General features: G+C 62.5%; 58 protein-coding genes and 1 tRNA gene (2 of these 59 only partly in view). 35 read left to right on the top strand and 24 right to left on the bottom strand.

All coding sequences use genetic code 11. The features are described 5' to 3' along the window. On the bottom strand, positions 1-54 hold the start of the coding sequence (locus B015_RS0110505) for an aminotransferase class I/II-fold pyridoxal phosphate-dependent enzyme (protein WP_026227128.1). Its footprint begins 1,095 nt before the window's first position; only the first 54 of its 1,149 coding nucleotides appear in the window; it begins with the start codon at positions 52-54; its stop codon lies off the left edge, out of view. A 136-nt stretch (positions 55-190) separates the two neighbouring features. Between B015_RS0110505 and B015_RS0110500 the strand changes: the two genes are divergently transcribed. From B015_RS0110500 to aat, 6 genes are all read left to right on the top strand, one after another. Further along, positions 191-1,591, top strand: a complete 1,401-nt coding sequence (locus B015_RS0110500) for a M48 family metalloprotease (RefSeq protein ID WP_040456665.1) — start codon at positions 191-193, stop codon at positions 1,589-1,591. A 52-nt stretch (positions 1,592-1,643) separates the two neighbouring features. Continuing rightward, entirely contained in the window at positions 1,644-2,417 is a 774-nt protein-coding gene (locus B015_RS0110495) for a DsbA family protein (RefSeq protein ID WP_018427648.1), read from the top strand. Between the two features lie 150 nt (positions 2,418-2,567). Next, complete coding sequence (gene aroQ, locus B015_RS0110490; protein WP_018427647.1) at positions 2,568-3,002, top strand: type II 3-dehydroquinate dehydratase; 435 nt, start codon at positions 2,568-2,570, stop codon at positions 3,000-3,002. A 27-nt stretch (positions 3,003-3,029) separates the two neighbouring features. Then, positions 3,030-3,509: an acetyl-CoA carboxylase biotin carboxyl carrier protein gene (gene accB, locus B015_RS0110485; RefSeq protein ID WP_018427646.1), complete on the top strand. Its 480-nt coding sequence runs from the start codon at positions 3,030-3,032 to the stop codon at positions 3,507-3,509. An 18-nt stretch (positions 3,510-3,527) separates the two neighbouring features. After that, positions 3,528-4,871: an acetyl-CoA carboxylase biotin carboxylase subunit gene (gene accC / locus B015_RS0110480; RefSeq protein ID WP_018427645.1), complete on the top strand. Its 1,344-nt coding sequence runs from the start codon at positions 3,528-3,530 to the stop codon at positions 4,869-4,871. A gap of 27 nt (positions 4,872-4,898) precedes the next feature. Next, positions 4,899-5,513, top strand: a complete 615-nt coding sequence (aat, locus tag B015_RS0110475) for a leucyl/phenylalanyl-tRNA--protein transferase (protein ID WP_018427644.1) — start codon at positions 4,899-4,901, stop codon at positions 5,511-5,513. A 144-nt stretch (positions 5,514-5,657) separates the two neighbouring features. On the opposite strand, the gene B015_RS33820 is transcribed toward aat, so the two are convergent. Together B015_RS33820 and B015_RS0110465 are read right to left on the bottom strand one after the other, a co-directional pair. Continuing rightward, a complete protein-coding gene (locus B015_RS33820) occupies positions 5,658-6,227 on the bottom strand; it encodes a DUF2155 domain-containing protein (RefSeq protein WP_245262150.1) in 570 nt (189 codons plus the stop codon). A 187-nt stretch (positions 6,228-6,414) separates the two neighbouring features. Next, positions 6,415-6,813, bottom strand: coding sequence for an NADH:ubiquinone oxidoreductase subunit NDUFA12 (locus tag B015_RS0110465; protein WP_018427642.1), 399 nt, complete (start codon positions 6,811-6,813; stop codon positions 6,415-6,417). Between the two features lie 156 nt (positions 6,814-6,969). Between B015_RS0110465 and B015_RS0110460 the strand changes: the two genes are divergently transcribed. The 3 genes from B015_RS0110460 to panC all read left to right on the top strand — a co-directional run bounded on the left by B015_RS0110460 (position 6,970) and on the right by panC (position 9,328). Then, the gene (locus tag B015_RS0110460) at positions 6,970-7,452 is read left to right on the top strand and encodes a hypothetical protein (protein ID WP_018427641.1); all 483 of its coding nucleotides are present in this window, start codon (positions 6,970-6,972) and stop codon (positions 7,450-7,452) included. Between the two features lie 134 nt (positions 7,453-7,586). Continuing rightward, entirely contained in the window at positions 7,587-8,486 is a 900-nt protein-coding gene (gene panB / locus B015_RS30730) for a 3-methyl-2-oxobutanoate hydroxymethyltransferase (protein WP_040456663.1), read from the top strand. Next, positions 8,483-9,328: a pantoate--beta-alanine ligase gene (panC, locus tag B015_RS0110450; protein WP_018427639.1), complete on the top strand. Its 846-nt coding sequence runs from the start codon at positions 8,483-8,485 to the stop codon at positions 9,326-9,328. The genes panB and panC overlap by 4 nt, the downstream gene beginning before the upstream one ends. Positions 9,329-9,361: 33 nt before the next feature. Here the strand turns inward: panC and B015_RS0110445 are convergent, their stop codons facing one another. From B015_RS0110445 to B015_RS0110425, 5 genes are all read right to left on the bottom strand, one after another. Continuing rightward, positions 9,362-9,835 (bottom strand): GNAT family N-acetyltransferase, encoded by a 474-nt coding sequence (locus tag B015_RS0110445; RefSeq protein ID WP_018427638.1) that lies wholly within the window; start codon positions 9,833-9,835, stop codon positions 9,362-9,364. Positions 9,836-9,837: 2 nt separating this feature from the next. After that, positions 9,838-11,340 carry an Asp-tRNA(Asn)/Glu-tRNA(Gln) amidotransferase subunit GatB gene (gene gatB / locus B015_RS0110440; protein ID WP_018427637.1) on the bottom strand — a complete coding sequence of 501 codons (1,503 nt, stop codon included), beginning with the start codon at positions 11,338-11,340 and terminating at the stop codon, positions 9,838-9,840. A 162-nt stretch (positions 11,341-11,502) separates the two neighbouring features. Then, on the bottom strand, positions 11,503-12,834 hold the full coding sequence (locus B015_RS0110435; protein ID WP_018427636.1) for a HAMP domain-containing sensor histidine kinase: 1,332 nt from the start codon (positions 12,832-12,834) through the stop codon (positions 11,503-11,505). Beyond that, positions 12,831-13,565 carry a response regulator transcription factor gene (locus B015_RS0110430; protein ID WP_018427635.1) on the bottom strand — a complete coding sequence of 245 codons (735 nt, stop codon included), beginning with the start codon at positions 13,563-13,565 and terminating at the stop codon, positions 12,831-12,833. The genes B015_RS0110435 and B015_RS0110430 overlap by 4 nt, the downstream gene beginning before the upstream one ends. A gap of 83 nt (positions 13,566-13,648) precedes the next feature. Then, entirely contained in the window at positions 13,649-14,500 is an 852-nt protein-coding gene (locus B015_RS0110425) for a MipA/OmpV family protein (protein ID WP_018427634.1), read from the bottom strand. 401 nt (positions 14,501-14,901) lie between these two features. Here B015_RS0110425 and B015_RS0110420 point away from each other — a divergent pair, with 401 nt between their 5' ends. Next, complete coding sequence (locus B015_RS0110420) at positions 14,902-15,159, top strand: YjhX family toxin (RefSeq protein WP_018427633.1); 258 nt, start codon at positions 14,902-14,904, stop codon at positions 15,157-15,159. A gap of 58 nt (positions 15,160-15,217) precedes the next feature. Here B015_RS0110420 and B015_RS0110415 read toward each other — a convergent pair whose 3' ends face one another. Further along, the gene (locus B015_RS0110415) at positions 15,218-15,649 is read right to left on the bottom strand and encodes a CBS domain-containing protein (protein WP_018427632.1); all 432 of its coding nucleotides are present in this window, start codon (positions 15,647-15,649) and stop codon (positions 15,218-15,220) included. Between the two features lie 99 nt (positions 15,650-15,748). Further along, positions 15,749-16,477: a rhomboid family intramembrane serine protease gene (locus tag B015_RS0110410; RefSeq protein WP_018427631.1), complete on the bottom strand. Its 729-nt coding sequence runs from the start codon at positions 16,475-16,477 to the stop codon at positions 15,749-15,751. Between the two features lie 371 nt (positions 16,478-16,848). On the opposite strand from B015_RS0110410, the gene B015_RS0110405 reads away from it, so the two are divergent. From B015_RS0110405 to B015_RS0110395, 3 genes are all read left to right on the top strand, one after another. Then, positions 16,849-17,487 carry a PAS domain-containing protein gene (locus B015_RS0110405; RefSeq protein WP_026227126.1) on the top strand — a complete coding sequence of 213 codons (639 nt, stop codon included), beginning with the start codon at positions 16,849-16,851 and terminating at the stop codon, positions 17,485-17,487. A gap of 115 nt (positions 17,488-17,602) precedes the next feature. After that, a complete protein-coding gene (locus B015_RS0110400) occupies positions 17,603-18,220 on the top strand; it encodes a PilZ domain-containing protein (RefSeq protein WP_018427629.1) in 618 nt (205 codons plus the stop codon). Positions 18,221-18,558: 338 nt separating this feature from the next. Beyond that, complete coding sequence (locus B015_RS0110395; protein WP_018427628.1) at positions 18,559-19,164, top strand: transglutaminase-like cysteine peptidase; 606 nt, start codon at positions 18,559-18,561, stop codon at positions 19,162-19,164. Between the two features lie 236 nt (positions 19,165-19,400). Here B015_RS0110395 and B015_RS0110390 read toward each other — a convergent pair whose 3' ends face one another. Next, positions 19,401-19,934, bottom strand: a complete 534-nt coding sequence (locus tag B015_RS0110390) for a gamma carbonic anhydrase family protein (RefSeq protein WP_018427627.1) — start codon at positions 19,932-19,934, stop codon at positions 19,401-19,403. Between the two features lie 272 nt (positions 19,935-20,206). Between B015_RS0110390 and B015_RS0110385 the strand changes: the two genes are divergently transcribed. Then, on the top strand, positions 20,207-20,956 hold the full coding sequence (locus B015_RS0110385) for a hypothetical protein (protein ID WP_018427626.1): 750 nt from the start codon (positions 20,207-20,209) through the stop codon (positions 20,954-20,956). A 109-nt stretch (positions 20,957-21,065) separates the two neighbouring features. Here the strand turns inward: B015_RS0110385 and B015_RS0110380 are convergent, their stop codons facing one another. Together B015_RS0110380 and cysE are read right to left on the bottom strand one after the other, a co-directional pair. After that, positions 21,066-21,269 carry a DUF3126 family protein gene (locus tag B015_RS0110380; RefSeq protein WP_018427625.1) on the bottom strand — a complete coding sequence of 68 codons (204 nt, stop codon included), beginning with the start codon at positions 21,267-21,269 and terminating at the stop codon, positions 21,066-21,068. A 128-nt stretch (positions 21,270-21,397) separates the two neighbouring features. Further along, positions 21,398-22,246: a serine O-acetyltransferase gene (gene cysE / locus B015_RS0110375; RefSeq protein WP_018427624.1), complete on the bottom strand. Its 849-nt coding sequence runs from the start codon at positions 22,244-22,246 to the stop codon at positions 21,398-21,400. A gap of 162 nt (positions 22,247-22,408) precedes the next feature. On the opposite strand from cysE, the gene B015_RS0110370 reads away from it, so the two are divergent. Beyond that, a complete protein-coding gene (locus tag B015_RS0110370) occupies positions 22,409-23,191 on the top strand; it encodes an enoyl-CoA hydratase-related protein (protein ID WP_018427623.1) in 783 nt (260 codons plus the stop codon). 24 nt (positions 23,192-23,215) lie between these two features. Beyond that, positions 23,216-23,785, top strand: a complete 570-nt coding sequence (locus B015_RS0110365; protein WP_245262145.1) for a hypothetical protein — start codon at positions 23,216-23,218, stop codon at positions 23,783-23,785. A gap of 3 nt (positions 23,786-23,788) precedes the next feature. On the opposite strand, the gene B015_RS0110360 is transcribed toward B015_RS0110365, so the two are convergent. The 3 genes from B015_RS0110360 to B015_RS0110350 form a co-directional block, all read right to left on the bottom strand. Further along, positions 23,789-24,565: an alpha/beta hydrolase gene (locus B015_RS0110360; RefSeq protein ID WP_018427621.1), complete on the bottom strand. Its 777-nt coding sequence runs from the start codon at positions 24,563-24,565 to the stop codon at positions 23,789-23,791. A 16-nt stretch (positions 24,566-24,581) separates the two neighbouring features. After that, complete coding sequence (locus B015_RS0110355; protein WP_018427620.1) at positions 24,582-25,103, bottom strand: DUF192 domain-containing protein; 522 nt, start codon at positions 25,101-25,103, stop codon at positions 24,582-24,584. 105 nt (positions 25,104-25,208) lie between these two features. Continuing rightward, positions 25,209-25,781, bottom strand: coding sequence for a cold-shock protein (locus B015_RS0110350; RefSeq protein WP_198292854.1), 573 nt, complete (start codon positions 25,779-25,781; stop codon positions 25,209-25,211). Between the two features lie 247 nt (positions 25,782-26,028). On the opposite strand from B015_RS0110350, the gene gloA reads away from it, so the two are divergent. Continuing rightward, on the top strand, positions 26,029-26,469 hold the full coding sequence (gloA, locus tag B015_RS0110345; protein ID WP_018427618.1) for a lactoylglutathione lyase: 441 nt from the start codon (positions 26,029-26,031) through the stop codon (positions 26,467-26,469). A 30-nt stretch (positions 26,470-26,499) separates the two neighbouring features. Here the strand turns inward: gloA and B015_RS0110340 are convergent, their stop codons facing one another. Next, positions 26,500-27,039 (bottom strand): DUF1697 domain-containing protein, encoded by a 540-nt coding sequence (locus tag B015_RS0110340; protein ID WP_018427617.1) that lies wholly within the window; start codon positions 27,037-27,039, stop codon positions 26,500-26,502. After that, on the bottom strand, positions 27,036-28,292 hold the full coding sequence (ilvA, locus tag B015_RS0110335; protein ID WP_018427616.1) for a threonine ammonia-lyase IlvA: 1,257 nt from the start codon (positions 28,290-28,292) through the stop codon (positions 27,036-27,038). Before ilvA ends, B015_RS0110340 begins: the two co-directional genes overlap by 4 nt. A gap of 243 nt (positions 28,293-28,535) precedes the next feature. Between ilvA and B015_RS0110330 the strand changes: the two genes are divergently transcribed. Beyond that, on the top strand, positions 28,536-29,993 hold the full coding sequence (locus B015_RS0110330) for a TrkH family potassium uptake protein (protein ID WP_018427615.1): 1,458 nt from the start codon (positions 28,536-28,538) through the stop codon (positions 29,991-29,993). 144 nt (positions 29,994-30,137) lie between these two features. Further along, entirely contained in the window at positions 30,138-31,256 is a 1,119-nt protein-coding gene (locus B015_RS0110325; protein ID WP_051091901.1) for an alpha/beta hydrolase, read from the top strand. Between the two features lie 167 nt (positions 31,257-31,423). Here B015_RS0110325 and B015_RS0110320 read toward each other — a convergent pair whose 3' ends face one another. After that, positions 31,424-31,810: a DUF6678 family protein gene (locus B015_RS0110320; protein ID WP_040456137.1), complete on the bottom strand. Its 387-nt coding sequence runs from the start codon at positions 31,808-31,810 to the stop codon at positions 31,424-31,426. Positions 31,811-31,968: 158 nt separating this feature from the next. On the opposite strand from B015_RS0110320, the gene B015_RS0110315 reads away from it, so the two are divergent. After that, complete coding sequence (locus tag B015_RS0110315; protein ID WP_018427612.1) at positions 31,969-32,565, top strand: DUF1629 domain-containing protein; 597 nt, start codon at positions 31,969-31,971, stop codon at positions 32,563-32,565. A gap of 37 nt (positions 32,566-32,602) precedes the next feature. On the opposite strand, the gene ade is transcribed toward B015_RS0110315, so the two are convergent. Continuing rightward, a complete protein-coding gene (gene ade, locus B015_RS0110310; RefSeq protein WP_018427611.1) occupies positions 32,603-34,414 on the bottom strand; it encodes an adenine deaminase in 1,812 nt (603 codons plus the stop codon). Between the two features lie 153 nt (positions 34,415-34,567). On the opposite strand from ade, the gene B015_RS0110305 reads away from it, so the two are divergent. The 6 genes from B015_RS0110305 to B015_RS0110280 all read left to right on the top strand — a co-directional run bounded on the left by B015_RS0110305 (position 34,568) and on the right by B015_RS0110280 (position 42,119). Further along, the gene (locus B015_RS0110305; RefSeq protein WP_018427610.1) at positions 34,568-36,379 is read left to right on the top strand and encodes a sensor histidine kinase; all 1,812 of its coding nucleotides are present in this window, start codon (positions 34,568-34,570) and stop codon (positions 36,377-36,379) included. Next, the gene (locus B015_RS0110300) at positions 36,376-37,731 is read left to right on the top strand and encodes a sigma-54 dependent transcriptional regulator (protein ID WP_018427609.1); all 1,356 of its coding nucleotides are present in this window, start codon (positions 36,376-36,378) and stop codon (positions 37,729-37,731) included. The genes B015_RS0110305 and B015_RS0110300 overlap by 4 nt, the downstream gene beginning before the upstream one ends. Before the next feature lie 215 nt (positions 37,732-37,946). Continuing rightward, a complete protein-coding gene (locus B015_RS0110295; RefSeq protein ID WP_026227123.1) occupies positions 37,947-38,924 on the top strand; it encodes a tripartite tricarboxylate transporter substrate-binding protein in 978 nt (325 codons plus the stop codon). A 177-nt stretch (positions 38,925-39,101) separates the two neighbouring features. Continuing rightward, positions 39,102-39,563, top strand: coding sequence for a tripartite tricarboxylate transporter TctB family protein (locus B015_RS0110290; protein WP_018427607.1), 462 nt, complete (start codon positions 39,102-39,104; stop codon positions 39,561-39,563). Between the two features lie 13 nt (positions 39,564-39,576). Further along, entirely contained in the window at positions 39,577-41,088 is a 1,512-nt protein-coding gene (locus tag B015_RS0110285; RefSeq protein ID WP_018427606.1) for a tripartite tricarboxylate transporter permease, read from the top strand. 179 nt (positions 41,089-41,267) lie between these two features. Continuing rightward, positions 41,268-42,119 carry an alpha/beta fold hydrolase gene (locus tag B015_RS0110280; protein WP_026227122.1) on the top strand — a complete coding sequence of 284 codons (852 nt, stop codon included), beginning with the start codon at positions 41,268-41,270 and terminating at the stop codon, positions 42,117-42,119. A 95-nt stretch (positions 42,120-42,214) separates the two neighbouring features. Here B015_RS0110280 and B015_RS0110275 read toward each other — a convergent pair whose 3' ends face one another. Further along, positions 42,215-42,733, bottom strand: a complete 519-nt coding sequence (locus tag B015_RS0110275) for a pyridoxamine 5'-phosphate oxidase family protein (protein WP_018427604.1) — start codon at positions 42,731-42,733, stop codon at positions 42,215-42,217. Between the two features lie 130 nt (positions 42,734-42,863). On the opposite strand from B015_RS0110275, the gene B015_RS33240 reads away from it, so the two are divergent. After that, a complete protein-coding gene (locus tag B015_RS33240) occupies positions 42,864-43,064 on the top strand; it encodes a hypothetical protein (RefSeq protein WP_157632709.1) in 201 nt (66 codons plus the stop codon). An 87-nt stretch (positions 43,065-43,151) separates the two neighbouring features. On the opposite strand, the gene B015_RS0110265 is transcribed toward B015_RS33240, so the two are convergent. Next, positions 43,152-43,236: transfer RNA gene (locus B015_RS0110265), tRNA-Leu, on the bottom strand. Between the two features lie 507 nt (positions 43,237-43,743). Between B015_RS0110265 and B015_RS0110255 the strand changes: the two genes are divergently transcribed. Then, entirely contained in the window at positions 43,744-43,983 is a 240-nt protein-coding gene (locus B015_RS0110255) for a DUF2188 domain-containing protein (RefSeq protein WP_026227120.1), read from the top strand. 96 nt (positions 43,984-44,079) lie between these two features. On the opposite strand, the gene B015_RS0110250 is transcribed toward B015_RS0110255, so the two are convergent. Both B015_RS0110250 and wrbA read right to left on the bottom strand, forming a co-directional pair. Further along, positions 44,080-45,051 (bottom strand): alpha/beta fold hydrolase, encoded by a 972-nt coding sequence (locus tag B015_RS0110250; protein ID WP_018427600.1) that lies wholly within the window; start codon positions 45,049-45,051, stop codon positions 44,080-44,082. Positions 45,052-45,178: 127 nt separating this feature from the next. Beyond that, the gene (wrbA, locus tag B015_RS0110245; protein ID WP_018427599.1) at positions 45,179-45,808 is read right to left on the bottom strand and encodes an NAD(P)H:quinone oxidoreductase type IV; all 630 of its coding nucleotides are present in this window, start codon (positions 45,806-45,808) and stop codon (positions 45,179-45,181) included. 179 nt (positions 45,809-45,987) lie between these two features. On the opposite strand from wrbA, the gene B015_RS0110240 reads away from it, so the two are divergent. The 7 genes from B015_RS0110240 to B015_RS0110210 form a co-directional block, all read left to right on the top strand. Continuing rightward, positions 45,988-46,728: a competence/damage-inducible protein A gene (locus B015_RS0110240; protein ID WP_026227119.1), complete on the top strand. Its 741-nt coding sequence runs from the start codon at positions 45,988-45,990 to the stop codon at positions 46,726-46,728. Between the two features lie 118 nt (positions 46,729-46,846). Continuing rightward, positions 46,847-47,686, top strand: coding sequence for a universal stress protein (locus B015_RS0110235; RefSeq protein ID WP_018427597.1), 840 nt, complete (start codon positions 46,847-46,849; stop codon positions 47,684-47,686). An 84-nt stretch (positions 47,687-47,770) separates the two neighbouring features. After that, complete coding sequence (locus B015_RS0110230; protein ID WP_018427596.1) at positions 47,771-48,145, top strand: hypothetical protein; 375 nt, start codon at positions 47,771-47,773, stop codon at positions 48,143-48,145. 94 nt (positions 48,146-48,239) lie between these two features. Then, positions 48,240-48,737, top strand: coding sequence for a xanthine phosphoribosyltransferase (gpt, locus tag B015_RS0110225; protein ID WP_018427595.1), 498 nt, complete (start codon positions 48,240-48,242; stop codon positions 48,735-48,737). Positions 48,738-48,990: 253 nt separating this feature from the next. Further along, positions 48,991-49,482, top strand: a complete 492-nt coding sequence (locus B015_RS0110220; RefSeq protein WP_026227118.1) for an NUDIX hydrolase — start codon at positions 48,991-48,993, stop codon at positions 49,480-49,482. Between the two features lie 641 nt (positions 49,483-50,123). Further along, positions 50,124-53,933 (top strand): vitamin B12-dependent ribonucleotide reductase, encoded by a 3,810-nt coding sequence (locus B015_RS0110215; RefSeq protein WP_018427593.1) that lies wholly within the window; start codon positions 50,124-50,126, stop codon positions 53,931-53,933. A gap of 534 nt (positions 53,934-54,467) precedes the next feature. Further along, positions 54,468-55,896 carry the 5' portion of a phosphoketolase family protein gene (locus B015_RS0110210; protein WP_018427592.1) on the top strand. 965 nt of this gene lie beyond the right edge of the window, so 1,429 of the gene's 2,394 nt are visible here — the first part of the coding sequence; the start codon lies at positions 54,468-54,470; its stop codon lies off the right edge, out of view.

Genomic DNA, 55,896 nt, shown 5'->3' with positions numbered 1-55,896 from the left:
ATCCATCGCGTGAAACGGCTCGACCTCGCCGCGCCGTGAAATTGCCACTGCCATTTTCGTCCACTTTCTGCCGCCAAACCTCAGGCAACGCGCCGCACAAATGCCTGATTGATATGGGGATCACAAGTTGATGACTTTTCCCAACCTGCCTTTTCACAGCCCGACGGCTCGTTTACGAGTGTTTCCCGCCATGCTGACCAAGAATAGTCTTTCGCGTTTCGTAACAAGATCGGCGCGCGCCGCGACCGCGCTTGCGCTGTCGGCCGCGATTGCCGCCGGCTCGACTGGCGCCGCACATGCCCAGCGAGTGCCGATCGTGCGCGACGCCGAGATCGAGGCATTGGTGCGCGACTACGCCCGGCCGATCCTCAAGGCAGCAGGCCTCGGCAATTCCGGCATCAACATCGTGCTCGTCAACGACCCGGCTTTCAACGCCTTCGTTGCCGGCAGGCGTATTTTCGTCAACACCGGCGCTCTGATGACGGCCGAGACGCCGAACGAGATCATCGGCGTGCTCGCCCACGAGGCCGGTCATATCGCCGGCGGCCACCAGGAGCGGCTGCGCGACCAGTTGGCGCGGGCCCAGACCATGGCGATCGTTGCCGCCCTGCTCGGCGCCGGTGCGATGGTTGCGGGTGCGGCTTCCGACACCAAGGGCCTGGGTGCCGCGGGCGCGGGCATCGTCTCAGGCGGCTCGGAAATGGCGCGTCGCAGCCTGCTCGGCTACCAGCGTTCGGAAGAGACCACCGCCGACCGCTCGGCCATCACCTATCTCAATGCCACCGGCCAGTCGGCCCAGGGCATGCTCAAGACCTTCCAGCGCTTCCAGAACGCGTTGTCGTTGTCGGGCGCGCGCGTCGACCCCTATCAGGTCAGCCACCCGATGCCGCGCGAGCGTATCGCCAACCTCGAAACGCTGGCGCATGAGAGCCAATATTTCGACAAGAAGGACCCCGAGGCGCTGCAGCAGCGCCACGACATGATGCGGGTCAAGATCGCCGCCTACACGCAGGGCCAGGCCGCGGCCTCGCGCCTGCTGCGCGGTTCCAGCGACGACCTTGCCGTGCGCTATGGCGATGCTCAGACGACCTACCTTTTCGGCGACCTGCGCTCGGCGCTGAGCAAGACCGACGCGCTGATCAAGTCGCAGCCGAAGAACGCCTATTTCCACGAGCTGCGCGGCGACATTTTGATGAAGTCGAACAAGCCAGCGGCCGCTGCCGAATCATACGCCAGCGCCGTGCGGCTCGATCCGGCCAAGTCGGGTATCCTCCCCGTGCAGCTCGGTCAGGCCTATCTCGCCATCGGCACGCCCGATGCACTGAAGAAGGCGGTGACCGAGATCAGCAAGGGCCTCGACCGCGACCGCGAGAACGCCGCCGGCTACCGCTACCTGGCGCAGGCCTATGGCATGCTGGGCGACGTCGCCGACGCCGACCTTGCCACGGCCGACGGGCACTACTACAGCGGCGCATATCAGGACGCCAAGATCTTCGCGATGCGGGCGCAGCAGAAATTCCAGCGCGGTACCCCCGGCTGGGTGCGCGCCCAGGACATCATCAATTACAAGGCGCCGGGCAAGAAGAAGTGAAGCTTCTCGCCGCTGCCACGCGACATAGCCGAAAGGGCTGGAGACCTAACGAATGAAAAAGACGCTTCTTCTGGGCACCACCGGCCTTGCCGTCGGCTTCGCCATGCTCACCCTCGGCTATCTGGCCGGCAGCCCGAACACCGCCCACGCGGAAGGTGCTGCAACCAATCTCGACCGCAAGCAGATCGAGACGATCGTGCGCGAGTACCTGCTCGACAATCCCGAGATGCTGCTCGAGATGCAGGGCGCGCTCGAGGCCAAGCAGAAGGAAGAGCAGCGCGTCGCCAATCTCGACGTGATCAAGCAGAACAAGGACGAAATCTTCAACTCGGCGTTCGATGGCATCGTCGGCAACCCCAATGGCAAGACCACCATCGTCGAGTTCTATGACTACAATTGCGGCTACTGCAAACGCGCCCAGGCCGACATGCACGCGCTGGTCAAGGCCGATCCCGAGCTGCGCTTCGTGCTCAAGGAATTCCCGATCCTCGGACCGGATTCCCAGAAGGCACATGTCGTGTCGATGGCCTTTCACAAGCTGATGCCGGAGAAGTATGGCGAGTTCCATGACAAGCTGCTCGGCGGCGAAGGCCGTGCCGGCGAAGCCCCTGCCATCAAGATCGCCCTCGAGCTCGGCGCCGACGAAGCCAAGCTGCGCGAGGCGATGAAGGACCCGGCAATCGTCGAGGCCTTCAACCGCACCTATGAGCTGGCCAACAAGCTGCAGATCAGCGGCACCCCGTCCTATGTGATCGGCAACGAGGTCGTGTTCGGCGCACTCGGTCAGGAAGTGCTGGCCGAGAAGATCGCAGCGGCCAAGGATTGACGAGCCGAGGCAACCCGCCGGAGGCATTTCGCCCAATGAGCCGTTGTGGACAGCGCAAGAAGTCGCTTGCGCTCTTTCCGCGACGGCTTATGCCGATTATAGAGGGTCCGCCGCGCCAGAGAGGATCTGGCGGGTGGAAAGGTCTGTAGCTTGAAAACGGTTTTCGTCCTCAACGGTCCGAACCTTAATCTCCTGGGCAAACGCGAGCCCGGGATTTATGGCGGCAAGACGCTTGCCGACATCGAGGCCGACTGCCATGCAGCAGCCGCCTCCCTCGGGCTTGCAGTCGATTTCCGCCAGTCGAACCATGAAGGCGTCCTGGTCGACTGGATCCACGAAGCCGGCGAAGAAGCCGCAGGCATCGTCTTGAATGCAGGCGCCTATACCCACACCTCGATCGCATTGCAGGATGCCATACGGGCCGTCTCTCCTCTGCCGGTCGCCGAGGTGCATCTTTCAAACATCCATGCCCGCGAGCCGTTCCGCCACAAATCGATGGTGGCGCCGGTTGCCGTGGGCATGATCTGCGGCTTCGGGCCGCTCGGATACACGCTGGCGCTGCAGGCGCTAGCCGCCCGGCTCTGACCGGAAACAGACAGAAAAGGCTTGAACATGGCGACGAAGAAGAACGATGGTTTTGACCAGCAGATCGTCCGCGACCTCGCAGGGATCCTGAACGACACCAACCTGACCGAGATCGAGGTCGAGCTCGGCGATCTGAAGGTCCGCGTGTCGCGCCAGTCCCAGGCCGTCCACGCCTACGCCGCGCCGGCGCCGCTTCCGGTCGCTGCGGCAGCAGCAGCCGTCAACTCCACCGCCGCAGCAGCGCCCGCGCCGGCAGCAGCCATCGACATCGCCAAGAACGCCGTGTCGTCGCCGATGGTGGGCACCGCCTACCTGGCTCCCTCGCCCGACGCCAAGCCGTTCATCGAGGTTGGCGCTACCGTCAAGGAAGGCCAGACACTTCTCATCATCGAGGCGATGAAGACCATGAACCAGATCCCCTCGCCGCGTTCGGGCAAGGTGACTGCGATCCTGATCGAAGACGCGCAGCCTGTCGAATTCGGCATGCCGCTCGTCGTTGTCGAGTAAGCCGGAAGGCTGCGCGCAATGTTCCAGAAAATCCTGATCGCCAATCGCGGCGAAATCGCGCTGAGAGTGCTGCGTGCGGCCAAGGAGCTCGGCATCAAGACGGTTGCCGTGCATTCCACCGCCGACGCCGACGCGATGCATGTGCGGCTTGCCGACGAAAGCGTCTGCATCGGACCGCCGCCGTCGCGCGACAGCTACCTCAACATTCATCAGATCGTCGCGGCCTGCGAGATCACGGGTGCGGACGCAGTCCATCCCGGCTATGGCTTCCTGGCCGAAAACGCCAAGTTCGCCGACATCCTGGCCGCGCACAACATCACCTTCATCGGTCCCACGGGCGACCACATCCGCATCATGGGCGACAAGATCGAGGCCAAGCGCACCGCAAAGCGTCTAGGCATCCCGGTCGTCCCCGGTTCGGACGGCGCCGTCACCGATGAAAAGGAAGCCAAGCGCATCGCGTCCGAGATCGGCTACCCGGTCATCATCAAGGCCTCGTCCGGCGGCGGCGGTCGCGGCATGAAGGTTGCCCTGACCGAGGCGGACATTGACGTGGCGCTGGCCACCGCGCGCTCGGAAGCGGGTGCCGCTTTCGGCGACGACGCCGTCTACATCGAGAAGTATCTGCAGAAGCCGCGCCACATCGAAGTTCAGATCTTCGGCGACGGCGCAGGCAAAGGCGTACACCTCGGCGAACGCGACTGCTCGCTGCAGCGCCGCCACCAGAAGGTCTGGGAAGAGGCCAACTCGCCTGCCCTGAACTCCGAGGAACGCACCCGCATCGGCGACATTTGCGCCAAGGCGATTGCCGATCTCGGCTACTCGGGTGCCGGCACGATCGAGTTCCTCTACGAGAACGGCGAATTCTATTTCATCGAAATGAATACGCGTCTTCAGGTCGAGCATACGATCACCGAAGCCATCACGGGCATCGACCTCGTGCACGAACAGATCCGTGTCGCTTCGGGCGGCGGTCTTTCGGTCACGCAGGATGACATCAAGTTCAACGGCCACGCCATCGAATGCCGCATCAACGCCGAGGATCCGCGTACTTTTGCGCCCTCACCCGGCACGATCACGCATTTCCACACTCCCGGCGGCCTCGGCATCCGTGTCGATTCGGGCGTCTATTCCGGCTACAAGATCCCGCCCTACTACGACAGCCTGATCGGCAAGTTGATCGTCCACGGCCGCAACCGCGTCGAGTGCATGATGCGTCTCAGGCGCGCGCTGGACGAATTCGTGGTAGATGGTGTCAAGACGACGTTGCCGCTGTTCCGTGATCTCGTGGGCAACCCCGATATCGCCAATGGCGACTACGACATCCACTGGCTGGAAAAATACCTCGCCAAAAGCGAGTAGGCCCAAAGCGAGTAGATTGGGGGTCACATGACCCGACCCTATGCGCCCGGCTTCGGCATACCTACGGACCTTCTCCTGAAGGCCTATGCGTCGGGCGTCTTTCCCATGGCCGAAAGCGCCTCTGACCCGGAAGTCTTCTGGGTCAGGCCGGAGACGCGCGGCGTCATCCCGCTCGACAGCTTCCACATCCCCCACAGCCTGGCCCGTACCATCAGGCGCGGCCATTTCGAAATCCGCGTCAACAGCGACTTCGAAGGCACCATCGACGCCTGCGCGGAGAAGCGCTCGGGCCGCCTGTCGACCTGGATCAATGGGCCGATCCGCGAAGCCTATACGCGGCTGAACAGGATGGGCAACGCCCACTCGGTGGAAGCGTGGCGCGACGGCCATCAGGTCGGCGGGCTCTATGGCGTGTCGCTTGGCCGGGCCTTCTTCGGCGAAAGCATGTTCTCGCGCGAGACCGACGCATCCAAGGTCTGCCTGGTCCATCTCGTCGAACGGCTCCGCGAACACCACTTCGTGCTGCTCGACACGCAATTCACCACCGACCACCTGAAGCGCTTCGGCGCAGTCGACGTGCCGCGTGGAAAATACGAGAAGATGCTGGCTGATGCGATTACCGGCGAAGCATCTTTCGACTGAGTTCTTACTCCATGGCAGGGCTATCTTGCCGGTGATGGATGAAGCGCAATATCCCCGGCGTTGAGCAGACGCAGGCCGGTATGACGCAGCGGCCGCCTGCCGCTCACGCGCCGACGTCAGCCTGGAACACCGAATAGAACGGGATCAGTTGGTCTTGGCGGCCTGTGGCGCCGGCACTTCGGACTTCTGCTTGCAGCCCTTGAGCCAGACGTCATAGACGGCGTGCTCGACGGCGTTGAGGCCGGGGCTTTCTGCAAACATCCAGCCGGTGAAGATGCGTCGGATCTTGCGGTCGAGGGTGATCTCGTCGACCTCGACGAAGGAGTCGGTCTTGGGCTCCTCGCTCTCGGGGCGCGAGTAGCAGACGCGCGGTGTCACCTGCAGGGCGCCGAACTGCACCGTCTCGTCGACATAGACGTCGAAGGTGATGATGCGGCCGGTGATCTTGTCGATGCCGGCGAATTCGGCGACCGGGTTCTTGATGCGCTGAGCCTGGGTGGTCTTGGGCGCAGGGGTCACCTGGGGTGCTGGAGCCGCCTGGGGCTGCTGCTGGTCGGGCGCGGCCTGGGTGTCGTCGAGAGCCGGCAGATCGTCCATGCCCTCGGCCGGCATTTCCTCACTCGGAAAGGCCTGCGGGTCAAGCGGCAGACGCTGGATGCTGTCCTGGGCTGCCGCGTGGCCGAGGCCGGCACACAGTGCCATTGCCGCAAGCAAGGCTTTCGCCTTCGATCTTCCGTCCGACGAAGCCCGGCCAAGAAATGTCATACAGTCGTTACCGCAGTTGCGTCCCAGGGGTGTCCACCCGTGATTCCCATCCGGCCAAAGCTAGTCGCCCCGTGCCGATGGGCAAAGCAGTTAGACGCCAATTGTGGCGACAAATGTCCGCGCCGACGATCTCTGTTCAGGAGCCGGGCGTCCAAGCGTCGTAGTCGCCGGTGACCTGCGGGCGATGTTCGTTGCCGAGCACCGAGCCCTTGGGGCGGTAGGCGGCAGCCGTACCGGTCAGGTTGGGCTGGTGCGGCTTCTGCCAGTCGCGCGGAATATAGTTGTCCTGCGTGGGAGCCACGTCGACGCGATGATGCATCCAGCCGTGCCAGCCGGGCGGAATCAACGAGGCTTCGGAATAGCCCTTGTAGATAACCCAGCGGCGCGTGCGGCCTTCCGAGTCCTTGCCGCCCTCGTAGTAGGTGTTGCCGAACTCATCCTGGCCAACCTTGGTGCCTTTGCGCCAGGTGTGGAAGCGCGTGCCAAGGGTCTGGCCGTTCCACCAGGTGAAAAACTGGACAAGGAAATTCTTCATCGGGTCCTCGCGACAGGCGCGTCGAATGTTTCCTGCTTATGGCGTCAGGCCGAGGCGAACGCAAGCATTTAGACGCCCGTTCATGGCCGCTGCGACGATTGGCAGGCGGCGTTTCACAACCTAGTGTTCGCCGTGAGCCCCGCCGGGAGTGCCGCCATGTCGTTCATGCAGATTCTCGAAATGCTGAGCATGCTGGTGACCATCATCGGCCTGCCGCTCGCCATCTTCATCTTCGTCTACGAACAGCGCAAAGCGCGCATCAACGAAGAGGAAGAGATCTACCAGATGCTGGCGGACGGCTACACAAACTTCCTGACGCTGTCGCTCGATCAATCCGACCTCTACCTGCAGTCGCATGCAGCGACGAAAGGGCTGACCGACGAGCAGCGTGACCGGCTGCTCGCCATGTTCGCCATCCTCGTTGCCCTGTTCGAGCGGGCCTATCTCGTCGCCTATGAGCCGAACATGCCCGAGCGCCGCAAGCGCCGCTGGGCATCATGGGAGGATTTCATCCGCGAGTGGTGCCGACGCGAGGATTTCCGCGCCGCCCTGCCCCAACTGCTCCCCGGCGAAGACCCTGAATTCGCCGTCTATATCGGTCGGATCGCCACCGAGGAGGCAGCGCGAGCGTCGTCCTGATGGACGATGTCATCTCGCAACTGCTCACGTTTTGATCTCGCACTTGCAAAATCATTAGCCGGTCCGTAATGGATTCCGGCCCGCTTGGGCTCTCGGACTGGCTTAGGCCGGAACCGGTCGAGGGAGGAAAAGACATGGCTTCCGACGCGCCAGCGGCTGCAGGCCGCATCACGCCCGCCGAGCTTATGGCCCGCAAGGGCGGGCAGCCCATCGTCTGCCTCACCGCCTATACCTATCCGATAGCCCGCCTGCTCGACCCGCATGTCGACCTGCTGCTCGTCGGCGACAGCGTCGCGATGGTCCTGCATGGCCATGCAAACACGCTAGGCGCGACGATGGACATGATGATCGCTCATGGCCAGGCAGTGATGCGGGGCGCGAGCCGCGCCTGCATCGTCGTCGACATGCCCGCCGGCTCCTATGAAGATTCGGTAGAGACTGCGGTCGCTTCGGCCAGGCGCATTGTGCAAGAAACGGGCTGCGACGCCATCAAGCTCGAAGGTGGCGTGGCGATGGCGCCGCAGATCGCAGCCATCGTCGCCGCCGGCATCCCGGTCATGGGCCATATCGGGCTGTTGCCGCAGTCGGTGGAGAAGGAAGGCGGCTACAAGATCAAGGGCCGCTCAGAGGCAAATGCCGAGGCGCTCTATGTCGACGCCAAGGCAGTCGAAGCCGCAGGCGCCTTCTCGACCGTCATCGAAGGCACGATCGAGCCTGTCGCAGCCGAGATCACGCGGCGCATCGCCATTCCCACCATCGGCATCGGCGCGAGTGCTGCCTGCGACGGTCAGGTTCTCGTCACAGACGACGCCATCGGGCTGACCGTCGACCGCGTGCCCAAATTCGTCAAGGAATACGCCCATCTGCGCGACATCGTCGCCGCGGCCGCGGCCGCCTATGCCAGCGACGTGCGCAGCCGCACCTTCCCTGCCCCCGAGCATCTTTTTGCCCCCAACGCACCGGCCCTAAAACCGCAAACGGTTTTAGGAAAGCACGATGCGCAAATTGATAAGACACCCAAGGACAAGCCATGACCGCAGTCGTCGACACCGTCTCCGCCCTGCGCGCCCAGGTGGCGGCGTGGAAGGCCGAGGGGCTCAGGGTCGCACTCGTGCCGACCATGGGCGCGCTGCATGACGGTCATGTTTCGCTGATGCGCGCAGCGTTGGACCGCGCCGACCGGTGCATCGTGTCGATCTTTGTCAATCCGCGCCAGTTCGCGCCGACCGAGGATCTGGACAAGTATCCCCGTCAGCTGGAGCAGGACCTTGCCCGCCTCACTGAGGCCGGCGTCCACCTCGCCTTCACGCCTGACGTCAACGAGGTCTATCCCGAGGGATTCGCCACCTCGATCTCCGTCGGGGGCCCGTCGTCCGGCCTCGAAACCGATTTTCGTCCGTCCTTCTTCGACGGGGTGGCAACCGTGGTTGCCAAGCTTTTCATCCAGACGGCACCCGATCTCGCCGTTTTCGGCGAAAAGGATTACCAGCAGCTCTGCGTGGTGAAGAAGCTCTGCCTCGACCTCAACCTGCCGGTCGAGATTCTGGGGTCGCCGACGATCCGCGACGCCGAAGGCCTCGCCATGTCGTCGCGCAATGCCTATCTCAGCCCCGCCGAACTCGAGATCGCGCGCAAGCTCAACAAGGTGCTGCGCAAGGCAGCTTCCGCACTTCGGGGCGGTGCCGACGAGACCGCAGCGATGGCCGCCGCACGCCAGGAAATCATCGGTGCCGGGTTCGACAGCGTCGACTACGTCGCAGCACGCCAGAGCGACACGCTTGCACCCTGGCGGCACGAACTGGAAGGCCGCGTGCTGGTCGCAGCGCGTCTCGGCAAGACGCGCCTGATCGACAACGTCGAGGTGGCGGCGGGTTAAGCCCGCCACACTCCCCACGGGGAACGGCAAGCCCTAGCCCAGCTCTTTTTCGAACAGTGCCGCCGACAACTCCGGACGCGCCGGATCTTCGGTCCTGCCCGTCTGCCTGAAACCGTTGGCGAGGTAGAAGGCGATGGCCTGGCCGTTCGCCTCCTCCGCCTCCAGCCGCAACTTATGCGCTTCGGGAAAACACTGCTCGATTTCCTCGAGCAGCATGCGCCCGATGCCGGCGCGCTGGTTGCCTGGGCGCACATAGAGCTGGCGCAGCATCACGACCTTGGGGTCGTCGGTTGACGCGGCGAAAGCCATCCCGGCAATCGCCTTGCCGTCGTCGGCCACCAGGAACTCGGAGTTCGGCAAAGTCAGCCGCGCCTTGAGAGAGGCAACCGAATGCCATTCGGCCGTGATCTCTTTGACGCGCTCGACGCCATAGGTCGCATGCCATGTCTCGGCGAGCAGCACCTTGATCGCTTCAAGGTCGCGCTCGCTCGCCGTGCGCACGAACATCCTTATTCCTCGATACCGAGCTTGGCCTTGACCAGGTCGTTGACCGCCTGCGGGTTGGCCTTGCCGCCCGTCATCTTCATCACCTGACCGACAAACCAGCCGGCCATCGTCGGCTTGGCACGCGCCTGCTCGGCCTTGTCGGGGTTGGCGGCGATCACGTCATCTACGGCCTTCTCGATGGCGCCGGTGTCGGTGACCTGCTTCATGCCGCGGCTTTCGACCAGTTCGCGCGGGTCGCCGCCCTCGTTCCAGACGATCTCAAACAGGTCCTTCGCGATCTTGCCGGAAATCGTACCTTCCTTGATCAGGTCGATGATCGCCCCGAGCTGATCCGGCGACACAGGGGCGTTCTCGATGTCCTTGCCGGCCTTGTTCAGCGCGCCGAGCAGGTCGTTGATGACCCAGTTCGCGGCTGCCTTGCCGTCGCGGCCGCTCGCCACCTTCTCGAAATAGTCGGCTATCGACTTTTCCGACACCAGGATCGACGCGTCGTAGACCGACAGGCCGAGGCCGTCGACCAGCCGCGCCTTCTTGTCGTCAGGCAGTTCCGGCAGGTCCTTGGCGAGCGCGTCGACATAGGCCTGGTCGAACTCAAGCGGCAAAAGGTCCGGATCGGGGAAGTAACGATAATCATGCGCTTCTTCCTTCGAGCGCATCGCGCGCGTCTCGCCTTTGTTCGGGTCGAACAGGCGCGTCTCCTGGTCGATCTGGCCGCCGTCTTCGAGAATGGCGATCTGGCGGCGCGCCTCGTATTCGATGGCCTGGCCGACAAAGCGGATCGAATTGACGTTCTTGATCTCGCAACGCGTGCCAAACGGCTCGCCCGGGCGACGCACCGACACGTTGACGTCGGCGCGCATCGAGCCCTCGTCCATGTTGCCGTCGCAGGTGCCGAGATAACGCACGATGGTGCGCAGCTTGGTGACATAGGCCTTGGCCTCGTCCGACGAACGCATGTCGGGCTTGGAGACGATCTCCATCAGGGCCACGCCCGAGCGATTGAGGTCGACATAGGACATTGTCGGGTGCTGGTCGTGGATCGACTTGCCGGCGTCCTGTTCGAGATGCAGGCGCTCAATGCCGATCTCGATGTCCTCGAACTCGCCTTTGCGGTCGGGACCGACCGAAATGACAATCTTGCCCTCGCCGACGATCGGCTGCTTGAACTGCGAAATCTGATAGCCCTGCGGCAGATCCGGATAGAAGTAATTCTTCCGGTCGAACACCGACTTGTGGTTGATCTGCGCCTTGAGGCCGAGGCCGGTGCGGATCGCCTGCTTGACGCACTCTTCGTTGATGACGGGCAGCATGCCGGGCATCGCCGCATCGACGAGGCTGACATTCGCATTGGGTTCGGCACCGAAGGTGGTCGAAGCCCCCGAGAACAGCTTGGCCTCAGACGTCACCTGGGCATGGACCTCAAGGCCGATGATGACTTCCCAGTCACCGGTGGCACCGGGAATGAGACGCTTGGCGTCGGGCGTGCGGGTATCGATGAGGGTCATGGGCGGCCTGCGTCATTGGATCGAGAAGATGCGGATCAACTAGGTGCGAAACGCATATCTTAGTGTCGGCCTTCGCTAGTGCAAACAGCCTGACGAGGCAAGGGTTTGCCTCCGTCGCCGACATCTTGGCCCGCGTTTCGGGCCTTTCTTCGGGGAAAATATCTAGGCCGCAGCGAGACGCCTGGGCAGGTCGACCTTTACCACGAGCCCGGTGGGCCTGTTGTCATCGAGCTCGATCCTGCCGCCATGGCCGTGCACGATATCAGCGACGATCGACAGTCCGAGACCAAAACCGCGCCCGGCGTTGGGCCCGCGCGACGCATCCATCTTGTAGAAGGGTTCGAAGACACGGGCGCGCACGGTTTCGGGAATGCCCGGCCCATTGTCGCTGACTTCGATGAAGGCCGCTTCGTCTGTTGCCGTCAGCGCGACCTCGACATTGGGCGCGAATTTGACACCGTTGTCGCAGAGATTGGCGATGGCGCGCGCCAGCGCGTTCGGCTTGCACAGGCCGGGCAGCCGGTCGGGGCCCGTGTAGGAGACCGAGAACCCGACATCAGAGAACTCGGCGCAAACCGTCTGGAGCACGCTGGCAATGTCGGCCCGCTGCAGCTCCTCAGTCGACACGTCGTTGCGCAAATAGGTCAGCGTCTCGTCGATCAGCCTTTCGATATGGCCGATGTCGGACAGCATGGCGGTCCGCAAGATGCTGTCGTCCAGTCGCTCGGCGCGCAGGCGCAGGCGTGTCAAAGGCGTCCGGAGGTCGTGACTGACACTGCGCAGCATGCGCGTACGGTTGTCGATCATGGCGCGAATGCGCGCCCGCATCGTGTTGAGCGCACGCGCCAAACCGACGATCTCGATCGAACCGCGCTCGACGAAAAGCTCGCCGCCATTGTCAACCTCGGCGGATGCAACGGCTGCAGCGATTCTGTTCAGCGGATCGGTCACAGCCCAGACCGCAAACAGCGAGAACAGGACAAACAACACCACCAGCGCCAGCACGTAATAGGATGCAGGACTGACGAATTGCGACGTCAGCACGGTGTCGGGCGCGCCGAACAAGGCTGCCGCCGTGTTGGCGTCCAGATCGAACACAAGGGCCGGCTGGTCATCGATTGTCAGCCAGCGTCCGCCAAGCGGCGGCGCCCTATCAGGGGGGAACAGCGCATTGATGATCCGCCCCAGCGTCGTGCGCTGCTGCGGCGACGACGCGTCGTCGATCTGTTGCCTGTCGAATACCTGGAAATCCAGCCCGGCCTTGTTTGCTGCGGTCAAAATGGCACCCCGCATCTCGGGCGGCGCGTGCCGCAGCATGCCTGCGACCACGCCGGCACGCTCTGCGACGATCTCCATATCGGGCACGTAGTCGGAATTGGTGATCTTCTCGAACACCGAGCCGATGACGATGACCACCAGCATGGCAACGAGCACGATCGCCATCAACTGCCCACGCAGCGATCGCGGCACCACGCGGCCGAGAAGGCCGCTCATGCCTCTTCCACCGTGGCGGTGAAAAGATACCCGCCCAGACGCACGGTCTTGAGCAGAACCGGGTCGCGCGCATCCGCTTCGATCTTCTGGCGCAACCGGCTGACATGGACGTCGATGCTGCGCTCGATGGGCCCGGCGAGCCCGGCATGGGTCACACCAAGCAGCTGCTCGCGCGACAGCACACGGCCGGCATTGCGGCAGAAGGCCAGCAGCAGGTCGAATTCATGCGTCGTCGTCGCCACTCGGGCATTGCTGGGATCGTGCAATTGCCGGCGGATCAGATCGATCTGCCAGCCATTGAAACGCAGGACTTTTGACCGCGCACGCTCCTGGGACGGATATGCCGTACGCCGCAGCAAGGCGCGTATGCGCGCTGTCAGCTCGCGCGCGCTGAACGGCTTCGTTACATAGTCATCAGCGCCGATCTCCAGCCCGACCACCCGGTCGGTCTCCTCGCCAAGCGCTGTCAGCATCAGGATCGGGACCGTCGTTTCCAGGCGAAGCCGCTTGCAGATGCTGAGGCCGTCCTCGCCGGGCAGCATGACATCGAGCACGATGAGATCGAACTTACCGTTGCGCAGCAAGGTGTCCATCTCGGCGCCACTTTCAGCGACCGCGACGGTCATGCCGTTCTCGGCCAACGTTTCGCTCAGCATCCTGGCGATCTCGAAATCGTCCTCGACGATCAGAATGCGCGAGCCGTTAGCCGCGCGGGCGGCATCGCCAGCCAAGCTCACACTGTTTGTTTGCTCAGCAACATCAAGACTGGACCCAGGATTGGACATTGCGATCCCGCAGCGAGGTTGTTCTTACGTCAGAATTTGTAGCCGACCAGAAGCATTGCCGATGGCTGGATATTTTCAACCACTATCGGACTGTCGGCAGCATCGCCAAGAAGAACTCCCACCTGGGCTTCACCCCGGACGATCCAGTTGCGATTGATACTATAGGTTGCTGAAACCGAGAAATCGGCGCGCTTGAGCCCGGCGCCGGCGTCATAGCGGGCAAGGCCGGAGCGCGCGGCCTGCTCGGTGCTGACGCCGAAATAGGCCTGCATGTGATTCTCGTCGGCAAATACGGCCGAAGCAGACGCCCCCAGGAACAACTGCTCGGAGATCGGCTGCGTGGCCTCCACGCCCACCCGCCCGACAAGCCCTTCGCTGCCGCCGATCGTCTTGTCGACGATTGCGAACAGTTCGACCGGCCCAAGCTCGAAAGCTGCCTTGGCGCCGACGGTTGCGCCGAAGTCGACATCGCCCATGCCCTTGAGGCGGTCGGAATCATCTTCCTGCCGACCGAGTTCGTATCCCAGGCGCGCGCTGAAGCTGAAGGCGTCGCGCTCGAAAACGGTCATCGATGCGCCGGTCGGGTCGATGGTCAGCACGTCGAAGAAGGTCGCCGAGACAAAAGGAACCGGCGCGACCTTGAATTCGTCGGAGCCCTCATATTCAGGCTCGATCATCGCCCCACCGCCAACGACAACCTGCCATTCGCCCAGTTTTTCGCCGATGCGCCCGAAACGGCTCGGGTTGGGCGAGGTCGACAGGTCGCCGTCGGATGCCACACTGTCGGCAGCAAAGGCGCTCGCCGACCCAAGAAATCCGATTGCCATGGCTGCCAGCAACGCCCTGACGGCATCGGCTGCAATTCCTGCTTTTGCGAACATGCGCACTCCAAGGTCTGAAGATATGGCCGAAGCCCGGGAATGTGGGCGCCACCCTGCCTGCGGGGCCTCGAACCCAGCGCGACCAGTCATCCCAGTTCGGAACGCATGCCTGTATGAAGTAATGTTAAGTTTTGTTGCGGCCGATCGGGCCATGACACCAGGATCGCCATCCAGCTCCGGAGTGGATCGCTCCGACGGACTGGCAATCTGTCCGTTTCGCCGCTATATGACTGCCATCCCTATGGAGTGTGGATGTTCTACTCGTCTGAGTCCTGCTGAGGCCCCAGCCTTCTCCTGAAGGCGGGGCATGAAAACCCGAAACCCCGTGCCGTGAGCAATCGCGGCTGCGGCTTTTTGTTTTGGCTGTCATTTCAGCCAGGTTTTCCAGGACTTATTCCAAAATGGACATATCGCGCATTGAGCAGCGCATCCTGCATCTGCTCGCCCAAGGCGGGCGCATCGAAATCGAAAAAGACGACAACAACAGGATCGAGGACGTGATCTGCCTCACCCGCGAGGGCTGGCGCTATCCAGGCTTCGATCTCGAGCTGTTCCGGAAGCTGAAGCGAAAGAAGGCAGTCGCCTCTTCGCAAGGCGGGCCATACCGCATCACCAGGGTAGGCCTGAAACTGGTTCGCCCGGAACTCGACAACAGGTAGCCGCCCAAACCACAGCGCCGTGCATCCAGACGGATGCGCGGCGCTGCATGGCCTGGCGTCAGGCGGTGGCGATGTAGGCCTTGATCTCCTCGGCCTCGCGCTCGACGTCCTCGATGCGCTGCTTGACCACGTCGCCGATCGAGACGATGCCGTAGAGATAGCCGTCGCGCTCGACGGGCAGATGGCGGAACCGGCCATTGGTCATGATCTCCATGACCTGGTTCACGGTGTGGCTTTCGTTGCAGATCTTGACCTTGGGGGTCATCACGTCACGCACGCTCTTGTCGAGCGCCGCAGCCCCTTCCTTGCCGATCACGCGCACCACGTCGCGCTCGGAGAGGATGCCGACGATCTTGCGGTCGCCGTTGGTCACGACAAGCGCACCGATGCGATGTTCGGCAAGCGTGCGCACAGCTTCCGACAGCTGCACGTTCGGCCCGATGGTAAATACGTCGTGGCCCTTCTTGTCCAGAATTGCCTTCACAGTCATCAGGTCCTCCTTCTGCCGTCGGTCTGCAATGCGCTTCCGTGGCCTTGTCGGCCACCTGCATGGTGCGCTGCATCAGGTCGCATTTCAAGTGCGCTGAAGTCAGGCCCAGGCAGGCTTGCGATCGAAAAGACGGATGCCGAAGAAGCCGGCCAGGAAGCCGCCAATATGGGCTTCCCAGGCGATCTGGTTGTCGACGCCGGGTGCGAATCCGAACAGGCCGGTGGCCAGATTGATGATCATCCAGACCCCGAGGAACGTCATGGCCGAGCGCGAACGGAGCACCTCGCCGATGGGCAGCGGCATGCCGGCGAAAGCAGGCCTGCCACGCGATCGGTCGATCCGGAAACTGAAGCGCGCAGCCGCCCCCATCATGCCCGAGATCGCGCCCGAAGCGCCGACCAGCGGCGCATTGTCTGTCGAGTGCAGCACATAGTGCAGCGCCACCGCAGCCAGCGACGTCACCGCGAAGAAGATAGCAAAGCGGGCGACGCCGAGCCTGTTGGCCAAAGGCGAGCCGAAGGCCGCCAGCCACACCATGTTGACGATCAAATGCGTGAAGCCACCATGCAAGAAGGCGTAGGTGAACGGGCTGGTGAAGGCAGAGATGTCGATGGTGTACTGGCCCGAATAGCGGATGGGGATAAAGGCCGCATGTATCAGCAGCCAGACATTCTGGTCCGGCGTCAGCACATAAGCCTGGAGCAGCTGAATGCCGACGCATATGGCGATGATGGCAATGACGATGCCGGGCAGGTTGAAGATCGGCTCGCGACGCTCGGGCACCATGTCAGGCGTGTCATCGTCGTGCTGGCGTACTGGTTCGCTCATGCGATCTGGTCCGGTTCTCGGCTGATGTGTTTCAGCCATCTAAGCCACCGGCCGCAAAAGCGCAAAAAAGAAAGCCGTCCAGGGTTTCCCCTGAACGGCCGGTCGAGCTCCCCTTGCCCGCCCCCAAAACTCTTGACTGAAGTGCTGCAGGCCACCGCTGGGCGGCCACTTCAAGAAGGTGAGTTCAACTTGCCACGCACCACCGACGACGGCAACGTATACCACTTGTTAACCTTAACGATCCCCACCCGTTAACAACTGTTACCGCGACTGGCACGGGTCCTGCTCCGCGTCTCATGTAGACCTCAAGATTGAAGCGATTCTGTCCAGCGATGGCACATCCCGAACAGAAGCGCTCGGAGCGGAGCAATATGAAACAGCAAGGATCGCTGGCACTGTTCCAGTACTGGAACCGCCTTCGCGATGGCAGGCCTGCGCCCAAGCGCGCCGAAGTCGAGCCTGCCGACATCAAGAGCTTGCTCGCCGACACCTTCATCCTCGAGCGGGATGCCCGCGGCGAAGCAGTATTCCGCCTCGCCGGCACGCGCCTGTGCGCCACCTTCGGACGCGAACTCAAGGGCTTCTCCTTCCCGTCGCTCTGGCGGCAAAAGGACCAGCGCCTGATCGCGCGGCTTGCCTATGGCGTATTCCAGCAGAAGTCGGTCGTTGTCGTCAATTTCGAAGGCTTCACGGCCAGCCTGCGCGCGACGAGCTTTGAAATGCTGCTGCTGCCGCTCGACGGCGGCGTCGAAAACCCGCGCTGCCTGGGCGTGCTGTCGAGCGTCGACCGGCCCTTCTGGCTCGGCTCCGACCCACTTGCCGATGTCTCCATCGAGAGCGTGCGGGTGGTCGATCCGGACCTGGAGCCGATGTTCCTGCGCAACCGGCCAGCCGTCACCGTACCGTCACTGGCGCCCAGCGACGCTGCCGTCCAGGGTGGGCCCAATCCGCTCGACGGAGCACGGCGCATCAGGCACCTCTTTGTGCTCGAAGGCGGCCGCGAGGAATAGCCTGAACAGGCTCTGCCAACGCAATCTTTAGGCGTTTTGTTAACCTGTTCGACGCTATTTTCTTCCGACAACTCCCTACGAGGGTCGCGGGAGTTCAAGGCGGTGTGAGGATAGCATGAGGCCAACGGCGATCGATTTCGCGCCGTCACGGGCAGAACGCCGGACGTTCCAGCGTGTCCGTGTGAAGATTTACGGCCGTTTCATGCTCGAGGATCGCACCGAGCATGCCGGCCAGGTCGTCGACATGTCCCCCGGCAACGTCGCGTTCCGCTCGGAGCGCTCCGGCAGGCCCGGCGAGAAGGTCATCGCCTATATCGATCATATCGGCCGCGTCGAAGGCGTCGTCACGCGCACGCTGCCCGATGGCTTCGCCATGACTGTCATCGCGTCCGAGCGCAAAAAGGACAAGCTGGCAGCCCAACTGACCTGGCTCGCCAACAAGCACGAACTCGACCTGCCGGAAGATCGCCGCCACGAACGCGTTGCGCCGCGCAACCCGATCAGCGCGCTGCAACTCACCGATGGCCGCCAGTATCCGTGCCGTATCATCGACCTGTCGCTGTCGGGTGCTGCCATCGAAATCGAGGTCAAGCCGGCGATCGGCGTTCAGGTCATGCTGGGCACCATGCGCGGCCAGATCGTTCGCCACTTCGAAGACGGCGTAGCCATTGAATTCGCCGTCATTCAGCGCCCAGAGACGCTCGACAGCGAATTCAACCGCGCGCGCACCTGAACCGATAATCCCCTGCGACAAGCAAAGCCGGCGTCGCTTGCGTCGGCTTTCTTCATTTGCGCATCGTTCCATGCGCGCCGATCCAGCGCTCCGAACTGCTTCAGCACCACCATCGCAGCCCAGTCCCACTTCGGCACAGCCGTCCCGACACGATACAGTCGGAACTGGCAAGCCGTGCCAATTCGATAAAAATCTAATCAAATTTGTTGCAAGTTTTATTCTTATTCTATTCTTATGATCGACAAATACCGCGTTGTTTTTACTCAACATCTACTTCGTCGTTTTGCGTGAAATAAATCCGAGCCTGTCATTGTCTCCTCAAACGGGGAGACTACAAAATGAACAAGCGTCTGGCACTGCCGCTCTTTCTGGCCGTGACGTTTCTGGCGGGCGCCGTGGGCAGCGCCATCGCCGGCCCTTCCTTCATGCAGACCAACGGCCGCACCACGCAGCCGGTAGGCCATTATGAGCTGTGCAAGCGTTCGCCGATCGAATGCAACCAGAAGACCGCCAATTCCGCGCCGGTCGAACTGACCCGCTCGCTGTGGAGCGAGATCGTCGCCATCAACACCGACGTCAACACCGCGGTCACGCCGCGCACCGACATGGAAATGTGGGGTGTCGAGGAATACTGGTCCTACCCGACCAATGGCGCAGGCGATTGCGAGGACTACGTCCTGGAAAAGCGCCGCCGGCTGATGGAGCTGGGCGTGCCGGCCGGCAATCTTCTGGTCACCGTCGTCCGCCAGCCGAATGGCGAAGGCCACGCGGTGCTCACCGTTCGCACCACGCTCGGCGAGTTCATCCTCGACAATCTCGATACTCGCGTCATGGCCTGGGACAAGACGCCCTACACTTACCTCAAGCGCCAGTCTGAGAAGAACTCCGGCGTGTGGATCGCGATCAACGACGGCCGCGCCGACGCGGTGGCCTCGGTCCGCTAAGGCGGGCCAGGGAATACCCGGTCGAGTCCCCACCCTCCCCGTCCCCAACGACCGGGTCTAGGAGCCGGCCCCAAGTCCCCGGGCCGGCTCCGCCTTTTTCAGGCGGAGCCTGGCGAAGCTCACTTGAGGAATTCGACAAGACGGAAACTGCGAACCACATATCGCCGCCGGCTCATGTTACCGGCCATTTGGGTAATCGCTTTGCTTATTGGCGGCTTTGCTGTTGGCTGTTTGACCTAGTCTTCGACTTTCACCAACCCCGCTCTGAAACGCCCCTGGTTCTGGACATAGTCCTCGGCCGATTTACGCAAGCGTTCGGCGGCAGCTTCGTCCAGCGTGCGGATGACCTTGGCGGGCGAGCCAACAATCAGGGAATTGTCGGGAAATTTCTTGCCTTCCGTCACAAGCGCGCCGGCGCCGACGAGACAGTTCTTGCCGATCTTCGCACCATTAAGCACGATGGCGCCCATGCCGATCAGGCTGTTGTCGCCTATCGTGCAACCGTGCAGGACAGCGCGATGGCCGATGGTGCAACCCTTGCCCACGGTCAGCGGGAAACCCGGATCGGTGTGCATGACGGTGTGTTCCTGCACATTGGAGCGCGCGCCGATGGTGATGGTCTCGCGATCACCGCGAATGGCAGCACCGAACCAGATGCCGACGTCGCGTCCGATCCGGACATCGCCGACCACCGATGCGTCGGGAGCGACCCACGAGGTGTCGCGGTCCTCGAACTCGGGGACAACGCCGTCGAGTGCGTAAAGCGGCATGGCGAACTCCTTGCAGATACGGCCCAGATGGTGGCGCGCAACCTATGAAGCGACAGCACTCAAGGCAAGCGCGCCCGACCGCTTAACGCGACATTAACCACGCCGGCGCAAGGTCAATACGATATCGGGTCTGCAAATGCGGATGCGCGCAGCTCGATTGAGAGCGTCGACCTGCCGAAAGCGGCCAACGGGATGCTCCAAACCAGCGAATCTGCGTACCGTACCCTCTGGAATCGATGTGATTCTTTGGCCGGTGCGCCAGGAGACGACAGATGAAACAGCAGGCGACCGACGGCGCTGATTTCGAGATCGTCAATTCCGCGCTGGTGATGAAGGTCTTCTACGCCCTCGCCGCCCTTGCCGTGCTTTCCGTCGGCATCAGCGCTGCCGGCCGCTGGTTCGGCCACAGCATCGCCATGGCCGGTTACACCGACGATGCCAGCTCGCGCGAAGTTGTCATCGGCAACGACGTCATCGCTGCGCCTGCCAACATGATCCGCTTCGAAAAAGCCCGCCGCGATGGCGTTGCAGATCGCCTGGACCTTTATCTGCGCTGGCCGGAAATGGACGGCTACAGCGAAGCCGCGCGATCAGCCTTCAACAACACCGATGGGCAAAAGCGCATCGTCTTCCTGAGCCTCGAGCCGCGCATGATGACCCGCGATATGAGCGGGCGGCTGCAGCCGATCTACAGCGCCCTGACGGTCAAGCCGGGCGTCCCCGGTCCTGATGGCATGACGCTCTACGGCTTCAAGGAAAATTCAGGTTATCTGAACGAGGTTTTGGCGGTGGCTGCCCGCGCCGACCAGCCTGAGTTCGTCGCGCGCTGCCTGAGCGGCACGGAAGCCGAGGAGACGCTTGCGCCCTGCGAACGCGACGTCTTTGTCGGCAAGGATCTCAGCCTCACCTACAGGTTCCCGCGCGAATTGTTGGGAGAGTGGCGTGCGCTTGACCAGGCGGTCGTCGCCAAGGCCAGCTCGATGTTGCACCTGGAGCACCCTGCTTCAGAACGTACGAACTGAGCGCTTGAACTTACGCATCGCCTCTTTGTCGAAAATCGCTTTCGATCTGCCGGGCTGATGCGGGAGATGACGCCGCGCATTGCTGCGCAGCGCCACGAAGGGCAAATGATCAGCCCAGATCGACGTCGAGGATCGCCATCGAGAAATTGTAGTCGCCGTCGTCTTCATCCTTGAAAACGATGCCGAGGAATTCGTCGCCGATATAGACCTCAGCCGAGTCGTCCTTGCGCGGACGGGCCTTGACCATGAGGTTAGGGTTCTGGAACTGGCGCTTGAAATAAGCGTCGAGCTTTCGGATTTCTTCCGGCTTCAACTGGCTTCTCCGGCTTGTCGTTTGAGAGAGGCGCTTCTGACACGCCCGGCATGGCAATGTAAAGGCAAGCCGCCGGTTACGCCGCGCAATTCACGCATTCCCGTGAGCGCGGCGCAAGCCCGCAGGCCTCAGATGTCGAAAGTGATGACCTGGTCCATGCTCTGCGAGGGCAGTAGTTGGTCCATCTGGCTCGACGGCCGGTCGCAGCCAGTCTCGCCGACAACCCTGGCCGGCACGCCTGCAACCGTCTTGTTGTGTGGAACCGGCGACAGCACGACAGAACCCGCCGCGATCTTGGCGCAATGGCCGATCTCGATGTTGCCGAGGATCTTGGCGCCCGCCCCGATCAGCACGCCATAACGAACCTTGGGGTGGCGGTCGCCACCGCTCTTGCCGGTGCCGCCAAGGGTCACGCCATGCAGGATCGACACATCGTCCTCGATGACAGCCGTCTCGCCGACAACCAGCCCGGTGGCATGGTCGATGAAGATGCCCTTGCCCATGCGCGCCGCTGGATTGATGTCGGTCTGAAACACCGACGACGACCGGCTCTGCAGGTAGAGCGCAAAGTCCTTGCGGCCGCGATTCCACAGCCAGTGCGCCAGCCTGTGCGTCTGGATGGCATGGAAACCCTTGAAGTAAAGCACGGGCATCAGATAGCGGTCGCAGGCCGGGTCGCGATCGTAATAGGCCTGGATGTCGGTGCGCATGGCATCGCTCCAGTCCGGCCGGTCCTCAAGCATGGCATAGAAAGTCTGGCGCAAAAGGTCGGCGCCGAGATCCTGGTGCGCCAGTCGCTCGGCCAGGCGATGGATCACCGCCTCCTCGAGCGTGTCCTGGTTGATGATGGTCGCATAGAGAAACGCCGAGAGCAGCGGGTCGCGCGCGACGGCATCGGCCGCCTCGTCGCGCACCGACTTCCAGATCGGGTCGACCGGCTTCAGCGTCCCGTGACGCGCAGCTGATATGGAATTCATCGACGGTCTCCGTTCACAGTCGGCTTGTGCATTCCCGCGCCGGACATATAAGCCAGATAGTAGCACGATTGAACTCAATTTTCCTTAGGGGACATTCAGGTCGCCAGATCGTTTCGTTCGTGCGGGTTCAGATGGATTAGGTTCACGGATAATCAAGACGCCATGGAAACCGAACCGCTGCAGGTGACATCCGACGACGGCGTCGCCACCATCGTCATCAACCGGCCCGCGCGCAAGAACGCCATCACCCAGGCAATGTGGGTCGAACTCGCGGCGATCGTCGGCCGGCTTTCGAGTGATAGCGCCACGCGCGTCATCGTGCTGCGCGGCAAGGGCAACGATTTTTCCGCCGGGGCCGACATCTCGGAATTCGACACGCTGCGCGGCACCGCCGAAAGCGCGCGCGCGTACGAAGCCACCAATTCGGCCGCCTTTGCAGCCCTGCGCAATTGCGCCATCCCGGTGATCGCAGCGATCCGCGGCATCTGCTTCGGCGGCGGCTTTGGCCTTGCCGCCGCATGCGACCTCAGGATCGCGACACCGGAGGCGCAGTTCTCCGTGCCTGCGGCTCGCCTCGGCCTAGCCTACCCGCACGATGCGATGGGCGACATCGTCTCGGCCGCCGGGCCGCAGATGGCCAGATATCTCACCTATACCGCCGGCCGGATCGACGCGCAGGCAGCGCTCAGCGCCGGTTTCCTCGTCGAAATCGTCGCAGCAGAAGAGTTTGACGGCCGCATTGCCGACATCGCTCGCGCCATCGCGCGCAACGCGCCCTTGTCCATCAAGGCGTCCAAGGCTGCGATCCGCGCCGCGCTGAGCCATGATCCCAACGAGGCGACCCTTGCCCAGTCGCTCGGCGACGCCACATTCCTCAGCGAAGACTATGCCGAGGGTCGCGCTGCCTTCCACGGCAAGCGCGCACCTCGCTTCAGGGGACGCTGAGCGATGTCGCTGGTTGATTCCGCAATGAAAACCGAGTTGACCGAACTCTATCAGGCGCCCGACCGCCATTATCACGGTATGAGGCATATCGAGGCGCTGCTCGGCCTGCTTGCGACGCACAGGTCTGCCTTCGCCGATCCCGAAGCGGTCGAAGCCGCCATCTGGTTTCACGACGCCATCTATGACAGCCGCCGCAAGGACAATGAGACAGCAAGCGCAGCGCTTGTCGCCGCGAGGCTGCGAGGGAGAGCCGAAGATGGGCGGCTCGCCCGCATCGTCGCGATGATCGAGGCAACCGCCACCCACCAGGTGCCCGAGTTCGAAAACAAGGCGGCACGGCAGGATGCAGCGCTGTTCCTCGACATGGATCTGTCGATCCTCGGCGCACCGGTAGAGGTCTTCGACGCCTATGAAGCTGCCGTCAGGCGCGAATATGGCTGGGTCAGCGAAGCTGACTGGCGCGCCGGCCGCGCCGCCGTGCTCGGAAACTTCCTCGCCCGGCAACACATCTTCTACAGCGATATTTTCGCCGCGCTCTTCGAGGCCCAGGCACGGACCAACATGGAGAGGTCGCTCAAGGCGCTGGGAGCCTGACCTTCAGAGCGGATGCTCGCCATAGAATTCCAGCACGCGCTTCTTGAAGGTGCGGTCGCCGACGGCGAGCATGTGGTCGCGGCCTTCGATGTCGAAGCTGACCGCATTGGGCATCAGCGAGGCAAGCTCGGACGCCGAACCACCGATGTCGTCGGTAGTGCCCACCGCCACCAGCGTCGGCTGGGTAATGCGCGACATGTCGTCTTCGGTCAGAAGCTCGCGCGACGTGGTGATGCAGGCGGCCAGCGCCCGCTTGTCGCTGCGCGTCTGGTCGGCGAAAGCGCGGAACGATTTTCCGCGAGGGTGGGTGATGGTTCCCGGATCTTCCGCCAGCAACGCCGACGCAATCGGATCCCAGTCGCCGACCCCATCGACCATGCCGATGCCGAGCCCGCCGAATACCAGCGTCGCCACGCGCTCGGGGGCTGCCAGCGCCAAAAAAGCAGAGACACGCGCGCCCATCGAGTAGCCCATGACATGGGCGCGTTCGATGCCGAGATGGTCGAGCAGCGCCACCGCATCGCTGGCCATTTTCGAGGGCGTGTAATCAGCCTCGTCATAACTCTTGGACGTGAGGCCGTGACCGCGATTGTCGAAGGCGACGCCGCGATAGCCGGCCTCCGTCAGCGTCTTGAACCAGCCCGGCGACACCCAGTTGACGAAATGGCTTGACGCAAAGCCGTGGATCATCAGCACCGGATCGCCTCGTCCCGGACCTGCCGGCGGCTGGTCGAGAAACGCCAGGTTGAAACCGTCGTGGGAAAAATGATCGACTGCCATGTCCTGCTCCGACCCGTCAGGGCTTGTCGGCCGGCGCTTCCTGGATCGCGGGGTGCCGCATCTGGTCGCCAACCTTGATGCCGCTCTTCTCTGCCGTTCCGGCCTTCAGTTCAAGCACGAAGCGCACTGGCTCGGCAGGCGCGATCACAGCTTCGGAAAACGGTACGCCCGGCAGGATGTCCCGCACCTTGCCATCGGTGCCGATGAACAGCAGGTCGAGCGGCAGCGGCGTGTTCTTCATCCAGAAACCGACCGGCTGGGTCTGCTCGAAGACGAACAGCATGCCCTCGTCATTGGGCAGGTCCTTGCGATACATCAGGCCCATGGCCCTCTGGTCGGGCTCGTCGGCGATCTCGATGCGAAACTCGACCTCGCCCTTGCTGGTCGTCACCAGCAGCGGATCAGGATCGACCGGCAGCTTCATCGGCCTTTCCTGGGCAAGGCCGGTGGTCGTCATCGACGCCGAAACGGCCAGTCCCGCCACCGCCACCATCGCCGCGATGGCCAGTCCAGCCAAAAACGATCTGATCCTGCTCATAAAATCCCCTGCCATGGTTGCGCCATCGCGCTGGCGTCGTCCTTCGACGCGTGCGTCATTTTGGCCACGCCAACAATGCCGCAACACCTGGAACGGCGCGAGGAATCAGTGCGAGACCGGCAAGGTTCCCAAATCGGGGTGAATTTCGGCAGCCATAAGGCCTTTGTCGCCATTGCCGAAGCGCACGAGCACAACCTGCCCAGGGCGAAGCTCGGTAACGCCGAAACGACGCAGGGTTTCCATGTGGACGAAGATGTCCTCGGTGCCCTCGCCGCGCGTCAGGAATCCGAAACCCTTGGTGCGGTTGAACCACTTCACCAGTGCGCGCTCAAGGCCGCTTTCGGCGGTCACGGTCACATGGGTGCGCTGTTCCTGCATTTCGGCGGGATGGACCGCCGTCGAGGTATCCATCGACAGCACACGGAAAGCCTGGAGCCCGCGATCGCCCTGCTTGACCAAGCAGACCACGCGGGAGCCTTCAAGTGCGGTCTGGAAACCGTCGCGGCGCAGGCAGGTCACGTGCAGCAGCACGTCGCCAGTCTTGCCACCGTCGGGGAGAATGAAGCCGTAGCCCTTGGCCACGTCGAACCATTTGATGGCGCCGGAAATCTCGATGAGGCCGACATCGTCGGCACCGTCCTCATGCGTGAAAGCTTCGTGTCCGATGCTCTCTTGCATCAAGAGAGAGGCCTTTTCCCCCATCAGAACGCCCCCTTTTCCTTGCAAACGCCACTACTGATTCTTGACGTAAGATTAACACTTGCACTTTGGACCAGTGCAAGAGCCGGGCCGCCATTTTTCATCTTGGTCCCGAGATAGACACAAGCTTCGCACCAGTTCCGCACAAAAGTCGTTGTTGTGGTTGCCGAGCGCCGCAGGCTCGCCCTATGTATCGGCCCGAACCCCAAAAGCTGAGGAAAGCGAGATGCGCTATCTGCACACCATGGTCCGCGTCAAAGACGTCGACGCCTCTCTGGACTTCTACTGCAACAAGTTCGGCCTGAAGGAGATCCGACGCTCGACCAACGAGAAGGGGCGCTACACGCTGATCTTCCTCGCCGCCTCGGAAGACGTGGGCGCAGGCAGCGAGCGCGAGACACCGCTTCTCGAACTCACCTACAACTGGGATACGGAAGATTATCAGGGCGGCCGCAACTTCGGCCACCTCGCCTATGAGGTCGACGACATCTACGCCACCTGCCAGGATCTGCTGGACAAGGGCGTCGTCATCAACCGCCCGCCCCGCGATGGCAACATGGCCTTCATCAAGTCGCCCGACGGCATCTCCATCGAACTGCTGCAGAAGGGCGAACGCAAGGCTCCGGCCGAACCGTGGCTGTCGATGCCGAATACCGGCAGCTGGTAAGGAATCTACGCAAGACCTGCCGGGGCGGCCTCAGGCTTTCCCGGCCATCTCGTGCAAGGTCAGCACGGTGCGCCAATTGCGTGCCGTGCCCGGCACCTTGAGCACCCGCGGCAGCACCTCCGCGAACTTGGATTTGCCCAGACCATCGGGCGCATGCAGGTAAAGAACGTCGTCCCTGATCACGAAACTCTCAGGGCCGGTGCAGCGCTCGGTCAGCGGCGCCACTTCTTCCGGTGTCGGCGCACGCTCCAGCGCGTAGGCATGCAGCTTGGTGTGATCGCCTGCAGCCTCGGGATAAGGGTTTTCCGCCACCAGCCGTTCGAACCAGGCGGCATCGCGCACCATGATGCGCGAACGAAATCCCCAGCGCTCCTCGAATGCCCTTTCCACCTTGCCAGTCAGTGTAGCAGTGTCGCCCTCACCGGTCGTGAACACGACATTGCCGCTCTGGATGTAGGTCGCCACACCGGAGAAGCCTAGCTCCTCGAAGAATAACCTCAGCTCCGCCATCTTCACGATGCGGTTGCTGCCGACATTGATGCCGGAAAACAGCGCGACGAAGACCGTCATATGATGAACCCGCCCAGCGTCTCGTTGTCGGTGATGTCGTGATAGGCGACGCCCTCGATATCGAAGCGGGCCTTGAGCAGGTCGAAATTGCGCTTGTCCTTGGTCTCGACGCCGATCAGCACCGAGCCGAAGTTGCGGGCCGACTTCTTGAGATATTCGAAGCGCGTGATGTCGTCGTCGGGGCCCAGCAGTTCGAGGAAGTCGCGCAGCGCGCCCGGGCGCTGGGGGAAGCGGATGACGAAATACTTCTTCACGCCCTCGAAGCGCAGCGCCCGCTCCTTGACGTCGGGCAGGCGCTCGAAGTCGAAATTGCCGCCCGATACGACTGCCACGACCGTCTTGCCCTTCAGCTCCTTGCGGGAAAAATCCTTGAGCACGTCGATGGCGAGCGCGCCGGCCGGCTCCAGCACCACGCCTTCGACATTGAGCATCTCGATCATGGTGGCGCAGAGACGGTTCTCAGGCACCAGATGGACGCTGTCGGCCGGAAAATCCTTGAGGTGGCGCAGCGGCTCGCGGCCGATCTCGGCGACGGCGGCGCCATCGACGAAGTTGTCGACCTTGGCCAGTTTCACCCGCTTGCCGGTGGCGAGGCTTTCCTTGAGGCTCGGCGCGCCGGCGGGCTCGCAGAACACAAAGCGGGGAGCCGTACCAACCTCGCTGAGATAGTGGGTCACGCCGGCCGCGAGACCGCCGCCGCCGATGGGCAGCAGCACGATGTCGGGCGTCTTGCCGCCGGGCATCTGGGCGGCGATCTCCAGCGCCACGGTCGCTTGCCCCTCGATGATGTCCTTGTGGTCGAAGGGTGGCACCATATGGCCGCCCGAATGGTCGGCGAATTCAAGCGCGGCGCGATAGCACTCGTCGAAGAAGTCGCCGATCAGCCTGATCTCGACGAACTCGCCGCCGAACATTTTTGTCTTGTCGATTTTCTGCTGCGGGGTGGTGACGGGCATGTAGACCACGCCCTTCTTGCCGAAATGGCGGCAGACGAAGGCAAAACCCTGGGCGTGGTTGCCGGCCGAGGCACAGACGAACAGCTCGGCCTGGCGGCCGGCGGACAAAGCCTTGCGGAAGAAATTGAGCGCGCCGCGGATCTTGTAGGAACGGACAGGCGTCAGGTCCTCGCGCTTGAGAAACACCTTGGCGCCGGTCTTGCGCGACAGATAGTCGTTCAGCTGCAAAGGCGTCTCGGGAAACAGCTGGCGCACTGCCTCGGCCGCCACCGAAACCTTTTCGGCAAAACTGGTCATGACGAGGCTACTCCTGGATTTCCTGGGCAAACGATCATGCCATCTAGCGCATGAGCGGCCGATGTTAAACGATACCGGCGCAAGGATGTGTCAGGAATCAATATGTTGAAGCGCGTCGGTCGGGCTGGCGCTGCTGCTTGCCACACCCGGTGGCTATTGCATATTCGGCGTCGGGAAGCCACTGTCCGGCTCCCGCCGCATGGTCCGAACCGGCTCGCCGCGATCAACTGGGGATACGTCACGGTGAACAGAATTGCCGTCCGCGCCGCGATCCATGTCGCAGCGGTCTTTGCCATCTACCTTTCCGTCGCCATGCTGCTTCCGGCTGCCGTGGACCTCTATTATGGCAACGACGACTGGCGCTCTTTCGCCTTCACCGCCTTGTTCATGGGCGGGCTGTCGCTCGGCATCGCGCTCGCCACCCAGGGCCGCAAGCCGCCGGCAAATACGCGCTTCGGCTTCCTGCTGGTCAATTTCCTGTGGCTGACCATGGCCATTGCCGGCGCCATTCCGTTCATGACGTCGTCGCTGCAACTCAGCGTTACCGATGCCTTCTTCGAGGCGGTGTCGGGCATCACCACCACCGGCTCGACAGTTATCAACGGCCTCGACGATGCGCCTCCCGGGCTGTTGCTGTGGCGCTCGCTGCTCAATTTTATGGGTGGCCTTGGCGTCATCGCGCTTGGCCTTTTCATCCTGCCTTTCCTCAATGTCGGCGGCGTCTCCTACTTCAAGATCGAATCCTCCGATATCGAGGACCGGCCTTTCGAGCGCTTCCACACCTTCACGCTCAGCCTGATCGGCATCTACACGGCGCTGATGGTCACCTGCGCCTTCGCCTATGCGGCGGCAGGCATGGAAAGCTTCGACGCCATCAACCATGCCATGTCGACGCTGGCCACCGGCGGCCTGTCGACCAGCGACACCTCGTTCATGAACTACAGCGACCGCCCCGCCATCCTGTGGGTCGGCACCATCTTCATGTTCATCGGCAGCCTGCCCTTCTCGATCATGATCTTGTTTGCCGTGCGCGGTCGGCTCGACGCGCTGCGCGACCCGCAGATCAAGGTCTTTGCCGGCTACTGCATCGTCTTCGCAGTCTCCGTCGCCATCTATCTCAGCCTGCAGACAGGCATGCCGTTCCTGCTTGCGCTTACCCATTCGGCCTTCAACTTCATGTCGATCATCTCGACGACCGGTTTTGCCAGCGACGACTACACGCTGTGGGGGCCGTTCGCGATCGCCTGCATCTTCGTCGCCACCTTCATGGGCGGTTGCTCGGGCTCGACCACTGGCGGCATCAAAGCCTATCGCTTCCTGATCCTGTTCGAGCTGCTCGCCAACGGCTTGAGGCGTCTGATCTATCCGAATTCGGTGATGCCGGTGCGCTACGGCGACCGCGTCGTCGATCCCGACATGCAGCGCGCCGTCGTGCTGTTCATCGCCTCGTTCTTCGTGCTTTGGGCCATCGGCACCATCCTGATGGCGGCAACCGGCCTCGAGCTCGTCACCTCGATGACCGGCGTGCTCAGCTCGCTGACCAATGTAGGCCCCGGCCTCGGCCCGATCATCGGCCCGGTCGGCAACTACTCGTCGCTACCGGATGCCGCCAAGTGGATCTGCTCGGCGGCGATGCTTCTCGGCCGCCTCGAAATCCTTGCTGTCCTGGTGATCTTCACGCCAACTTTCTGGGGTCGGTAACTTCGTGAACTCAGCCGGCGAAGTACCTGTTTCCGCCACCATTTTGGCATTTGAGCCACACTCGGCAGCGGACTGATCGCAAGTATCGCCTTTTCGACTGGACCCGACTTACTTCCGCCACTATCAGCCAGTCGGGAGGAAGGCATGCTGAACGCCTTGCCCGTCAGAAAGAATTTAAAAGTGTCGCCTTCGAAGATCTGCCTCGTGCTTGCCGCCCTCCTGTTGTCCGGTTGCATCAACCAGCCGTCGGGAGAGCTTTTGACCGGAGCGGTCGTCAACGTGCCGGTGACCGAGATCGCCGGCAACCATGCGATCTTCGTCGCCTCGACGCGTGAGCGCGCTTCCGACGACAAGCAGGTGTTCGACCGTGGCCGTTCCTCGACACTGAACTATGCCCGCGTCGACGTGACCGTGCCGAAGGTTCATCGCACCGGCCAGATCGAGCTGCGCAAGCGCGGCAAGGATGCGGACCCGACGAAGTTCTTCACTGCCACCAACGCGGTAGGCTTCCAGACGCAGCCTGAGTTCTCGCAGGCCTTGAGCGCCGACATCGCCGCCCGCGGCGGTCGCGCCATGCTGTTCATCCACGGCTACAACACCTCTTTCGACGCGGCCGTCTACCGCGCCACCCAGATCGCCCACGACAGCGGCTACACCGGCACCCCGGTGCTGTTCTCCTGGGCTTCGGGCGGCTCCACGACCGATTATGTCTATGACAAGGAAAGTGCTGCCGCCGCGCGCGACCAGCTCGAGGTGACGCTGCGCATGCTCGCCCAGTCAGGCGCGCGCCGCATCGACATCGTGGCGCATTCAATGGGCACGTGGGTTACCATGGAAGCGCTGCGTCAGCTGGCGCTGACCGGCGACCGCGACCTCGGCGGCAAGCTCGGCGACGTGGTTCTAGCCTCCCCCGACATCGATGTCGACGTGTTCAAGGCGCAGATGCGCCGTTACGGCAAGCCGACCAAGCCGTTCTTCCTGATGACCTCGGGCGACGACCGCGCGCTCAAGCTGTCAGGCATCATAGCCGGCTCCAAGCCGCGCCTCGGCGACTACAAGAACGCCGCCGACCTGGCCGAGTACGGCGTCATCGTCGTCGACCTGTCGGATGCGAAGGGTGCGGACAGCTTCAACCACACCAAATTCGCCGACAACCCGGAAATGGTGAAGCTTTTGGGCCAGCGCCTGCGCGCCGACGACGGCTTCGCCAGCGACCGCGACGTCACCGACCGCATCAAGATGCTCAGTGGTGGGCTGCTCTAGCCTGATCGAACTCCTGACGCCAATCATCAGCACGATGCAGTTCCGCGTCGGCGATTGGTGCGCCTGCCCATGACCGCAGGCGCATTTGACGATCGTTTGCGGGACTAGGAGCCGAAGAGATCTTCGGCTGCAGGGGTGTGGCCGAAAACAACAAAAAAGCCATCCTCTTACTTGAACGGGATGCGCAAGCTGGCCAGCAAGCAGCGTAGCTGCGCCGCACAGTCCTCGATGCGAGGCGGCAACAGTCGGCCAACCTCAACGCGAACCCTGGGCGCAACCTTCAGCCATTCTATCGACAATCCCATCGCGCCTTCAGGCGTCCTCGCCCAATCACCATGGTAACCAGGGGCGAAGTCAAGCACCTCAGGACGAAGTACGTCTGAAGTTACCCGCTTCTCTTGATAGGGCGGAGCGAACGGAAGCTGTTCAACCACCGCCGAGCAGAGCGCCCGCCACTTGTGGTCGTTCATGTGAGAAGTCAGCCCGCGCTCATAGACGACGCGACGAACAGCCTTGACATTGTGGTCGTAGGGAAAACCGACATAGAAAAACATCTTGCCACCTCTGGTGATACGCTCAGCCCACACTGAATATCCATGGCCGCCGGCAATCCCCGAGCTGAAATTATAACCAGACCTCTTGGCATGTTAAAAATACCTTGTGACGCATTCTTCCTTTCAGCAGTGGGATATCGATTTTTGAGGAACTGAGTATGGTCTATTTTCTCAGCCACAAGGGCAGCGATCTTTACAGTTACATTTACCGCGCCCTGGACGGCGACATCGAGAAGATACGACCTGTCGACATCACCAGAGACGACGGCATTCGAATTAGACCTGGTTACTCGTATTACGGCCGGCCGTTCGAGGCGACTTACATCCCCACGAAAATCGAACTCACCGGGCCGAAGCGGCCGGTTCTGGATCTTTACGACGCCTTCGGCCTGTCGGTCAGCGCCAAGGTCAAAGACGTCATCGAGCGCTTCGAACCTGGCGTCCACCAGTTCTTTCCCATCCAGTTCTTGTGGACGGACGGCCAACTTGCCGCCGACCGCTTCTGGTTCGTTCCCTGCAACCGCCTCGACACAGTCGACCGTGCCAAGACCACGTTCGAGTTTCGCAATCTCTGGTACCTCGACGGCAGCAAGAAGGAACTGGTCTTCAATCGGTCGCAGATCGGCAACCATCATGTCTGGATCGACAAGTTCATCGTCATGCCAACGCCGGCGATCAGCGAGGCGCTGAAGGATGCTCTCGATGCGGCCGGCGTCACCGGCGCGCATTACCAGCATTTTGCGGAGACGGACTGATGGCGCTGGCAGGCGTCTGCCGTTCTCTTGTGAATGCTCAGACGAACAGGTCGACCTTCTCGAAGGTCCTGACATCGACCAGGCCGACGTCGGAAATGCGCAGTTCGGGGATCACCACCAGCGCCAGCAGCGAGTGTTGCATATAGGCATTGTTGAGGCTGCAGCCCATGTCGCGCATCGCCTGAACCAGCCTGTCGGCCTTGGCGGCGACAATCTCGGCGCGCTCGTCGGACATCAGGCCGGCTATCGGCATCTCGACCAGCGCCAGTTCCTTGCCTTCCGAGAACAGCACCACGCCGCCGCCGACCTGCCCGAGCCGATTGGCCGCCAGCGCCATGTCGGCCTTATTGGTGCCGACGACGATCATGTGGTGGCTGTCATGGGCGACCGTGGAAGCCAGCGCGCAGTCCTTCATATAGCCGAAGCCGGAGACGAAGGCGTTGGTCACCTGCCCCGTGGCGCGGTGGCGCTCGACGAGGGCGATCTGGCAGACGTCGTTGCGGCGGTCCATGCGGACAAGCCCGTCCTCGACCGGCAGGTCGGCCTCCAGCGCGCGGGTCGGCGCCTGGTTCTCGATCACGCCGATGACGCGCACCCTGACCTCGTTTGCGCCCTCTGGGGCTTTGATGTCGAAATCGCTGGCGCCAAGCTGCTTGCCGAGCTTGACCGTATTCTTGGCCTCGGCCGGATAGGCATAAGCGGGAATATCGACTTCCAGCTTGCCGGCTTTGGCCAGCCGCACGCCGCGGGCGAAGACTTCGTCGATCTTGAGTTCTGCGAGGTCCGAGACGATCAGCACGTCGGCGAGCCGGCCCGGTGCAATCGAGCCAACCTCGCGCTCCAGGCGGAAATGCTGGGCGGTGTTGATCGTCGCCATCTGGATCGCCGTCACCGGCTTCAACCCCTGCTGGATGGCATGGCGGACGACGCGATCCATGTGCCCGTCATGCACCAGCGTGCCGGAATGGCTGTCGTCGGTGCAGAGGATGAAGTTCCTGGGGTCGATGCCCATCTCGGTGACCGCCTTGATCTGGCTGGCAACGTCGTACCAGGCCGAGCCCAGGCGGAGCATCGCCTTCATGCCCTGGCGGACACGGGCGATGGCGTCCTCGGCGCGAGTGCCCTCGTGGTCGTCCTCCGGGCCACCGGCGACGTAGCCGTGGAACGGCAAGCCGAGGTCAGGCGAGGCATAGTGGCCGCCGACGGTCTTGCCAGCCTTCACCGTCTCGGCGATCTCACCCGACATAACAGGGTTGTTGGCGGCGACGCCCGGGAAATTCATGACCTCGCCCAGGCCGATGATGTTTTCCCAGGTCATCGCCTCGGCGACGTCCTCAACGGTCAGCACCGCACCGGCATTCTCCAGTCCCGGCGCCGACGGCACGCAGGACGGCATCTGCACGTGCACGTTGATAGGCATGGCCAACGCCTCGTCATGCATCAGCCGCACGCCTTGTAGGCCGAGCACATTGGCGATCTCGTGCGGATCGACGAACATCGAGGTGGTGCCATGCGGAATGACCGCGCGCGAGAACTCCGTGACGGTGACCATGCCGCTTTCGACATGCATATGCGCATCGCACAGGCCGGGCACGAGGTAGCGTCCACCGGCATCGACGACCTTGGTGCCTTCGCCGATGGTGTGGCTGGCATTCGGCCCGCAATAGGCGAAGCGGCCGGCTGTGATGGCAAGGTCTGTACCGGGTATGATCTCGCCCGAATGCACATTCACCCAGCGGCCGTTGCGAATGACGAGATCGGCCGGCTTGCGGCCCATGGCGACGTCGACCAGCTGAGGTGCGGTCTCGGTCCACGGGCGCGGCTTGGCGAAGGGCGACTGTTTGGGCATTGCAAGGAATCCTGTGCTCTTTCAATGCGACTGTAACGAAAGCCACGACGGAAAACAGGGCCTTGGTTGTGCGGCATGGCCGCACCGGTATACTTGGCGGCTCGAACGGGTTCAGGCCGCGTCATGCAGCATTTTCTTTACGGTCGTCGCTGGATGTGGCCGGGGCTAGCCCTGGCAGCGCTGGCGCTTGCGATCGTTGTGCTGGGCGGACGGCTTGCCACGCGCGCCTATATGGACGAGGCTGAAGCGCGCGGCCAGACCACGCTCCGGCTTGCCGTCTCCGCACTGACGGGCCAGATCAGCCGCTACAAGGCGCTGCCGCAGTTGATCGCCGACAATGACGACATCCAGCTCATGCTCGCCTCGCCTGACGATCCTGCGCTGCGCGACGTCGCCAACCGCTACCTCAAATCGATCAACAGCCTGCTCGAATCGTCCGACATCTACGTCATCAAACCGGGCGGCGACACGATCGCGGCCAGCAACTACGATCTGCCCACCACTTTCGTCGGCGAGAACTATTCGTATCGGCCCTACTATCAGGATGCCATCCGCGGCGGGCTCGGGCGCTTCTTTGCACTCGGCGTCATGTCCAACATGCGCGGCTACTATTTCTCGGCGCCGGTAAAGCTCGGCGAGCGCGCCGCCGGCGTGGTGGTTCTCAAGGTGCATATCGAGGAGATCGAGGCCTCGTGGCGCGGGGGCGACTTCGAACTGACCGTCACCGACCCCGAAGGCATCATCTTCATGAGCAGCCGCCCTGGCTGGCTTTATTCAAGCATGAAGCCGCTGACGTCGGAAATGCTGGCGCGTACCACGGCCTCGCGGCGCTATTCCGATGCGGTGCTGCGCAACCTGCCCGTCTCCCGTTTCATGGCCGATGGCCGGGAGCTTCTGGCAATCTCTGAACGCGGCAACACACGCGAATTCCTCGAGGTCGCCGAAGAAATGCCCGAGGCCGGCTGGACGGTGCATGTGCTGGCCGACACAAGTTCCGCCCGCGCCCAGTCGCTGTCGGCGGTCGTGCTCGCCCTTCTTGCGCTTGGCCTTGCAGCCCTCGGCAGCGCCATCATCCTGCAGCGCCGGGCGCGGCTGGCCGAACGCATGCAGATGCAGCAATCGGCGCAGCAGGAATTGGAGCGCCGCGTCGACGAACGCACCGCCGACCTCGCATTGGTCAATACGCGGTTAGAGACCGAGGTCGCCGAGCGCCGCGCCACCGAACAGCAGCTGCGCCAGACCCAGGCCGACCTGATCCAGGCCGGCAAGCTCGCCGCACTCGGCCAGATGTCCGCAGCACTATCACACGAGTTCAACCAGCCGCTGGCGGCAGTGAAAACCTACGCCGACAATGCCGCGATCCTGATCGACCGCGAGCGCGTCGCCGAGGCGCGCGACAATGTCTCGCGCATTTCGAGCCTGACCGATCGCATGGCCTCGATCAGCAAGCATCTCAGGAACTTCGCCCGCAAGCCGAACCAGAAGCTCGGCGCAGTGTCGCTGCAGGAGGTGGTCCACGACACCCAGGAGATCGTCGCCTGGCGCCTCAAGGCGGCGGACGCGACGCTGTCGGTCGACCTTGGCCCAACGCCGCTGACGGTAAAGGCAGGCGCGGTGCGCCTGCAGCAGGTCCTGGTCAATATCGTCACCAACGCTGCCGACGCGGTGGAAGGCCTGCCCGACCGCCGCATCGAACTCGTGGCGCGACGCAAGGCCGGCAAGGTGACCATCACAGTGCGCGACCATGGCCCCGGCGTGCCCAAGGCGATTGCCGAACGCATCTTCGATCCATTCTTCTCGACCAAGGGCGTGGGCAAGGGCCTTGGCCTTGGTCTTTCGATTTCATACAATATCATCAAGGACTTCGGTGGGAGTCTTGGCGTCTTGAATCATCCTGAAGGCGGAGCCTTGTTCACAATCGACCTCGATGCGATGCGCTCCGCCATGCGCGAGGCGGCCGAATGAGGCCGCCTGTCGTGCTGCTCGTCGACGACGAGGACGAGTTGCGCCGCTCGACGGCACAGTCGCTCGACCTTGCCGGCCTCGTCGTCCAGGACAGCGCCAGCGCCGAACGCGCCCTCGACTTCATCACGCAAGGGTTCTACGGCGTCGTCGTCTCCGACATCCGCATGCCCGGCATGGACGGCATGACGCTGATGAACCGCATCCACGAGGTCGATGCCGATATTCCCGTCATCCTTGTCACCGGCCATGGCGACGTCCAGCTTGCCGTGCGTGCCATGCGCGAGGGCGCCTACGATTTCGTCGAAAAGCCGTTCACCTCGCAGCACCTCGCCGAAATGGCAACACGCGCCATCGACCGGCGCAGGCTTGTGCTGGAAAACCGGCAACTGCGCGCCGCCGCCGGCAAGAACGACGACATCGAGGCGCGCCTGCCCGGCCGCAGCCAGATTATGGTCGAGTTGCGCTACAAGCTGCGCGCCATCGCCGCGACAGATGCCGACGCGCTCATCATCGGAGACACCGGCACGGGCAAGGAAGTGGCGGCGCGCGCGCTGCACGACATCAGCAGCCGCGCGACAAAACCTTTCGTCGCTATCAACTGCGCCGCCCTTCCGGCCACGCTGATCGAGAGCGAGTTGTTCGGCCACGAGGCCGGCGCGTTTCCAGGCGCGCTCAGGCCGCGCTACGGCAAATTCGAACATGCCCGCGGTGGCACGGTGCTGCTCGACGAAATCAGCTCGATGCCAGCAGATCTCCAGGCCAAGCTTCTGCGCGTCATCCAGGACCGCGTCATCTATCGGCTGGGCTCCAATGAGCCGATCCCGCTCGATGTGCGCTTCATCGCCACCAGCAAGGTCGATCTCGACGCCGAGGTCGGCGCTGGGCGTTTCCGCGCCGACCTGCTCTACCGCCTCAATGTGGTGACGCTGCGCATGCCGGCGCTCGCGGCGCGGCGCGAGGACGTGCCGCTGCTGTTTCTGCAACTGGTGCGCGAGGCCGCCGGCCGCTACCGCCGCGACGACGCCGAGGTGCCGCCGCGCGTGGTGGCCGACATCATCAGGCTCGACTGGCCCGGCAACGTGCGCGAACTGCGCAACGCCGCCGACCGCTTCATCCTCGGCCTCGGTCTGCAATCGGCCGACGACAATCTTGCCGAAGGCGACGAAAAGCTGGCCGAGCGCGTCGCCGGCTTCGAAAAGAACATCATATCGGCAGCCCTTGTGGCCCATGGCGGCAGCCTCAAGCCGGTCTATGAGCAGCTCGGAATCTCGCGCAAGACACTCTACGAGAAGATGCTGCGCTACGGCCTCGACAAGAATCGCATCGGCCTGGTAGACGCATCGGAGGACTAGTCCGGCGCCTTTGTGTGGAATTCCACACACGCCAAAAGGCCGATGTTACCTTTTCCACCCATCGCAACAACCTGGGCCACATTTTAGCCGACAATCGGACGGCGGCGGCGTTGCGGATCGCCGGCCCCTGCCGCCCTATCGGTTGATCCAACGCCGGCCCCGGAGGAGCTGTGGTCCCGGCGGAGGTCAAGTTCCGATACCTTTGGGAGGACACCGTGAAGAAATTTATCGCCTCGCTGGCGACGGCCGCTGCTGTTGCCATTTTCCCGCTTGCCGCTGACGCTGCCGGCTACCCCGAGCGCACCATCACCGTCGTCGTGCCTTTCGCCGCCGGCGGCCCGACCGACACCGTCACCCGTCTCGTCGCCGAATCCATGTCCAAGGATCTTGGCCAGCAGGTCATCGTCGAGAACGTCGGCGGCGCCGGCGGAACGCTGGGCGCGGGCCGTGTCGCCTCGGCCGATCCGGACGGCTACACGCTGCTGCTCCACCACATCGGCATGGCCACATCAGCCACGCTCTACCGCAAGCTCGCCTACGACACGCTGAACGCCTTCGAATATGTCGGCCTCGTCACCGAAGTGCCGATGACCATCGTTGCCCGCAAGGACCTCGAGGCAACCGACCTCAAGGGTCTGGTCGACTACGCCAAGGCCAACAAGGACAAGGTCACCGTCGCCAATGCCGGCATCGGTGCGGCCTCGCATCTGTGCGGCATGCTGTTCATGAGCTCCATCGGCACGCCGCTGGTCACCGTTCCCTATAAGGGCACCGGCCCTGCCATGACCGACCTGCTCGGCGGCCAGGTCGACATCATGTGCGACCAGACCACCAACACCACCAAGCAGATCCAGGGCGGCACCATCAAGGCCTATGCCGTGACCTCGCCTGCCCGCCTCAGCGTCCTGCCCGACGTGCCGACCACCAAGGAAGGCGGCCTCGAAGGCATGGAAGTCGGCATCTGGCACGGCGTCTATGCCCCCAAGGGCACGCCGGCAGAAGTGACCGAACGCCTGTCGCAGTCGCTGCAGAAGGCCCTCAAGGACCCGAATGTGATTGCCCGCTTCGCCGAACTCGGCACCGTGCCATCGTCGGACGCCGACGCAACGCCTGCCGCGCTGAAGGCCAAGCTCGAAGGCGAAATCGCCCGCTGGAAGCCGATTATCGAGGCCGCCGGCCAGTACGCCGACTGAGGCAAATGACGGCCGGGCGGGCACTCCACCCACCCGGCCTCCGCCTCGCTTAACCAACATGTCCTCAAAGAGAGAGCAGGCCTGAAACGGCAGTGCCTCCGTCTTCTCCCCAACAGGAGCAGATCGCCGCGTAGCGGCCAGCGAGCGCATGCCGCCTTGGAGCCTCCAGAGGGAACCATGAACAAGCTTTCCATAGATCCAACCAACGGTGCCTGCGGTGCGCTGCTTGCAGCCACCGGCGCCTTCTTCGCCATCCAAGCGCTCGGGCTCGAGCTCGGTACGTCGCTGCGCATGGGTCCAGGCTACTTCCCGCTAGTGCTGTCGCTGGTGCTGGTGGCCCTCGGCCTCGTCATCATCGTCCAGGCGACCCGCGTCGATGGCGAGCCGATCGGCCCGATCGCCTGGCGCGGCATGGCCTTCATCCTGCCCGCGCCGATCTTCTTCGGGCTCACCGTGCGCGGCCTCGGCTTCGTGCCGTCGCTGTTCTTCACCTGCCTGATCGCGGCTTTCGCCTCGACGCGCATGAAGCCGCTGCCGGCACTGGTACTGGCTGCGGCGGTCACGCTGTTCTCGGTGGTGGTGTTCAGCTACGCGCTTGGCCTGCCGTTCCAGCGTTTCGGCCCGTGGCTGCGGTTCTAAGGGGGATGATCTGATGGAACTCTTCAGTAATCTCGCGCTCGGCTTCGCTACCGCGTCGACCATCTACAATCTCGGCTTCTGCCTCATCGGCGTGCTGCTCGGCACCCTCATCGGCGTTCTGCCCGGCATCGGCGCCACCGCCACCATCGCCATGCTGTTGCCGATCACCTTCCAGATCGGCGACCCGGTGTCGTCGCTGATCATGCTCGCCGGCATCTATTACGGCGCGCAATATGGCGGCTCGACCACCGCCATCCTCATCAACATGCCCGGCGAATCATCTTCGGCGGTGACAGCCATCGACGGCTACCAGATGGCCCGCAAGGGCCGTGCGGGTGCGGCCCTTGCCATTGCCGCCATCGGCTCGTTCTTTGCCGGCACGGTGTCGACCTTCCTCGTTGCCGTCTTCGCCCCGCCGCTGACCTCGATCGCGCTGCAATTCGGTGCCGCCGAATATTTCTCGCTGATGGTCGTCGGTCTCGTCTCTTCCATCGCGCTTGCGCACGGCTCCATCGTCAAGGCGCTGGCCATGGTCGTACTCGGGCTGCTGCTCGGCCTCGTCGGCACCGATATCTACACCGGCACGCCACGCTTCACTTTAGGCATCCGCGAATATGCCGACGGGCTCAATTTCGTTGCGGTCGCAGTCGGCGTCTTCGGCATCGCCGAAATCCTGCGCAACCTCGAAAGCGAAAAGACCCGTGAGGTGCTGATGGCCAAGGTCACCGGCCTGATGCCGACGCGCGAGGACTTCAAGGCCATGGCAGCCCCTATCGTGCGCGGTACCGTCATCGGCTCGGCTCTCGGCATTCTGCCGGGCGGCGGCGCGATCCTTGCAGCCTTTGCCTCCTACACGGTGGAAAAGCGCGTCTCCAAGAACCCCGAAGAGTTCGGCAAGGGAGCGATTGCCGGTGTCGCCGGTCCGGAATCGGCCAACAATGCCGGTGCGCAGACCTCGTTCATCCCGATGCTGACGCTCGGCATTCCGGCCAACCCGGTTATGGCGCTGATGATCGGCGCGATGATCATCCAGGGCATCGTGCCCGGCCCCAATGTTGCCGTCGAGCAGCCCGCGCTGTTCTGGGGCATCATCGCCTCGATGTGGATCGGCAACCTGATGCTGATCGTGCTCAACCTGCCGCTGATCGGGCTGTGGGTGAAGCTTCTGACCGTCCCCTATTACATTCTGTTCCCGATCATCATGGCTTTCTGTGCCATCGGCGTCTACAGCGTCAATTCCAACGTCTACGACCTCTATGCCGTCGCCTTCTTCGGCCTGATCGGCTACGCGCTGGTCAAGCTGCGTTGCGAACCGGCGCCGCTGCTGCTCGGCTTCGTGCTTGGGCCGCTGCTCGAGGAAAACCTGCGCCGGGCCATGATCCTATCGCGCGGCGATGCCACCACCTTCATCACTCGGCCGATCAGCGCGCTTCTGCTCGCGATTGCCGCCCTGGTGCTGATCGTGGTGCTGTTGCCGGCGGTGCGAAAGAAGCGCGACGAGGTCTTTGTCGAAGAAGACGCCTGACACCGTCGCCTACAAACTGGCTGAACCGACGGGCGGAGCTTTTTCCGCCCGTCAGCTTTTCGGGGACCTGCTAAGGGACAGTTGCGCCAAATCGTCCTCAGCTAATTTTAGGCTCTGTTGCCCGCCGCTTGCCTTTTTCCGCCGTTAGTCATGTCGCCGCCCACCTTGCGGAGACGGCTATGCGTGCGTTGTGGATTGCGTTGACGTTGGCGTTTCTGGTTGCGCTGCCCAACGCGCCGGCATTCACTGAAGAACGCTGGCAAACCCTGCCCGAACCTGCGCAGATGCCGGTGGCCGACGAAAGTGGCTATGCCCAAGTCAACGGCATCGACATGTATTACGCGATCTACGGCACCGGCGATCCTGTCCTGCTCATCCATGGCGGCCTCAGCCACGCCGACATCTGGGCTGGCCAGGTCGAGGCCCTGTCCAAGACGCACAAGGTGATCGTCGCCGACAGCCGCGGCCATGGCCGCTCAAGCCGCGGCAACAAGCCCTTCGGCTACGACCTGATGGCATCTGACTATGTCGCCCTGCTCGACCATCTCGGCATCGGCAGGACCGCACTTGTCGGCTGGGACGACGGCGGCATCATCGGCCTCGACATCGCCATGAAGCATCCCGAGCGCCTGACCCGGCTCTATGCCCAAGCCGCCAACGTCACGCCCGATGGCGTCGACCCCGACATGCTCGATAACAAGACCTTCGCCGCCTATATCGAACGCTCCGGCGAGGATTACGCGCGGATGTCGAAGACACCGGACGAATATGACAACTTCGTCGCCCAGATCAGCCACATGTGGAAGAGCCAGCCCAACTGGTCCAGGGAGGATCTGGCCCGGATCACCGTGCCCACGGCAATCGTCTCAGGCGACCATGACGAAGCGGTCAAGCGCGAGCACACCGAATACATCGCGTCGGTCATTCCGGGCGCCAAGCTGATCATTCTTGCCAATGCCAGCCACTTCGCCATGCTGCAGGACCCCGATGGCTACAACAGATCGGTGCTCGGCTTCATTGACCAGAAATAGCCTGCGGTAGCTGACTATCACCTGGCACAAAGCGCGACCTGTTCGCGACCCACTTTCCATCGACGTCGCAGGACATCGCCAAGGTTCAAGAGCCGCTATTCGTCGACGGATTGCCGGCCGCTGAGGCTTTCGATGTGGATGCGGAAGAAGATGGATTGGCCGCCGCCACCCTGGTCGAACGGTTTGAGCCCGCCCGGCTCCCACCAGTTGGCGTGCTTTTCCAGCAGCGACCAGGCATGCTCGCGCGCGTGCTTTGAGCCGATACGGTCGGGCAATTCCTCGTAGCGACCGCTCACCACGACACTGCGCCAGCCACGGTCGCCATCGCGACGGTCCGCCTGCAGGCAGACATTGGGGTTTTCACGCATCCAGTCGATCTTCTGGCCCTGCACCGAAAAGGCGTACAGGCTGCCGTCGGCATAGGCAAAGTGGATGGGCACAACGTAAGGACGAGTGTCCTTGCAGCAGGCCAGCCGGCCGAGCCTGCCCATGGTCAGCAGTTCAACGCATTCCTGCCGCGACATTTCCTTGATGATCATCGGCCGTACTCCCTTGCCGCTCTGTATCTGGTGCAGGGTGACATAGAGCGCCATCGGCGCATTGACACCGATCAAACCTGTGTCAGCCAAACGCAAGGCGGCGAACCGCGAGGCTCGCCGTCATTCATCGCCTGCGCGAGAACAAATCGTGTATGGAGAGCCAAGGCGGCCGAGTCGCGGCGCGATGAACATGACGGATACTCAGATGGCAATCAGGTTCACTGAAAAGGCTGCGCCGGCAGCAGCAAAATCGGCATCGGCCAAGGCGGCGCCATCGGTTGCCCTGCAGGGGGCAGAAACGAAGGACGCCGGCAAGAAACCTGTGAAGAGGACGCCTTCTCGCAAGGCGCCGAAATCGGGCGAACCAACACCATCACCGTTGCTCGATTTCAACGACGCGAAATAGCTGACAGCGCGTGCCGGGACTTTGGCTATTGCCCGGATGCGCTGGCTGTGACGTATTCTGCCCGTGGCAGTTCCACGTCCGTGGACATGGTGCGGACGGCGGGGATCGAACCCGCATAGCCGAGGCTGAGGGATTTTAAGTCCCTTGCGTCTACCAGTTCCGCCACGTCCGCGCGCCTTTGTATTCAATTACTTATGGGGGCCCGTCAACCTGCGTTGTGCAAGTCGTGCGACAGGTTGTGCAAAAACCCTCAGTGAGGCCGCCGCGCCGGTCTCCTTCACCTCAGTTGCAAAATTACCACTTCGGCGCGCTTTTCGCTGGGTAAAAATGCACCGGCAAATTGCAGAGCGCTACGCCACGCCATACAACTTGACCGGGTGGGAGTAAGAGGGGAGTTGCGTATGCAGTACAATTGGGAACGTGCGCCGCATTTCTGGGAAAAGCACCCCAGCGCCTGGTTCGGTCTTGCCGCCGCCATCTGCGGGGTCTTCGTGGTCTTCTCCATCGTCCCGCTCTGACCGAAACAGGCCCGATTTTCCTCAACGCCGATGCAACGAATTGTCGGTCCCAGCGTTGATGGGCATGCCCTTCCGGACGGGTGTTGGTGCCGGCGCTGTTGGCGTCGCCTGAAGCCTGCCAAGCCCCGCATCGCGAGAGCACTGTCTTCAGAGGGATGACGATGGCAAAGCTCGTCTATGAAATAGTCCAGCACGACAGCGGCTGGGCCTACAAGGTCGGCGGTACCTTTTCAGAGACCTTTCCGACCCATGAAGCCGCATTGCGCGCGGCCGAAACTGCCGCCGCCGAACAGCGCGTCGCCGGCGCGACCGATGGCATCCAGTATGAGGATTCGGACGGCCAATGGCACGACGAAGTCGCCAAGGGCGACGATCGGCCGGAAACCGAAATCTCCGACTGACGCATCGACCTGGAAGCGGGCTTGGCTGTAGATTCAAGCACCTGGAGCAGACTTTGCACATCCGTGCTGACGCATGGCTCCGCCTAGGCCACTGTTTCAGACCACGGCGAAGGCCCGCGCGGCGATCCGCCTGATGAAGGTGTCGACGCGCTGCGGCTCGATGAATTGCGGCATGTGGCCCAGCCCGTCGACAAGTTCAAGCTCGAGATTGCCGATGCGGCCGACCAGCGGCTCGGCGTTGAGACGATAGTCGATCACCCGATCCGCCGTGCCGAACAGTACGCCCACGGGCATCTTCAGTTCCTCATAGCGGGCTTCAAGGCTCGCGAGATCCTGCTCGATCGCCACCAGGTCGGAAGACGTCGCATAGATATGGCTCGGCCTGAGCCCGGCGAGGCCGCCGCCGCCGATGGCATAGTCCTTGGTCGGCTGCTGCGGCCCGAAAACAAAGGCCAGCGTCAACGGCGCATATTTGAGCGAGGTAGGCACCCAGATCGTGTTGGCGAGAAGATGCCTCAGCCAAGACGAACGCACATAGAGCGAGCGGAACTCGGGGCGCAGTTCGTCTTCGACATGAGTCAGCGGCGACAAAAGCGCCAATCCGGACATGCTGTCCGGATGGTCCAGCGCCAGCGCCAGGGCCACGGCACCGCCAAGCGAGTGGCCGACAATGAGCGGCCTTTCCAGCCCCTTGGCCGCGATGAAGTCGCGCACGAGCCTCGCCTGCTCTGTCAGGCTGCCCGAAAATTCTGCTGGCCGTGCCGAATAGCCGGACCCCGGCCTGTCGATTGCAACAAGGTGAAAGTCACCGCCGAGCCGGCCGAACAGGGTGTGGCGAAAGTGGTGAAGCTGGCCGCCGAGGCCGTGGAGGAACAGGATGGGACGGCCCTGCCCCTGTTCGACATAATGAATGCGGTGGCGGCCGAGAGCGAGGAATTGTCCCGAGGCAGGCACGGCGCGTTCGGCCTCGCCGGCGATGCGACGCGTCGCCAAAACGAAATAGCCGGCGGCGAATGCCGCAACCAGCACCGCAATCGTTCCGAACCAGAAGACAATAGAGCCAAGCACGACGAAGCATCCTGCGACAAAGCGATGCCAAGCTTAACCGCGGCGGAGATCAGGGCAAACCCCACGCCAACGCAAAACGGGCGGCCTTGCGACCGCCCGTTCCGAATAGCTGTACTATTTCAGTCTGTTATGCGACTTCCTTCGCTGCATTGGTGCCCTTGCCGTGCAGGCGAACGGTGATCTCGGCCACACGCTTGCCCTGGAAGTGAGCGCCTTCCAGCTCCTGGGCCGAAGGCTGACGCGAGCCGTCGCCATCGGAAGTGGTGGTCATGCCGTAAGGCGCGCCGCCACGGACCACGTCATTGCCCATCTGGCCCTGGTAGGCATAGGACAGCGGCACGATGACCATGCCGTGGTGCTGCAGGTGGATCTGGGCGTTGATGAGGGCGAGCTCGGCGCCGCCATGCTGGGTCGCGGTCGAAACCATAACCGAGCCGACCTTGTCGAGCAGAGCACCCTTGGCCCAGAGCGGGCCAGTCTGGTCGAGGAAGTTCTTCATCTGCGACGCCATCGTGCCGTAGCGGGTGGCGGTGCCGATGATGATGCCGTCATAGTCGGCCAGCTCAAGCGGATCGGCGATCGGCGCTTCCTGGTCGAGCTTGTAGTAGGCGGCCTTGGCAACGGCCTCGGGCACCAGCTCGGGAACGCGCTTGATGGTCACATCGGCGCCGCCAGCACGGGCACCCTCGGCAGCGGCCTTGGCCATCTGCTCCATGTGGCCCCAGCTCGAATAGTAGAGAACAAGAATCTTAGCCATTTCAAACTCCAGGGGAAAATCTCGTTGCGCCGTCTTGGGTCGGCGGCTGCCCCAAGATGTAACGCAACGGCCGTTCAATGAAAGATCGCCATTCGTGACGCATCGTTCACTGAATGCAGACCATTGCCCGCTTGCGCGCGCAGCGGTATCTGACTTCAGCCGACAATGGAGCACCCGAGATGGCTGATATCGTCACCGCAGCAATGGTCGTCATCGGCGACGAGATCCTGTCGGGCCGGACCAAGGACAAGAATATCGGCCACCTTGCCGACGTGATGACGGCCATCGGCATCGACCTGAAGGAAGTGCGTATCGTTCCTGACGAAGAGGACGAGATCGCCGCCGCGGTCAATGCGGTGCGCGCGCGCAACACCTATGTCTTTACCACCGGCGGAATCGGCCCGACGCATGACGACATCACCGCCGATTCCATCTCCAAGGCCTTCGGCGTGCCCTGCGAATACGAGCCGCGCGCCTATGCCATGCTCGAAGCCAACTACGCCTCGCGCGGCATGGAATTCTCGGAGGCGCGCAAGCGCATGGCGCGCATGCCGCGCGGCGCAGACCTCATCGACAACCCGGTGTCGGTAGCGCCCGGCTTCCGCATCGGCAACGTTCATGTCATGGCAGGCGTGCCGTCGATCTTCCAGGCGATGCTCGACAATGTCGTGCCGACGCTCAAGACCGGCACCAAGCTGCTCTCGACCACTGTGCCCTGCCCCTATGGCGAAGGCACCATCGGCGGTCCGCTCGCCGAAATCCAGAAGGCCCATCCCGACACCATCATCGGCTCCTACCCGAAATATCTCGACGGCAAGTTCTGGACGGAACTCGTTGTGCGCTCGCGCTCCAAGGACGCGATGGACGCCGCGCGGGAAGCCATCGAGGCGATGCTCGCCGACCTGGCCAAGGCTGCCTGAACGCTTTCATCCCGGAGACTTGATACCAAGGACTTGATCCAGGTCACATTGGAACAAGTACGGCCATGATAGTGTTTCTTTGCTGAGCGCTCTTTGAGCTCACGCAAAGGAGGGTTCCATGCCGTTCAAGACCATTGTCGCCATCATCCAGAGCGAGCGCGATGTCGCGCGCGTGCTCGATGTGGCCATTCCCTTTGCCGAGCGTCACGAAAGCCACCTGATCGGCGTTCACGCCGAGGCGCTGGCCATGCCCTACACGACCGCTGTGGGCTTCCCCGACACCGAATTCATCCAGGCCAATTCCGAGCTCTGCAAGGAGCGGGCCGAAAAGATTCAGAAGGCCTTCCTGAACCGCATCGAAACCTCAGGCGTGTCGTTCGAATGGCGCAGCTTCGAGAGCTTCTCCGGCGACAGCGCTCTTTCAGGCGTCGACAGCGCCCGCTGCGCCGATCTGGTCATCGTTTCGCAGGCTGCCCCCGACGCCAAGGATTCGCTCGCAGCCGACATTGACTCCCTGATCTACGAGGCGGGCCGGCCGGTTCTGGTCGTGCCGCACTCGGCGCCGCTGATCTCGACTTTCCGCCACATCCTGATCGCCTGGAACGGCAGCCGCGAGGCGGCACGCGCCGCCTTCGATGCCCTTCCTTTCATCATCGAGGCCGAACAGACCGAGATCCTGGTCGTCGACCCGGTCGAAACGGCCTCTCAGAGTTCGGACGCCGCCGGCGCCGAGATCGCCGCAGCCTTTGCCCGCCACGGCGCCAAGGTATCGGTCAGCGTTCAGGATTCACGTGGGCACACAGTCGATGCGGTGATCCACCAGAAAATCGTGGAGACCGGCGCCGACCTTTTGGTGATGGGCGCCTACAGCCATTCGTGGCTGCGCGAATTCCTGTTTGGCGGCGTCACCCGCAGCGTGCTGCAGGCAGGCGACGTTGCGATCCTGCTGTCGCGGTAGTGCAAGTTGGTTGATTGGAGGATATCCGGAGTCCTTGCATCTGCACTTGAATTGGGTAGACACAAGTGAGTTCTGAGGTTCTCGATGAAAGCTCAATTTCTGCTGTCGGTAGCAGTTCTTGCTGTCACTGCTTGTGAAAGCGCAGGAGGCAGCGAAGCGAATCTGACTGTTAAGCAGCTCGCAGAAGCAACAGTTTTGTCGCTACTGTGTGGCGGTATCAAGTTGAACGACGTCGTGCTCGACCCCGCCCTGAATGACGCCGGCATGTCACGCGACGACTTCAAATTGGGTGGAAAGCATCGCAGTGAACTGCAAGTCGAAATGAATGCCGCTGACAGGGCACTGATTGGCTACGTGCCCTGGGTCAGTCTCGTTCACAGTGCGGTCGGCTGTGACCTCGGCCTCCGCAGATATGGCCCAGATGGACAGGTGTTCCGAGGATTGCTGAAGGAGAAGTGAAGCTGCCCTTGCCAAGGACGGGGCTTTCCGGCTAATTCCGCCTGCATTCCCTTATTTCCGCGCCAGATGGCGCGCCGAGCCGGAGTGCGCGTCGATGTCCCTTCCCGAAAAAGCCTTTCCAGTCTCGTGGGATCAGTTCCACCGCGACGCCCGCGCGCTCGCCTGGCGGCTCTCCGGCGTTAATGGCGAGTGGAAGGCGATCGTCTGCATCACCCGCGGCGGCCTGGTGCCGGCAGCCATCATTTCGCGCGAACTCGGCATCCGCGTCATCGAGAGCGTGTGCGTGGCCTCCTATCACGACTACACCGCGCAGGGTCAGTTGCATGTGCTGAAGGAGATCACGCCCTCCCTGCTCGAGGGCGAAGGCGAAGGCATCCTGATCGTCGACGACCTGACCGACACAGGCAAGACTGCAGCCATCGTGCGCGCCATGATGCCCAAAGCGCATTTCGCCACCGTCTACGCCAAGCCCAAGGGCCGGCCGCTGGTCGACACCTTCGTCACCGAGGTGTCGCAGGACACCTGGATCTACTTCCCATGGGACATGGGCTTCACCTACCAGAAGCCGATCGCCGACGACCACAAGGGCTGAGCGCCCTGCCCGGCAGAAACCAATCCTGAGATTGCATCGACGCTCGGCCATTAGAGCGTCGCGCGTCCTGTTCGGACGCGCATAGGACGCTCTTAAAACCTAGGTTTCGCATCGTGCTTTCCGAAAATCGGTTCGATTTTCGGGCCGATGCGCGCCGGGCGTCTGCTTATCAATCTATTTACTTTTGTTACGGAGGATTAACCGTACAATTCGTGACACGGCAACTGAGTCTTTTGACCGGGTGGGACTGCCGATGCTTATGAAGCCTGCGTATCACAACCACCTTTTCGAGCGGATTCGCCGCCTGTTCGGCGCGCCGCCTTGCCGAATACAGGTTGCCGCCCTGCCCTGGCACCGAACATCGTCAGGCATAGAGGTGATGCTGATCACCAGCCGCGACACCGGGCGCTGGGTCCTGCCCAAGGGTTGGCCCGAAACATCCGAGCGCCTGTGTGAAACCGCCGCCCGCGAGGCGAGCGAAGAGGCCGGCCTGAGCGGTTCGGTCGACACTCAGGAAGCCGGCCGCTATTTCTACGTCAAGGAACTTGCCGGCGGCGAGCAGGTCGCCTGCGAGGTGCTGGTTTATCCGCTGGAAGTACGCAAGGTCGCCGAAAAATGGAAAGAGCGACGCCAGCGCACGCGCAAGTGGGTCACACCATCAGAGGCGTCGCGCATGGTCAACGAGCCGGACCTCTGTCGCCTCATCGCCACCTTCGGTGCCACCCACGGCAAGGTCGCGGCCTGACTGCCCGCAGAAGCGGGTGCCGAGTTCGGCGATCCGGGTCATGTTCGCTGTCTGCCAGTGTCGCGCCGGCGTCGTGGTGGTGTGTCATTCTCCCCGTTATCCACACTTGTCCCACACAAGATATTGGGGTCACAAAATCTGCATAAACGACTTCTTGACGTTCACCCCCGAGTCGCTTTTTATGACTCATGCGCGCTTGTTGAGCGTGTGACCGGAAAGTTCTGAGGCCGGTCCTTTTTCCCAGCTTCGTGAGTTATCGCTCGCATTTCCACCCGCTCAGGCGGGTCGCGGAAGCGTGCGTTTTTACGGGTGCCAAGGGGTTGGCGGGTAAAAATTGGGGACTGGCGGAAATCTTCTGTTAACACTATATTTAGTGTTTGCAGGCAGCGTTGGCGCTAGATAGTGTGAGTTGTCCCTCCATGAGGGAATCGCAACCAAGTTTCAGTTCGACGGGCCCGGGACGGGTCGCAGGCTTGAGCGGAAAGTCCTTCCCAAGGAGATTTTCCAGTCCGGCAGCGGCCATCTCGGGAAAAGGCATCCGGCTGCGCGGGCAGTCGGATAAAGCGGGCTCGCGTCTTTCGCACAAGCAACGGGAATTTCCCTGCGAAAAACGCTATATATAGACAAAAGGAAATCGACCGATGCGCATCGAGCGGCGTTTCACCAAGGATGGACAATCGGCCTATGCGGAGATCGAGTTCCGCAAGGCGATCTCCGAGATCAAGAATCCGGATGGATCGATCGTCTTCCGGCTCGCCGACATCGATGTGCCCGTCCAGTTCAGCCAGGTCGCGGCCGACATCCTCGCCCAGAAGTATTTCCGCAAGGCAGGCGTTCCCGCGCGTCTGACGAAGGTCGAGGAGAACGACGTTCCCTCCTTCCTGTGGCGGTCGGTTGCCGACGAGGCCGAGCTTGCCAAGCTGCCCGAAAACGAGCGCTACGGCTCCGAGACCGACGCCCGTCAGGTCTTCGACCGTCTCGCCGGCACCTGGACCTATTGGGGCTGGAAGGGCGGCTACTTCAAGAGCGAGGCCGATGCGCTGGCCTTCCGCGACGAACTCGCCTACATGCTCGCCACCCAGCGCGTGGCCCCGAACTCGCCGCAGTGGTTCAACACCGGCCTGCACTGGGCCTATGGCATCGACGGCCCTGGCCAGGGCCACTTCTATGTCGACCCCTTCACCGGCAAGCTGACCAAGTCGAAGTCGTCCTACGAACACCCGCAGCCGCATGCCTGCTTCATCCAGTCGGTCGCCGACGACCTCGTCAACGAGGGCGGCATCATGGACCTGTGGGTGCGCGAGGCGCGCCTGTTCAAATACGGCTCGGGCACCGGCTCGAACTTCTCGCATCTGCGTGGCGAAGGTGAAAAGCTTTCGGGCGGCGGCCGTTCGTCGGGCCTGATGAGCTTCCTCAAGATCGGCGACCGCGCCGCCGGCGCCATCAAGTCGGGCGGTACCACGCGCCGTGCGGCCAAGATGGTGGTGGTCGACGCCGATCACCCCGATATCGAGGCCTATATCGACTGGAAGGTGAAGGAAGAGCAGAAGGTCGCGGCTCTCGTCACCGGCTCCAAGATCGTGCGCCAGCACCTGACCAAGATCATGGCGGCCTGCGTCAACTGCGAAGGCCAGGATGACGACTGCTTCGATCCGGCCGTCAACACCGCGCTCAAGCGCGAGATCAAGGCCGCCAAGAAGAACTCGGTGCCGGAGAACTACATCTACCGCGTCATCCAGTTCGCCAAGCAGGGCTACACCTCGATCGAGTTCAACACCTACGACACCGATTGGGATTCGGAGGCCTACCTCACGGTTTCGGGCCAGAATTCCAACAATTCGGTCTCGCTCAAGGACAACTTCCTGCGCGCCGTCGAGAATGACGCCGACTGGCACCTGACCGCCCGCAAGGACGGCAAGGTCCTGAAGACGCTCAAGGCCCGCGACCTGTGGGAGAAGATCGGCTACGCCGCCTGGGCTTCGGCCGATCCGGGCCTGCACTTCAACACCACGATGAACGACTGGCACACCTGCGCCTCCGCAGGCGCCATCCGTGCGTCGAACCCGTGCTCGGAATACATGTTCCTCGACGACACGGCCTGCAACCTCGCCTCGATCAACCTGCTGCCCTACCGTATGCAGAATGGCGAGATCGACATCGCAGCCTATGAGCACACCGCCCGTCTGTGGACCGTGGTGCTCGAAATCTCGGTCATGATGGCGCAGTTCCCGTCCAAGGAAATCGCCAAGCTCTCCTACGAGTACCGCACGCTCGGCCTCGGCTATGCCAATATCGGCGGCCTGCTGATGACCTCGGGCATTCCCTATGACTCAGAAGAGGGCCGCGCCATCTGCGGCGCACTCACCGCGATCATGACCGGCGTCGCCTATGCCACCTCGGCCGAAATGGCCTCCGAGCTCGGCGCCTTCCCTGATTACGAGCGCAACGCCCAGAACATGCTGCGCGTCATGCGCAACCATCGCCGCGCCGCCTATGGCGAGGCGGCCGGCTACGAGCAGCTGTCGGTCAACCCGGTGCCGCTGGTTGCTTCCGACCTCAAGCAACAGGCTCTGGTGACGCATGCCCGCGCTGCCTGGGACCGCGCCATCGAGCTTGGCGAAAAGCATGGCTACCGCAATGCGCAGGCGACCGTGATCGCGCCCACCGGCACGATCGGCCTCGTCATGGATTGCGACACGACCGGCATCGAACCCGATTTCGCGCTGGTCAAGTTCAAGAAGCTCGCCGGCGGCGGCTACTTCAAGATCATCAACCGCGCCGTTCCCGAAGCGTTGCGCACGCTCGGCTACACCGAGAGCCAGATCGCCGAGATCGAGGCCTACGCGGTCGGCCACGGCAATCTCAACCAGGCCTCGGGCATCAACCCTTCGACGTTGAAGGCCAAGGGCTTCACCGACGAGAAGATCGAGACGCTGAACGCAGCGCTCAAGAGCGCCTTCGACATCAAGTTCGTGTTCAACAAGTGGACGCTGGGCGAAGATTTCTGCAGGGACGTTCTGGGCTTCACCGACGCACAGCTCGACGATTTCTCGTTCGAGATGCTGCCGGCCCTTGGCTTCTCCAAGAAAGACATCGAAGCCGCCAACATCCACGTCTGCGGTGCCATGACCCTCGAGGGAGCACCATTCCTGAAAGAAGAGCACCTCCCGGTGTTCGACTGCGCCAACCCGTGCGGCAAGATCGGCAAGCGTTATCTCTCGGTCGACAGCCATATCCTGATGATGGCCGCCGCCCAGCCCTTCATCTCGGGCGCCATTTCCAAGACCATCAACATGCCCAACGAGGCGACGGTCGAGGACTGCAAGAGCGCCTACATGCTCTCGTGGAAGCTGGCGCTGAAGGCCAACGCGCTGTACCGCGACGGCTCCAAGCTGTCGCAGCCGCTGAACGCCTCATTGATCGCTGACGATGCCGACGACGAGGACGATGCGGTCGAGGCACTGGTTGCCGCGCCCGCCGCAGCCAAAGCTGTGCAGGTCACCGAAAAGATCGTCGAACGCGTCATCGAGCGGCTCTACCGCGAACGGGAAAAGCTGCCGAACCGCCGCAAGGGCTACACCCAGAAGGCTGTCGTCGGCGGTCACAAGGTCTATCTCCGCACCGGCGAATTCGACGACGGCCGCTTGGGCGAGATCTTCATCGACATGCACAAGGAAGGTGCCGCCTTCCGTGCGATGATGAACAACTTCGCCATCTCGATCTCGCTCGGCCTGCAGTACGGCGTTCCGCTCGACGAATATGTCGAGGCCTTCACCTTCACCAAGTTCGAGCCGGCCGGCATGGTCATCGGCAACGATGCCATCAAGAACGCCACCTCGATCCTCGACTATGTCTTCCGCGAACTCGCCGTTTCCTATCTCGGCCGCCACGACCTCGCCCATGTCGACCAGTCGGACTTCGACAAGACGGCACTCGGCAAGGGCATCACCGAAGGCAAGGCCCTGCCCTTCTCCAGGGGCCTGACCCGCGGCGCCCCGCTCAAGGTCGTCTCCGGCGTCATCGGCAACGACCCCAAGGGTTCGGCCACGCCTGCCTCCGCCCCTATCAAGGCCGCGCCAACCGCGTTCTCGGGCTCGAACGTGCGTGCCATCTCGACCGGTGCAACGGTGACGGCGCTGAAGTCGGTATCGTCGGAGCTGCGCGAGGAAGCCACCGCCTACAAGCGCGACTACGAGGAGCGTGCCAAGGAGCTGGCCGAAGAAATCACGATCGACGAGACGACAGAGGAAACGGTCACGACCTCACTGTTTTCCGATGCCGCAGCCAACGAGGCGGCCGAGGCCAAGAAAGTGGCAGCCGATCGCCGCGCCAAGTCGATGCTGCAGGGCTACACCGGCAACTCCTGCTCGGAGTGCCAGAACTTCACCATGGTCCGCAACGGCACCTGCGAGAAGTGCGACACCTGCGGCGCCACGAGCGGGTGCAGCTGAGAGGCTAGGCTGTTGTGGGCGGACACCCAAAGTTGTGTGCCTGAAAGCCAATGTGTCCCTGGAGCGGCGAAACGGCCGCTCCTCAACGAGAAGTAGGAGAAGCTGCGAAGAGCGTGCCGTTTGAGGAAGGACGAAGAGTTGCCTCTCGGTCCGACCTGACCTTGTCCTGACGCGTCACCGTATCTTGCTCAGCGTCAAGATAGATGGCTCATCCGACACTCAAAGTCGGCTCACCTAGATAGGTGACGAAAAAGCCTGGACATCTGCATGTCCGGGCTTTTCCTGTTTGCTTCTGTCACCTCACCAAACATGTCGTCGTTGCTCAACGTGTCGCCGTTGTTGGTCATTTGAGGCCGTTTTGGCGGCACACAGCTAAGCCATCCAGGCGTAACCAATAGCATGCGGTCACGCAGTCACCCCTCGAACAACCGGAAGAGCGCACTCCAACTCGACATACAATTGACATGGCTCAAGGCATGCTGAGTCACATTGACTACGCTCCGAAGACATTTCCACCTTGGAAAGGAACGCGGAATGCAGAGAGCCAACAAGTCACTCGCCGAAATTGACGACGCATTCGTTGGTTCCGAAGAACTCCATCTGCTTCATCGTTATTGGCAGGCGGCGAACTATCTGTCGGTTGGGCAGATTTATCTTCTGGACAACCCTCTTCTGAAGGAACCGCTGAAGCCCGAGCACATCAAGCCACGCCTGCTTGGCCACTGGGGCACCACACCCGGACTCAACTTCATCTACGCACATCTGAACCGCCTCATCAGGAACCGCGACCTCGACATGATCTATGTCTGCGGGCCAGGCCATGGCGGACCCGGAATGGTGGCCAATACATATCTTGAGGGCACTTATTCTGAGATTTACCCCGAGATCGGCCGCGACACCGACGGCATACGCGCGCTTTTCCGACAGTTTTCGTTCCCCGGCGGCATCCCCAGCCACGCTGCGCCTGAAACTCCCGGCTCCATCCACGAAGGCGGAGAGCTGGGCTATGCACTGGTTCATGCGTATGGGGCTGCCTTCGACAATCCCGATCTAGTCGTAGCCTGCGTGATAGGCGACGGCGAAGCTGAGACTGGCACGCTTGCAGCCTCATGGCACTCGAACAAGTTCTTGAGCCCCGTCCATGACGGCGCCGTCCTGCCGATCCTGCACCTCAACGGCTACAAGATCGCCAACCCGACGGTGCTTGCCCGCATCGACAAGTCCGAGTTGCATGGCCTTCTGACGGGTTACGGACACGAGCCCATCTTTGTCGAGGGTGAGGACCCTGTCGAAATGCATGGCAAGATGGCCATGGCGCTCGACACAGCATTTAACCGCATCGAGGCGATCCAGACGGCAGCAAGGCGGGAAGGTCGCGCCGAACGCCCCCGCTGGCCGATGATCGTATTGCGCAGTCCCAAGGGGTGGACTGGTCCCAAAGAGATAGACGGCAAGAAGACAGAAGGGTTCTGGCGGTCTCATCAGGTCCCGATCACTGATCCACGCCAGAACGAGGAACATCTTCGTATCCTGGAAGAATGGATGCGTAGCTATGACCCCGGCAGTCTGTTCGACGATCACGGAAGGCTTCGCAAAAAGCTTGAGGCATTGGCTCCGAAGGGGATCCGAAGGATGGGAGCCAACCCGCACGCCAACGGCGGTGGCCTTAAGCGCGACCTTGTCATGCCCGACTTCAGGTCATTTGCGGTCGATGTGCCATCACCCGGATCCGTCAACGGGGAAGCGACGCGGACAATGGGGCGGATGCTCAGGGAAATCGTCGAGCTGAACGCCGAGGCTCGGAACTTCCGCATCATGGGGCCCGACGAGACCGCTTCCAATCGGCTTGATCCAGTGTTCGCATCCACCGACCGGGTGTGGATGGCCGATATCAAGCCTTATGACGAGCACCTTGCACGCGATGGGCGTGTCATGGAGGTTTTGAGCGAGAATCTCTGCCAGG

Source organism: Hoeflea sp. 108 (assembly GCF_000372965.1).
Classification (GTDB): Bacteria; Pseudomonadota; Alphaproteobacteria; order Rhizobiales; family Rhizobiaceae; genus Aminobacter.
Note: the sequence above shows the minus strand (reverse complement) of the source record. Positions and strands in the feature narration are given on the sequence as shown.

Excerpts from the sequence above, each read along its gene's own strand:
- B015_RS0110500 (WP_040456665.1), top strand. The coding sequence starts at position 191 with ATGCTGACCAAGAATAGTCTTTCGCGTTTCGTAACAAGATCGGCGCGC.
- B015_RS0110495 (WP_018427648.1), top strand. The coding sequence starts at position 1,644 with ATGAAAAAGACGCTTCTTCTGGGCACCACCGGCCTTGCCGTCGGCTTC.
- accB (WP_018427646.1), top strand. The coding sequence starts at position 3,030 with ATGGCGACGAAGAAGAACGATGGTTTTGACCAGCAGATCGTCCGCGAC.
- accC (WP_018427645.1), top strand. The coding sequence starts at position 3,528 with ATGTTCCAGAAAATCCTGATCGCCAATCGCGGCGAAATCGCGCTGAGA.
- aat (WP_018427644.1), top strand. The coding sequence starts at position 4,899 with ATGACCCGACCCTATGCGCCCGGCTTCGGCATACCTACGGACCTTCTC.
- B015_RS0110465 (WP_018427642.1), bottom strand. The coding sequence starts at position 6,813 with ATGAAGAATTTCCTTGTCCAGTTTTTCACCTGGTGGAACGGCCAGACC.
- B015_RS0110460 (WP_018427641.1), top strand. The coding sequence starts at position 6,970 with ATGTCGTTCATGCAGATTCTCGAAATGCTGAGCATGCTGGTGACCATC.
- panB (WP_040456663.1), top strand. The coding sequence starts at position 7,587 with ATGGCTTCCGACGCGCCAGCGGCTGCAGGCCGCATCACGCCCGCCGAG.
- panC (WP_018427639.1), top strand. The coding sequence starts at position 8,483 with ATGACCGCAGTCGTCGACACCGTCTCCGCCCTGCGCGCCCAGGTGGCG.
- B015_RS0110445 (WP_018427638.1), bottom strand. The coding sequence starts at position 9,835 with ATGTTCGTGCGCACGGCGAGCGAGCGCGACCTTGAAGCGATCAAGGTG.
- gatB (WP_018427637.1), bottom strand. The coding sequence starts at position 11,340 with ATGACCCTCATCGATACCCGCACGCCCGACGCCAAGCGTCTCATTCCC.
- B015_RS0110435 (WP_018427636.1), bottom strand. The coding sequence starts at position 12,834 with ATGAGCGGCCTTCTCGGCCGCGTGGTGCCGCGATCGCTGCGTGGGCAG.
- B015_RS0110425 (WP_018427634.1), bottom strand. The coding sequence starts at position 14,500 with ATGTTCGCAAAAGCAGGAATTGCAGCCGATGCCGTCAGGGCGTTGCTG.
- B015_RS0110420 (WP_018427633.1), top strand. The coding sequence starts at position 14,902 with ATGGACATATCGCGCATTGAGCAGCGCATCCTGCATCTGCTCGCCCAA.
- B015_RS0110415 (WP_018427632.1), bottom strand. The coding sequence starts at position 15,649 with ATGACTGTGAAGGCAATTCTGGACAAGAAGGGCCACGACGTATTTACC.
- B015_RS0110410 (WP_018427631.1), bottom strand. The coding sequence starts at position 16,477 with ATGAGCGAACCAGTACGCCAGCACGACGATGACACGCCTGACATGGTG.
- B015_RS0110405 (WP_026227126.1), top strand. The coding sequence starts at position 16,849 with ATGAAACAGCAAGGATCGCTGGCACTGTTCCAGTACTGGAACCGCCTT.
- B015_RS0110400 (WP_018427629.1), top strand. The coding sequence starts at position 17,603 with ATGAGGCCAACGGCGATCGATTTCGCGCCGTCACGGGCAGAACGCCGG.
- B015_RS0110395 (WP_018427628.1), top strand. The coding sequence starts at position 18,559 with ATGAACAAGCGTCTGGCACTGCCGCTCTTTCTGGCCGTGACGTTTCTG.
- B015_RS0110390 (WP_018427627.1), bottom strand. The coding sequence starts at position 19,934 with ATGCCGCTTTACGCACTCGACGGCGTTGTCCCCGAGTTCGAGGACCGC.
- B015_RS0110385 (WP_018427626.1), top strand. The coding sequence starts at position 20,207 with ATGAAACAGCAGGCGACCGACGGCGCTGATTTCGAGATCGTCAATTCC.
- cysE (WP_018427624.1), bottom strand. The coding sequence starts at position 22,246 with ATGAATTCCATATCAGCTGCGCGTCACGGGACGCTGAAGCCGGTCGAC.
- B015_RS0110370 (WP_018427623.1), top strand. The coding sequence starts at position 22,409 with ATGGAAACCGAACCGCTGCAGGTGACATCCGACGACGGCGTCGCCACC.
- B015_RS0110365 (WP_245262145.1), top strand. The coding sequence starts at position 23,216 with ATGAAAACCGAGTTGACCGAACTCTATCAGGCGCCCGACCGCCATTAT.
- B015_RS0110360 (WP_018427621.1), bottom strand. The coding sequence starts at position 24,565 with ATGGCAGTCGATCATTTTTCCCACGACGGTTTCAACCTGGCGTTTCTC.
- B015_RS0110355 (WP_018427620.1), bottom strand. The coding sequence starts at position 25,103 with ATGAGCAGGATCAGATCGTTTTTGGCTGGACTGGCCATCGCGGCGATG.
- B015_RS0110350 (WP_198292854.1), bottom strand. The coding sequence starts at position 25,781 with ATGCAAGAGAGCATCGGACACGAAGCTTTCACGCATGAGGACGGTGCC.
- gloA (WP_018427618.1), top strand. The coding sequence starts at position 26,029 with ATGCGCTATCTGCACACCATGGTCCGCGTCAAAGACGTCGACGCCTCT.
- B015_RS0110340 (WP_018427617.1), bottom strand. The coding sequence starts at position 27,039 with ATGACGGTCTTCGTCGCGCTGTTTTCCGGCATCAATGTCGGCAGCAAC.
- ilvA (WP_018427616.1), bottom strand. The coding sequence starts at position 28,292 with ATGACCAGTTTTGCCGAAAAGGTTTCGGTGGCGGCCGAGGCAGTGCGC.
- B015_RS0110325 (WP_051091901.1), top strand. The coding sequence starts at position 30,138 with ATGCTGAACGCCTTGCCCGTCAGAAAGAATTTAAAAGTGTCGCCTTCG.
- B015_RS0110320 (WP_040456137.1), bottom strand. The coding sequence starts at position 31,810 with ATGTTTTTCTATGTCGGTTTTCCCTACGACCACAATGTCAAGGCTGTT.
- B015_RS0110315 (WP_018427612.1), top strand. The coding sequence starts at position 31,969 with ATGGTCTATTTTCTCAGCCACAAGGGCAGCGATCTTTACAGTTACATT.
- ade (WP_018427611.1), bottom strand. The coding sequence starts at position 34,414 with ATGCCCAAACAGTCGCCCTTCGCCAAGCCGCGCCCGTGGACCGAGACC.
- B015_RS0110305 (WP_018427610.1), top strand. The coding sequence starts at position 34,568 with ATGTGGCCGGGGCTAGCCCTGGCAGCGCTGGCGCTTGCGATCGTTGTG.
- B015_RS0110300 (WP_018427609.1), top strand. The coding sequence starts at position 36,376 with ATGAGGCCGCCTGTCGTGCTGCTCGTCGACGACGAGGACGAGTTGCGC.
- B015_RS0110290 (WP_018427607.1), top strand. The coding sequence starts at position 39,102 with ATGAACAAGCTTTCCATAGATCCAACCAACGGTGCCTGCGGTGCGCTG.
- B015_RS0110285 (WP_018427606.1), top strand. The coding sequence starts at position 39,577 with ATGGAACTCTTCAGTAATCTCGCGCTCGGCTTCGCTACCGCGTCGACC.
- B015_RS0110280 (WP_026227122.1), top strand. The coding sequence starts at position 41,268 with ATGCGTGCGTTGTGGATTGCGTTGACGTTGGCGTTTCTGGTTGCGCTG.
- B015_RS33240 (WP_157632709.1), top strand. The coding sequence starts at position 42,864 with ATGGCAATCAGGTTCACTGAAAAGGCTGCGCCGGCAGCAGCAAAATCG.
- B015_RS0110255 (WP_026227120.1), top strand. The coding sequence starts at position 43,744 with ATGGCAAAGCTCGTCTATGAAATAGTCCAGCACGACAGCGGCTGGGCC.
- wrbA (WP_018427599.1), bottom strand. The coding sequence starts at position 45,808 with ATGGCTAAGATTCTTGTTCTCTACTATTCGAGCTGGGGCCACATGGAG.
- B015_RS0110240 (WP_026227119.1), top strand. The coding sequence starts at position 45,988 with ATGGCTGATATCGTCACCGCAGCAATGGTCGTCATCGGCGACGAGATC.
- B015_RS0110235 (WP_018427597.1), top strand. The coding sequence starts at position 46,847 with ATGCCGTTCAAGACCATTGTCGCCATCATCCAGAGCGAGCGCGATGTC.
- B015_RS0110230 (WP_018427596.1), top strand. The coding sequence starts at position 47,771 with ATGAAAGCTCAATTTCTGCTGTCGGTAGCAGTTCTTGCTGTCACTGCT.
- gpt (WP_018427595.1), top strand. The coding sequence starts at position 48,240 with ATGTCCCTTCCCGAAAAAGCCTTTCCAGTCTCGTGGGATCAGTTCCAC.
- B015_RS0110220 (WP_026227118.1), top strand. The coding sequence starts at position 48,991 with ATGCTTATGAAGCCTGCGTATCACAACCACCTTTTCGAGCGGATTCGC.
- B015_RS0110215 (WP_018427593.1), top strand. The coding sequence starts at position 50,124 with ATGCGCATCGAGCGGCGTTTCACCAAGGATGGACAATCGGCCTATGCG.